This is a genomic window from Acinetobacter sp. IK31 (assembly GCF_035615195.1).
Taxonomy (GTDB): domain Bacteria; phylum Pseudomonadota; class Gammaproteobacteria; order Pseudomonadales; family Moraxellaceae; genus Acinetobacter; species Acinetobacter calcoaceticus_C.
In genome coordinates this window covers 57,672-115,342 of record NZ_JANBOB010000005.1, presented here as the reverse complement: position 1 = coordinate 115,342, position 57,671 = coordinate 57,672, and the positions used below count along the sequence as shown (strand labels likewise).

55 protein-coding genes, 2 tRNA genes and 1 riboswitch (2 of these 58 cut by a window edge) are annotated in these 57,671 nt (G+C 38.7%); of the genes, 25 read left to right on the top strand and 32 right to left on the bottom strand.

All coding sequences use genetic code 11. From position 1 onward, the window contains the following. Both pgeF and rluD read right to left on the bottom strand, forming a co-directional pair. A protein-coding gene (gene pgeF / locus MSG66_RS04220; RefSeq protein ID WP_262474762.1) for a peptidoglycan editing factor PgeF crosses the window boundary here: on the bottom strand, positions 1-96 show its 5' portion. It extends 642 nt beyond the left edge of the window; the window shows 96 of its 738 coding nt (coding positions 1-96); its start codon is at positions 94-96; the stop codon falls past the left edge of the window. 10 nt (positions 97-106) lie between these two features. Continuing rightward, entirely contained in the window at positions 107-1,159 is a 1,053-nt protein-coding gene (rluD, locus tag MSG66_RS04215; protein ID WP_042898561.1) for a 23S rRNA pseudouridine(1911/1915/1917) synthase RluD, read from the bottom strand. A 71-nt stretch (positions 1,160-1,230) separates the two neighbouring features. Here rluD and MSG66_RS04210 point away from each other — a divergent pair, with 71 nt between their 5' ends. Further along, positions 1,231-2,394 carry an outer membrane protein assembly factor BamD gene (locus MSG66_RS04210; protein WP_042898562.1) on the top strand — a complete coding sequence of 388 codons (1,164 nt, stop codon included), beginning with the start codon at positions 1,231-1,233 and terminating at the stop codon, positions 2,392-2,394. Positions 2,395-2,551: 157 nt separating this feature from the next. Next, positions 2,552-4,423: a DNA primase gene (locus MSG66_RS04205; protein ID WP_262474765.1), complete on the top strand. Its 1,872-nt coding sequence runs from the start codon at positions 2,552-2,554 to the stop codon at positions 4,421-4,423. On the opposite strand, the gene hemA is transcribed toward MSG66_RS04205, so the two are convergent. Continuing rightward, positions 4,420-5,703 (bottom strand): glutamyl-tRNA reductase, encoded by a 1,284-nt coding sequence (hemA, locus tag MSG66_RS04200; RefSeq protein ID WP_133975069.1) that lies wholly within the window; start codon positions 5,701-5,703, stop codon positions 4,420-4,422. The two genes, MSG66_RS04205 and hemA, sit on opposite strands and share 4 nt — an antisense overlap. Before the next feature lie 88 nt (positions 5,704-5,791). On the opposite strand from hemA, the gene MSG66_RS04195 reads away from it, so the two are divergent. The 9 genes from MSG66_RS04195 (at position 5,792) to panD (ending at position 11,670) form a co-directional block, all read left to right on the top strand. Then, the gene (locus MSG66_RS04195; protein ID WP_082250188.1) at positions 5,792-7,501 is read left to right on the top strand and encodes a tetratricopeptide repeat protein; all 1,710 of its coding nucleotides are present in this window, start codon (positions 5,792-5,794) and stop codon (positions 7,499-7,501) included. Positions 7,502-7,505: 4 nt separating this feature from the next. Continuing rightward, entirely contained in the window at positions 7,506-8,084 is a 579-nt protein-coding gene (lolB, locus tag MSG66_RS04190; RefSeq protein ID WP_262474768.1) for a lipoprotein insertase outer membrane protein LolB, read from the top strand. Positions 8,085-8,102: 18 nt separating this feature from the next. Beyond that, the gene (ispE, locus tag MSG66_RS04185; protein WP_324652499.1) at positions 8,103-8,936 is read left to right on the top strand and encodes a 4-(cytidine 5'-diphospho)-2-C-methyl-D-erythritol kinase; all 834 of its coding nucleotides are present in this window, start codon (positions 8,103-8,105) and stop codon (positions 8,934-8,936) included. Continuing rightward, positions 8,935-9,009, top strand: a tRNA-Gln gene (locus MSG66_RS04180). The genes ispE and MSG66_RS04180 overlap by 2 nt, the downstream gene beginning before the upstream one ends. 91 nt (positions 9,010-9,100) lie before the next feature. Beyond that, positions 9,101-9,175: transfer RNA gene (locus tag MSG66_RS04175), tRNA-Gln, on the top strand. Positions 9,176-9,211: 36 nt separating this feature from the next. Then, complete coding sequence (locus tag MSG66_RS04170; protein WP_003653329.1) at positions 9,212-10,162, top strand: ribose-phosphate pyrophosphokinase; 951 nt, start codon at positions 9,212-9,214, stop codon at positions 10,160-10,162. 95 nt (positions 10,163-10,257) lie between these two features. Beyond that, entirely contained in the window at positions 10,258-10,554 is a 297-nt protein-coding gene (gene rplY, locus MSG66_RS04165; RefSeq protein ID WP_004641581.1) for a 50S ribosomal protein L25, read from the top strand. 20 nt (positions 10,555-10,574) lie between these two features. Continuing rightward, a complete protein-coding gene (gene pth, locus MSG66_RS04160; RefSeq protein ID WP_324652496.1) occupies positions 10,575-11,156 on the top strand; it encodes an aminoacyl-tRNA hydrolase in 582 nt (193 codons plus the stop codon). Between the two features lie 133 nt (positions 11,157-11,289). After that, a complete protein-coding gene (gene panD, locus MSG66_RS04155) occupies positions 11,290-11,670 on the top strand; it encodes an aspartate 1-decarboxylase (RefSeq protein ID WP_002120296.1) in 381 nt (126 codons plus the stop codon). Positions 11,671-11,726: 56 nt separating this feature from the next. Here the strand turns inward: panD and MSG66_RS04150 are convergent, their stop codons facing one another. Both MSG66_RS04150 and MSG66_RS04145 read right to left on the bottom strand, forming a co-directional pair. Next, positions 11,727-12,278: a GDYXXLXY domain-containing protein gene (locus MSG66_RS04150; protein WP_324652494.1), complete on the bottom strand. Its 552-nt coding sequence runs from the start codon at positions 12,276-12,278 to the stop codon at positions 11,727-11,729. Further along, on the bottom strand, positions 12,275-14,059 hold the full coding sequence (locus tag MSG66_RS04145; protein ID WP_324652492.1) for a DUF4401 domain-containing protein: 1,785 nt from the start codon (positions 14,057-14,059) through the stop codon (positions 12,275-12,277). The genes MSG66_RS04150 and MSG66_RS04145 overlap by 4 nt, the downstream gene beginning before the upstream one ends. Positions 14,060-14,235: 176 nt before the next feature. After that, positions 14,236-14,386, top strand: a riboswitch (FMN riboswitch). A gap of 90 nt (positions 14,387-14,476) precedes the next feature. Here MSG66_RS04145 and ribB point away from each other — a divergent pair. Continuing rightward, complete coding sequence (gene ribB, locus MSG66_RS04140) at positions 14,477-15,136, top strand: 3,4-dihydroxy-2-butanone-4-phosphate synthase (protein WP_133975081.1); 660 nt, start codon at positions 14,477-14,479, stop codon at positions 15,134-15,136. 59 nt (positions 15,137-15,195) lie between these two features. Here the strand turns inward: ribB and MSG66_RS04135 are convergent, their stop codons facing one another. Beyond that, on the bottom strand, positions 15,196-15,870 hold the full coding sequence (locus MSG66_RS04135; protein ID WP_133975084.1) for an HAD-IA family hydrolase: 675 nt from the start codon (positions 15,868-15,870) through the stop codon (positions 15,196-15,198). Positions 15,871-15,967: 97 nt separating this feature from the next. Between MSG66_RS04135 and MSG66_RS04130 the strand changes: the two genes are divergently transcribed. Then, entirely contained in the window at positions 15,968-16,735 is a 768-nt protein-coding gene (locus MSG66_RS04130) for a hydroxymethylpyrimidine/phosphomethylpyrimidine kinase (protein ID WP_324652489.1), read from the top strand. A gap of 43 nt (positions 16,736-16,778) precedes the next feature. On the opposite strand, the gene lysM is transcribed toward MSG66_RS04130, so the two are convergent. From lysM to MSG66_RS04100, 6 genes are all read right to left on the bottom strand, one after another. Continuing rightward, positions 16,779-17,252 carry a peptidoglycan-binding protein LysM gene (gene lysM / locus MSG66_RS04125; protein ID WP_042896905.1) on the bottom strand — a complete coding sequence of 158 codons (474 nt, stop codon included), beginning with the start codon at positions 17,250-17,252 and terminating at the stop codon, positions 16,779-16,781. Between the two features lie 189 nt (positions 17,253-17,441). Continuing rightward, positions 17,442-17,678 carry an acyl carrier protein gene (gene acpP / locus MSG66_RS04120; RefSeq protein WP_004641570.1) on the bottom strand — a complete coding sequence of 79 codons (237 nt, stop codon included), beginning with the start codon at positions 17,676-17,678 and terminating at the stop codon, positions 17,442-17,444. An 83-nt stretch (positions 17,679-17,761) separates the two neighbouring features. Then, positions 17,762-18,496 carry a 3-oxoacyl-ACP reductase FabG gene (fabG, locus tag MSG66_RS04115; protein WP_042896904.1) on the bottom strand — a complete coding sequence of 245 codons (735 nt, stop codon included), beginning with the start codon at positions 18,494-18,496 and terminating at the stop codon, positions 17,762-17,764. Further along, entirely contained in the window at positions 18,493-19,479 is a 987-nt protein-coding gene (gene fabD, locus MSG66_RS04110; RefSeq protein WP_262474348.1) for an ACP S-malonyltransferase, read from the bottom strand. The genes fabG and fabD overlap by 4 nt, the downstream gene beginning before the upstream one ends. Before the next feature lie 151 nt (positions 19,480-19,630). After that, positions 19,631-19,816: a 50S ribosomal protein L32 gene (gene rpmF / locus MSG66_RS04105; RefSeq protein WP_000290730.1), complete on the bottom strand. Its 186-nt coding sequence runs from the start codon at positions 19,814-19,816 to the stop codon at positions 19,631-19,633. A gap of 74 nt (positions 19,817-19,890) precedes the next feature. Beyond that, on the bottom strand, positions 19,891-20,451 hold the full coding sequence (locus MSG66_RS04100; RefSeq protein ID WP_042896901.1) for a YceD family protein: 561 nt from the start codon (positions 20,449-20,451) through the stop codon (positions 19,891-19,893). Between the two features lie 96 nt (positions 20,452-20,547). Between MSG66_RS04100 and MSG66_RS04095 the strand changes: the two genes are divergently transcribed. The 5 genes from MSG66_RS04095 (at position 20,548) to rluB (ending at position 24,488) form a co-directional block, all read left to right on the top strand. Beyond that, the gene (locus MSG66_RS04095; RefSeq protein ID WP_324652484.1) at positions 20,548-21,210 is read left to right on the top strand and encodes an elongation factor P hydroxylase; all 663 of its coding nucleotides are present in this window, start codon (positions 20,548-20,550) and stop codon (positions 21,208-21,210) included. Positions 21,211-21,299: 89 nt separating this feature from the next. Continuing rightward, complete coding sequence (locus MSG66_RS04090) at positions 21,300-21,917, top strand: L-threonylcarbamoyladenylate synthase (RefSeq protein ID WP_133975089.1); 618 nt, start codon at positions 21,300-21,302, stop codon at positions 21,915-21,917. A gap of 224 nt (positions 21,918-22,141) precedes the next feature. Beyond that, positions 22,142-22,933: a segregation and condensation protein A gene (locus tag MSG66_RS04085; RefSeq protein ID WP_324652482.1), complete on the top strand. Its 792-nt coding sequence runs from the start codon at positions 22,142-22,144 to the stop codon at positions 22,931-22,933. Continuing rightward, positions 22,930-23,523: an SMC-Scp complex subunit ScpB gene (gene scpB, locus MSG66_RS04080; protein WP_324652480.1), complete on the top strand. Its 594-nt coding sequence runs from the start codon at positions 22,930-22,932 to the stop codon at positions 23,521-23,523. The genes MSG66_RS04085 and scpB overlap by 4 nt, the downstream gene beginning before the upstream one ends. Before the next feature lie 41 nt (positions 23,524-23,564). Continuing rightward, a complete protein-coding gene (gene rluB / locus MSG66_RS04075; protein ID WP_042896896.1) occupies positions 23,565-24,488 on the top strand; it encodes a 23S rRNA pseudouridine(2605) synthase RluB in 924 nt (307 codons plus the stop codon). Positions 24,489-24,554: 66 nt separating this feature from the next. On the opposite strand, the gene bioD is transcribed toward rluB, so the two are convergent. From bioD to MSG66_RS04050, 5 genes are all read right to left on the bottom strand, one after another. Further along, on the bottom strand, positions 24,555-25,199 hold the full coding sequence (bioD, locus tag MSG66_RS04070) for a dethiobiotin synthase (protein ID WP_324652478.1): 645 nt from the start codon (positions 25,197-25,199) through the stop codon (positions 24,555-24,557). Next, on the bottom strand, positions 25,200-25,949 hold the full coding sequence (bioC, locus tag MSG66_RS04065; RefSeq protein ID WP_324652476.1) for a malonyl-ACP O-methyltransferase BioC: 750 nt from the start codon (positions 25,947-25,949) through the stop codon (positions 25,200-25,202). It lies immediately after the preceding gene. Continuing rightward, the gene (locus MSG66_RS04060) at positions 25,946-27,103 is read right to left on the bottom strand and encodes an 8-amino-7-oxononanoate synthase (protein WP_324652474.1); all 1,158 of its coding nucleotides are present in this window, start codon (positions 27,101-27,103) and stop codon (positions 25,946-25,948) included. Before MSG66_RS04060 ends, bioC begins: the two co-directional genes overlap by 4 nt. A gap of 1 nt (position 27,104) precedes the next feature. Beyond that, positions 27,105-28,385 carry an adenosylmethionine--8-amino-7-oxononanoate transaminase gene (bioA, locus tag MSG66_RS04055; protein WP_324652472.1) on the bottom strand — a complete coding sequence of 427 codons (1,281 nt, stop codon included), beginning with the start codon at positions 28,383-28,385 and terminating at the stop codon, positions 27,105-27,107. 93 nt (positions 28,386-28,478) lie between these two features. Continuing rightward, complete coding sequence (locus tag MSG66_RS04050; RefSeq protein WP_324652470.1) at positions 28,479-29,210, bottom strand: hydrolase; 732 nt, start codon at positions 29,208-29,210, stop codon at positions 28,479-28,481. Positions 29,211-29,566: 356 nt separating this feature from the next. On the opposite strand from MSG66_RS04050, the gene otsB reads away from it, so the two are divergent. Both otsB and MSG66_RS04040 read left to right on the top strand, forming a co-directional pair. Continuing rightward, positions 29,567-30,418, top strand: coding sequence for a trehalose-phosphatase (gene otsB / locus MSG66_RS04045; RefSeq protein ID WP_324652468.1), 852 nt, complete (start codon positions 29,567-29,569; stop codon positions 30,416-30,418). After that, entirely contained in the window at positions 30,406-31,839 is a 1,434-nt protein-coding gene (locus MSG66_RS04040; RefSeq protein ID WP_324652466.1) for an alpha,alpha-trehalose-phosphate synthase (UDP-forming), read from the top strand. Before otsB ends, MSG66_RS04040 begins: the two co-directional genes overlap by 13 nt. A 69-nt stretch (positions 31,840-31,908) precedes the next feature. Here the strand turns inward: MSG66_RS04040 and MSG66_RS04035 are convergent, their stop codons facing one another. From MSG66_RS04035 to MSG66_RS04005, 7 genes are all read right to left on the bottom strand, one after another. Further along, a complete protein-coding gene (locus MSG66_RS04035; RefSeq protein WP_324652518.1) occupies positions 31,909-33,102 on the bottom strand; it encodes an MFS transporter in 1,194 nt (397 codons plus the stop codon). A 290-nt stretch (positions 33,103-33,392) separates the two neighbouring features. Beyond that, entirely contained in the window at positions 33,393-33,857 is a 465-nt protein-coding gene (gene ftn / locus MSG66_RS04030; RefSeq protein ID WP_001214863.1) for a heteropolymeric bacterioferritin subunit Ftn, read from the bottom strand. 251 nt (positions 33,858-34,108) lie between these two features. Beyond that, a complete protein-coding gene (ligA, locus tag MSG66_RS04025; RefSeq protein ID WP_324652464.1) occupies positions 34,109-36,148 on the bottom strand; it encodes an NAD-dependent DNA ligase LigA in 2,040 nt (679 codons plus the stop codon). A gap of 94 nt (positions 36,149-36,242) precedes the next feature. Continuing rightward, positions 36,243-37,283: a cell division protein ZipA C-terminal FtsZ-binding domain-containing protein gene (locus tag MSG66_RS04020; RefSeq protein WP_324652462.1), complete on the bottom strand. Its 1,041-nt coding sequence runs from the start codon at positions 37,281-37,283 to the stop codon at positions 36,243-36,245. Position 37,284: 1 nt separating this feature from the next. Continuing rightward, positions 37,285-40,734: a chromosome segregation protein SMC gene (gene smc, locus MSG66_RS04015; protein ID WP_324652460.1), complete on the bottom strand. Its 3,450-nt coding sequence runs from the start codon at positions 40,732-40,734 to the stop codon at positions 37,285-37,287. Positions 40,735-40,744: 10 nt separating this feature from the next. Further along, positions 40,745-41,440, bottom strand: a complete 696-nt coding sequence (locus MSG66_RS04010; RefSeq protein WP_042896883.1) for a GntR family transcriptional regulator — start codon at positions 41,438-41,440, stop codon at positions 40,745-40,747. A 256-nt stretch (positions 41,441-41,696) separates the two neighbouring features. Continuing rightward, a complete protein-coding gene (locus MSG66_RS04005) occupies positions 41,697-42,500 on the bottom strand; it encodes a sulfite exporter TauE/SafE family protein (protein WP_133975108.1) in 804 nt (267 codons plus the stop codon). A gap of 30 nt (positions 42,501-42,530) precedes the next feature. Here MSG66_RS04005 and MSG66_RS04000 point away from each other — a divergent pair, with 30 nt between their 5' ends. Beyond that, a complete protein-coding gene (locus MSG66_RS04000) occupies positions 42,531-43,283 on the top strand; it encodes a biotin--[acetyl-CoA-carboxylase] ligase (protein WP_324652457.1) in 753 nt (250 codons plus the stop codon). A 14-nt stretch (positions 43,284-43,297) separates the two neighbouring features. After that, on the top strand, positions 43,298-44,032 hold the full coding sequence (locus MSG66_RS03995) for a pantothenate kinase (protein ID WP_324652455.1): 735 nt from the start codon (positions 43,298-43,300) through the stop codon (positions 44,030-44,032). 49 nt (positions 44,033-44,081) lie between these two features. Here the strand turns inward: MSG66_RS03995 and ffh are convergent, their stop codons facing one another. Continuing rightward, a complete protein-coding gene (gene ffh, locus MSG66_RS03990; protein ID WP_075431239.1) occupies positions 44,082-45,497 on the bottom strand; it encodes a signal recognition particle protein in 1,416 nt (471 codons plus the stop codon). A gap of 140 nt (positions 45,498-45,637) precedes the next feature. On the opposite strand from ffh, the gene MSG66_RS03985 reads away from it, so the two are divergent. Together MSG66_RS03985 and MSG66_RS03980 are read left to right on the top strand one after the other, a co-directional pair. Continuing rightward, complete coding sequence (locus tag MSG66_RS03985; RefSeq protein ID WP_133975114.1) at positions 45,638-46,447, top strand: cytochrome C assembly family protein; 810 nt, start codon at positions 45,638-45,640, stop codon at positions 46,445-46,447. 85 nt (positions 46,448-46,532) lie between these two features. Further along, positions 46,533-47,477 carry a tRNA dihydrouridine synthase gene (locus tag MSG66_RS03980; protein WP_004641525.1) on the top strand — a complete coding sequence of 315 codons (945 nt, stop codon included), beginning with the start codon at positions 46,533-46,535 and terminating at the stop codon, positions 47,475-47,477. Positions 47,478-47,555: 78 nt separating this feature from the next. Here MSG66_RS03980 and MSG66_RS03975 read toward each other — a convergent pair whose 3' ends face one another. The 7 genes from MSG66_RS03975 to MSG66_RS03945 all read right to left on the bottom strand — a co-directional run bounded on the left by MSG66_RS03975 (position 47,556) and on the right by MSG66_RS03945 (position 57,008). Further along, on the bottom strand, positions 47,556-48,509 hold the full coding sequence (locus tag MSG66_RS03975; protein WP_324652451.1) for a DUF6160 family protein: 954 nt from the start codon (positions 48,507-48,509) through the stop codon (positions 47,556-47,558). A 161-nt stretch (positions 48,510-48,670) separates the two neighbouring features. Beyond that, positions 48,671-51,082, bottom strand: coding sequence for a DUF6160 family protein (locus MSG66_RS03970; RefSeq protein WP_324652449.1), 2,412 nt, complete (start codon positions 51,080-51,082; stop codon positions 48,671-48,673). A 32-nt stretch (positions 51,083-51,114) separates the two neighbouring features. Next, positions 51,115-51,840 carry a DUF6160 family protein gene (locus MSG66_RS03965; protein ID WP_324652447.1) on the bottom strand — a complete coding sequence of 242 codons (726 nt, stop codon included), beginning with the start codon at positions 51,838-51,840 and terminating at the stop codon, positions 51,115-51,117. 15 nt (positions 51,841-51,855) lie between these two features. Then, positions 51,856-53,889, bottom strand: a complete 2,034-nt coding sequence (locus MSG66_RS03960; RefSeq protein ID WP_324652445.1) for a hypothetical protein — start codon at positions 53,887-53,889, stop codon at positions 51,856-51,858. A 232-nt stretch (positions 53,890-54,121) separates the two neighbouring features. Beyond that, positions 54,122-55,426, bottom strand: coding sequence for a hypothetical protein (locus MSG66_RS03955; RefSeq protein ID WP_324652443.1), 1,305 nt, complete (start codon positions 55,424-55,426; stop codon positions 54,122-54,124). A gap of 305 nt (positions 55,427-55,731) precedes the next feature. After that, positions 55,732-56,301 carry a dCTP deaminase gene (gene dcd, locus MSG66_RS03950; protein WP_002120290.1) on the bottom strand — a complete coding sequence of 190 codons (570 nt, stop codon included), beginning with the start codon at positions 56,299-56,301 and terminating at the stop codon, positions 55,732-55,734. A gap of 113 nt (positions 56,302-56,414) precedes the next feature. Further along, positions 56,415-57,008 carry a LysE family translocator gene (locus MSG66_RS03945; RefSeq protein WP_202743669.1) on the bottom strand — a complete coding sequence of 198 codons (594 nt, stop codon included), beginning with the start codon at positions 57,006-57,008 and terminating at the stop codon, positions 56,415-56,417. Positions 57,009-57,370: 362 nt separating this feature from the next. Here MSG66_RS03945 and MSG66_RS03940 point away from each other — a divergent pair, with 362 nt between their 5' ends. Further along, positions 57,371-57,671: the 5' portion of a DUF2062 domain-containing protein gene (locus MSG66_RS03940; RefSeq protein ID WP_262474390.1), read on the top strand. 269 nt of this gene lie beyond the right edge of the window; the window shows 301 of its 570 coding nt (coding positions 1-301); the start codon lies at positions 57,371-57,373; its stop codon lies beyond the right edge, outside the window.

Sequence of the window (57,671 nt, the reverse complement as noted above, 5' to 3'; positions counted from 1 at the left end):
AGACAACTCAAGTTGATCCGTTGGTAATGCCAAAGGATGATGAACACGCGTTTGCCCTACATATACGCCTTGAGGTAGTCCTTGAACAAATTCCATATACGCGTCCTTAATATGCAGCGTTTTCTGAACGTAACACATTCACTAAATGTGTAAAATCTTCAGGCCAGGGCGCTTCAAATAGCATTTCTTCAGCAGTACGAGGGTGTTTTAAACCCAATTTCGCTGCATGCAATGCTTGGCGTTTAAAACCACGTAAAGTGTCAATGAGTAATTCAGACGCCCCTGCAGGTACACGTACACGGTTCATATAAATCTGATCACCGATCAGTCCATAACCGATATAACTAAAGTGCACACGAATCTGATGAGTTCGACCTGTTTCAAGACGTGCTTGTATACGGGTAAAATCTTTAAAGCGTTCTTTTACATTGTAATGGGTCACAGCGTCGCGCCCACCAGGTAAAATCGCCATTTTCACACGGTCAACTGGATGACGTTTGATAGGTTCATCAATAGTACCGCCAGCAATAACATTTCCATAAACAACTAAGTCGTATACGCGGTAAACCGATTTATTTGCCAACTGTTTACTTAAAGAAAATTGTGCTTCAAGACTTTTAGCAACGACTAACAAACCGCTGGTATCTTTATCAATACGATGTACTAAACCAGCGCGGGAAAGTTCCGACAATTTTGGGAAATGGTAAAGTAAGGCATTCACTAAAGTTCCAGAACTATTACCAGCCCCTGGATGTACGACCATGCCGACTGGTTTATTGATGACTAAAATGTCGTCATCTTCATAGACAATATTAAGTGGAATGTTTTCAGGTTGGCTCGTAGTTTGAGCTTCGAGCTCAACTTCGAGTGTAAGCAGTTCTGTCCCTTCACAACGGTGCTTTGGCTTGACAATGTTACCATTCACCAACAGATGGCCATCCTTCAACCATTGTTTAAGCTTTTCACGTGAAAACTCATTCCACACCAAGGCTGCTACCTGATCGATGCGTTGTCCCAGATAGCTTTCATCTAGCTGAACTTGCAACGATAAACGTGTTGCAGTTGTATCAGAAGTATGGTTATCTGCATCCTCAGAATCTTCAAGTAAATTGAAGTCGGTTTCAGATAAGTTTGTGTTTGAAGATTGTGCTGAAGTCATTTGATCATTGAGATAAAAGTGGTTTAATAGCGCAATTGTAGCTCATTGCCCAACATAACAGAGGAGTTTTTATGTCGCTACCACGTTATAAAATTACGATGCTTGCCTTATCTTTAGGTTTAGCGTCTGCATTTGTGGGCTGTAGCAGCAATCCAAGTAAAAAAGAAGTGGTCGATAGTGGCCCACAATCTAGTGAACAAGCTTACTTCGAAAAGGCCCAAAAGTCGCTTGACCGTGGTCAATATCTTGATGCGACCAAGTCTTTAGAAGCAATCGATACTTATTATCCGACCGGACAATACGCACAACAAGCACAACTTGAACTTCTATATTCAAAATTTAAACAAAAAGATTATGAAGGCGCGATTGCCTTAGCAGAACGTTTTATTCGTTTAAATCCTCAGCATCCAAATGTGGATTATGCTTATTATGTTCGTGCTGTAGCGAATATGGAGCAAAACTACGACAGTTTGATGCGCTATACATCTTTGCAACAATCTCATCGTGATGTGAGCTATTTAAAAGTTGCTTATCAGAATTTTGTTGATTTAATTCGTCGTTTTCCAAGTAGCCAATATTCTGTTGATGCCGCTCAGCGCATGAAATTTATTGGACAAGAGCTTGCTGAAAATGAAATGACTGCTGCACGCTTTAACGTTAAGCGTAAAGCTTGGATCGCTGCTGCAGAGCGTTCTCAATGGGTAATTGAACATTATCCACAAACTCCTCAAGTTCCAGAAGCTTTAGCAACTTTGGCATATAGCTATGACAAATTAGGCGATAAAGCCACGTCACAACAATATATTGAAGTTTTAAAACTCAATTATCCTAACCTTGTGAAAAAAGACGGTACGGTTAACATGCGTGCTGCCCGTAAAGAAGGCAACTGGATTAACCGTGCAACTTTAGGTATTTTCGGTCGTGAATCTACTGCCGCAACACCAGAAAGCACAAGTGAATCAGAAGCTCCAAAACGTGGCTTCCTTAATCGTGTTAGCTTCGGTTTAATTGGTAATTCAGATAAAGAAGAAACTGCTGAGCCAGAGCAAACACAAGTTGAAGCACCAAAGTCAGAACGTAGCTGGACAAACCGTTTAAGCTTCGGTTTATTAGACAAATCTGAGCCACAAGCAGCAGAAAATACAACTGTTGCCCCTGCTGTTAGTTCTACGGATGGATCCACTGACTCTCAATCAGATGATGCAACACAAGGTACAAACGACGCTGCTCAATAAGTTTCAAACTTTAAAAAGCACCAACAAACAGGCAAGTGATACCACTTGCCTGTTTGTTTTTATAAAAAATTAAAATATTTATTGTGTAGATCTTGCCTCATCATGTCAGAATATTCTGAATTACTCTCTCATCAGTTTTAATACGGTTATCTGAATTATGGCAATTCCACAACATACGATTGATCAAATTTTAGATCGCACAGATATTGTCGATTTGATTGGTCAGCGTGTGAAACTGAAAAAGACGGGACGTACATATTCCGGCTGTTGCCCTTTTCATCAAGAAAAATCCCCATCGTTCCATGTCTATCGAGACAAGCAGTATTATCACTGCTTTGGCTGTCAGGCTAACGGTAACGCGATCCGTTTTCTGATGGATATTGATAACCGAAACTTCATAGATGTTATGAAGGAGTTATCGAGTAGCGCTGGAGTCGAATTACCCAAAGATAATACCGAAAATAAAAAACTGTCTTATACCCGTCAGGTTACGAAGCCACCAATTGCTACTAAAGCAAGTACGGCTGAGTCCGTGGTTCCTCAGCAACCAATAGATGAAAGTTATAATACGCTTGAACCTGTATTTTTTGATGACCCGTTTGCCCAATTTGAACAGCCTTTTAACTTTGAGGAACCAGTTCAAGAAGGTAATTTATATGACTTACTGGAAAATATTGCTCAGTTCTATGAACATCAGTTACCTAATAGTCAAAAGGCAAAAAAATACTTTAAACAACGTGGTTTAAGCAATCAGACTATTCAATTTTGGCGCTTGGGCTATGCGCCAGAAGACTGGCAACACTTAGAAAAAGCTTTTCCTTATGACATTGATGGTTTAAAACAACTTGGACTTATCCGTTCAAGCGATAATGGTCGTGATTTTGACTTATTACGTGACCGTGTCATTTTCCCGATTCGAGACCCTAAAGGTCGCGTCGTTGGTTTTGGTGGTCGTGCTTTAAATGATGAGATCAAGCCCAAATACATTAACTCGCCAGACTCAGAAGTCTTTCATAAAAATCAGCTACTTTACGGGCTTTATGAAGGTAGAAAACTCAAATCTAGCGACTGGTTAATGGTTGAAGGCTATATGGATGTCATTGCGCTTCAGCAGTATGGCATTACAGGGGCTGTAGCGACTTTAGGAACTGCAAGTAATACAGAACACCTTAATATTTTATTTAAACAAAATAGCCGTATTACCATTGCTTTTGATGGTGATGCTGCGGGTCAAAAAGCAGCACGTAGAACCTTAGAAATTGCTTTACCACTTCTCAATGATGGACGCGAACTCAAATTTTTCGTACTACCGAATGACCACGATCCCGACTCTCTGATTCGCCGTGAAGGGCTTGAAAATTTCCAAAAATTATTACAACAAGCCCCTCTTTTGTCTGATTTTGTCTTTGCTCATTTAACAGGTCAACACGACATTAGTACCCCTGAAGGCAAAAGCTTGGTCATGGGAGAACTCAGAGAACTGACTGAACTATTACCCAAACAGGGTTCGTTCCGTTATTTACTCAATCAATCTTTCCGTGAAAAACTCGGACTAGGTAAACGTTTTACACCACAAATCAGCCATGATGCTTCGCTCTCATTTAACATTCATACTAAAGATGAAGACTTTGCGATTGCAATTTTGATGCACCACCCTTTTCTTTATATTCATTTTGAAGGGTTACGTGCCTATATTCATCAAGATGAATTATTAGCAAAAGTACTGGCAATTTTAAACCGTATTTTTGATGACTTACCTGATGATCAAGAGCTAGCAACTTATTATGTGCTCGGCGCTTGTAGCAGCTATTGTCATGAAATTGCAGATATTATGCAAAGAACCAATATTCAGGCATTAACACAAGCACCTGAAGTGGCAGATAAATTAGCCCAAGAATATGCTTTAGGCCTAAAAGAAAGGTATTTACGTCAGAAGCTTAAGTCACCGATTTCTCTGATTGAATCAAGAAATTTAAGACAACAGCTTAATGAATTAACCAAACAAATTAGTTTAAGACTGTTATCTTAATGTTTTGGCTTACGCTCATGATCAAACACATCCTGTAAATGCTGTTGTAACCATTCAAAATAATCAGGATTTTCTGCCTTAGCAGCTTCGCGTAGCAAGATAGATGTTGGATGCATAAGCTTTTGCGTCAAACGATGCGCGAATTGCTGTAAGACCTGCTCAGCATTCTCACCGTGATGCAAAGCCTCTAATGCATGAGTAAGCTCTTGTTGACTAACTTCTTCACTATGTTGGCGGTAAGCATGAATTGTGCTGCCTGCCTCTTTAACTTTTTGATGAGTAATAAGCTGAGTAGCTAATTGATTCACCATTACTTCCGCTTCAACAGCCGCCTGACGTCGTTGAGCGAGGTTTTCTTCAATCACACTTTGTAAATCATCAACCCCATACAAATAGACTCCATCAAGCGCTTCAATTTTAGGATCTATATCACGGGGCACAGCTAAATCAACCATTAACATTTGTTGATAGCGACGTTTCTTTAATGCGGCCTTAACATCCTGATAAGCAATCACTTGATATAAACTACCAGTACAGCTCGACACAACATCAGCACGATACAAGTTTTCAGCCAATGTTGAAAAATCAATAATTTCAACTTCAACCTGATGTGAAATCTCTTGAGCCAGTTGGTCAGCACGCTCACGGCTACGATTACAAATAATAATTTTGGCGACGCCCATTTCAGCCAAATGTTTAGCAACCAAGGTATTCATCTCACCCGCCGCAACGACCATCACAGTAATTTTTTCGGGCTTACTAAAAACCTGTAAAGCTAATTGTGCAACTGCATACCCCATCGAAACGGCATGGCTGCCCACCGCAGTTTCGGAACGTACACGTTTAGCAGCATAAAAAGCATATTCAAAAACACTGTTTAATTCAGGAGAGACCGCTTGGGCTTCTTTAGACAATGCTAAAGCACTTTTCACCTGCCCTAAAATTTGCGGCTCACCTAGCATGAGAGAGTCTAGACCACTCGCTACTCGCATTAAATGTGTAATTGCCTGCGTGTTCTCGTAACGATAAACATGATGAACTAAGTGCTTTACATCAATATTATTGGCATCGGCTAACCATTTCAGAAGGCTTTCGGCATTTTCCGCCATGGCATAAACTTCTGTGCGGTTACACGTCGAAACGACCACCAAATCCTTTAAGCTTTGGTTATGGTTTTGTTCGGCAAGCAAACGACTTAATCGCTCTGCATTGAAAGCAATTTTTTCGCGGAGTTCGACAGAAGCTGTTTGATGGTTGACACCCAATGCAAAGAAAGACATATCAGATCATCATTTCGCTAAATTTATGCTATTGTGCAACATCGGTGTCATAAAAAGCATTACTTTGGATCAATAAAAATTGCGTCAAATGAATAGCCGTATTAATTTTAACGGTGCTTCGATAAGACAGTATTCTACCACATTCTTATTGTTAGGTAGCATGTCCTCGCATGTCTATGCACGTCCTGTGCAAGAGACCTATACCGTGCATTCATTTGATCAGGCATTAGAGCAGACTATGGTCGCTGAATTTGCTCTGGCTTATGATGATATTCCTAACGCTTTGCACAATTACACAGTGCTCGCAATTAAAAGTAACTCTACTTCAATTAAACAGCGAGCTTTGGACGTTGCCCTTGAATATAATGATTTTCAAGCCGCTTTAAACATTGCTACACATTGGGTAGCCCAAGAACCCAAAGATGTGCCTGCTTTATTCTATTTGTCACATATTGCCTTAAAAACACATGAATACCAGCTTGCTGCTGAAACATTAGATAAAATTTTAAAAATAGATCCAACTGCCGATTTAGAACAAATTTTAGCGAGTATTGCCCCGGAAAACGCTCAAGATCGAGATGTATTATTAACAGCTTTACGTTCTAGTGCAGAAAAAGACAACCCTTCTATTTTAGCCCTCATCGCCAACTTAGAAGCCCAAAATGGCCAATTAGAATCTGCTTTAACCAACATTAACAAAGCATTACGCCGACGTCCTAAAGTGACGAGCTTTATTTTAATGAAAGCAAATCTACTCATTGCTCTTAGCGATCAAGAAGGTGCGCTTAAATGGTATGCAAAATCCAGCCGTAAATATAAGAAAAATTTAGACATTCGTTTAGCTGAAATCCGCTATCTCATACAACTTAATCAATCTCAACTGGCTTTAGAAAAGCTTGAAAATGTTATAGAAGCTAATCCTAAAGCTGAAGAAGCATTGTTTATTGCAGGCTTAACCAGTATCGATTTAAAGCAATATGACAAGGCAGAACAATATCTTGTAGACCTACGAAACTCTGCAAAATATCAAAATGAAGCCTATTACTACTTAGCAATTAATGCTGAACGTAAACAGCATTATGAAACCGCAAAAGCTTACTATCGTTTGGTTGATGGCAGTTTATACGTAGTTTCCAGACGCAATCTGATTGCAATATATGATAAACAAGAAAATTTAAATGATGCTTTACGGTTCCTCACTCAAGAACGCGTAAATTATCCCCAACACGCAAGTTTCTTATATCAAGCTCAAGCTGAAATCTTAAAGAAAATGGGCAATAAAAAAGCTGCTTTAAATTTATTAGATGAAGCGATAAAGAATTTACCGGATGATCCGGAACTCATTTACGCAGAAGTTTTATTACTTGATCCATATACTGACCGCGATAAACTCGACAAAACATTAAAGCAATTATTACAACTTGAGCCTAACAGTCCAACTTACCTAAATGCATATGCCTATACACTAGCCTTACAAAATCGTAGGTTAAAAGAAGCACGTCAATATGCAGAGCAAGCTTTAGAATATGCGCCGGAACAAGCTTCTATTCTGGATACGCTTGGCTATATTGCATTTTTACAGAATGATTATGAAGCTGCGGCGGAGGCTTTAGGTAAAGCTTATGAACTTAGCCATAATATAAATATTGGCGTTCGTTATGCTAAAGCATTGTATATGCAAGGATCATTAACTCAATTTAGCGCTGTGTTACAACAACTGAAACAAAAACATGCCAATGATCCACAATTACAACAGCTTGATGCGTTAATTTTACCTACATCTGCAAAAAAGAGTTAAATATATGAGCAAATTTGCCCAACTGTGCACAGCGATCTGTGGGTCAAGTGTATTATTTCTAACCGGTTGTCAGCATTTTACTCAACCTAAATCCGCGGTTACCCAACAAGTTCAAGACGAAAAACACTTTAATTTACAAGGTAAGATTGGGGTTCGCACGCCCCAGCAAACTGGTAGTGCTTTTTTCACTTGGGTTCAACAACAAGATAATTTTGATATTGAATTAAGCGGCATTTTAGGGGTAGGAAAAACCCAAATTCAGGGCAAACCTGGCGAAGTGAGGTTAAATAGTGCAAAAACTGGATTAATTACTGCCGCCTCTCCAGAAGAACTTTTAGAGCGTGCAACGGGTTGGCAAGCACCCATTACTCATTTAACGAGCTGGATTTTGGCTAAACCTGCAACGTTAAGTGCTCAGATCACTAAAGATAATGAAAATCGTGTAAACCAACTCATTGAAGATGGCTGGACGGTTAATTTCAGTTATGATGGCGAACAAACTTTGCCAAACAAACTGATTTTAAAGCAAGCTCTTGCTGAAGATAAAGAAAACCGTATTACAATGGTCATCCAAAACCGCTAAGTCTAATTATATAAATCTATGATTCGAGTTCCTTCTCCAGCTAAGCTCAACCTGTTTTTACATATTACAGGACGTCGCGAAAATGGTTATCATGAATTACAAACCATTTTCCAACTCATTGATTTATATGACTGGATGACATTTATCCCCACTCTGAATGAACAAATCAAAATTGATGGATTGAGTGAAGTTCGACCTGAAGAAAACCTGATTTATCGGGCTGCTCAAATACTAAGACCGCATGCAAAAAAATTCTGCGGTCTAAATATCAAAATTGAAAAAAATATTCCAATGGGTGCAGGTCTGGGCGGAGGTTCATCCAATGCTGCCACAACCCTGATTGTGTTAAATCAATTATGGGAATGTGGCCTAAATCAAGAACAACTTGCAGACTATGGTGTAAAGCTTGGTGCCGATGTTCCTATTTTTATTTATGGTAAAAATGCATGGGCTGAAGGTATTGGTGAACATTTATCATTCATAGACTTAGATCAAAAACAGTTCATTATTTTAAAACCTGATTGTTTTATCAGCACTCAATTGCTTTTTTCACAAAAAACATTGACAAGAGACTCTAAGACCACTAAATTTTGCGCCTATCAGTTAGAACCTTCTAATTTTGGAAATAACTTTGAGCCATTAGCTCGACAGTTATACCCTAAAGTAGAAGAAGCAATGCGATATTTAGATCATTTTGGTCAAGCAAAGCTTACAGGTACAGGTGCTTGTGTTTTTATTGAAGTAACGAATGAAATGAATATTGATGAAATTCTTAATCATTCACCATGTAAATCTTACTTGGTAAATAGTTTAAAAGAATCTCCTCTTAATCATTTTAAGGTTACATGTTAGGGGCGTCGCCAAGTGGTAAGGCACCGGGTTTTGATCTCGGCATCCGTTGGTTCGAATCCAGCCGCCCCTGCCATTCTCTTATTTTAAAGACAGACTTAATTGCTATGCTTTTTGTTGATTAATCTTGACATTGCATTGCAAAAATATTAAAGTTCTGCCGCATTAGGGGCGTCGCCAAGTGGTAAGGCACCGGGTTTTGATCTCGGCATCCGTTGGTTCGAATCCAGCCGCCCCTGCCATCTATTTAATTACATACCAACCGCCAAGGGTGCTTCATGCCCAATCTTGTCGTTTTTAGTGGAAATGCTCATCCACAGTTCGCTCAAAAAGTCGTAAGTCACTTACATATCCCTCTAGGTGCTGCATCAGTCGGTCACTTTTCTGATGGAGAAATTTCAGTAGAAATTACTGAAAATGTTCGTGGTAAAGACGTATTTATCGTTCAGCCTACTTGTGCCCCTACCAATGATAACCTTATGGAAATCTTGGTTATGGCAGATGCTTTGCGTCGTGCAAGTGCTGGTCGTATTACAGCCGTTATCCCTTATTTTGGTTATGCTCGCCAAGACCGTCGCCCACGTTCTGCACGTGTGCCGATTACAGCTAAAGTTGTTGCAGACATGCTTACCACTGTTGGTATTGATCGTGTCGTAATGATTGACTTACATGCTGACCAAATTCAGGGTTTCTTCGATATTCCAGTCGACAACATCTATGGTACTCCTGCTTTGCTTGCTGACTTACGTCAACAATCGCATGATAACCTTATGGTGGTTTCTCCTGACGTTGGTGGCGTAGTACGTGCTCGTGCCGTTGCCAAACAGATGGGTGACATCGATTTAGCAATTATTGATAAACGTCGTCAAAAAGCCAATGAATCGCAAGTTATGCATTTAATTGGTGACGTAAAAGATCGTGATTGCGTTATCGTAGATGACATGGTTGATACTGCCGGTACATTGTGTAAAGCAGCTGATGCGCTTAAGCAATTTGGTGCACGCCGTGTAGTTGCATACGCAACTCACCCTGTACTTTCTGGCAAGGCTATTGAAAACTTACGTAATTCAGTTATTGATGAATTAGTTGTCACTGACACTATTCCTCTTTCTGAAGAAGCATTAACCTTGGGCAAAATCCGTCAGGTTTCTGTTGCTAGCATGGTTGCTGAAACGATTCGTCGTATTAATAACGAAGAATCTATCAGTGCGATGTTCGATAGTTTATAATACTGCAGCTTTTATGAACCCTAGCCTTGGCTGGGGTTTTCTATCACTAAACTGGTCGCAAGTTTAGTCTATTTAACTTTAATGAGGATTTACTCATGTCAAACTTCGTATTAAACGCTCAAGCGCGTGCTGAAGACAAACAAGGGAAAGGTGCGAGCCGCCGCCTTCGTCACGAAGCATTAATTCCAGCTATCATTTATGGTGGCAATGCTGAGCCTGTAGCTATTACTTTAGAACTTCGTCAGCTTGTAAAAGCTTTAGAAAACAATGCTTTCTTTGAAGAAGTTATAGAAATCCAAGTGGGCGACAAAGTTGAAAACGTTAAAATCCAAGCGTTACAACGTCACCCAGCTAAAAACACTCCTATGCACGCTGACTTCAAACGCGCATAAGTGTTGAAAGGCGTAGATTAGTGTCAAATATTTCGCTAATTGTTGGTTTGGGCAATCCTGGTACAGAATATGCCCAGACCCGCCATAATGCAGGCTTTTGGTTCATTGAACAGCTTGCTAATAAATATGGCATTACATTAAAAAATGATCCGAAATTTCACGGAATTAGCGGACGTGGTAATATAGAAGGACACGATGTCCGTCTACTTCTACCCACTACATTTATGAACCGTTCTGGACAAAGTGTAGTTCCATTTGTAAAATTTTATCAAATTGCTCCCGAAGCAATTTTGATTGCTCATGATGAACTTGATATGAACCCTGGTGTAATTCGTCTTAAAACAGGCGGTGGACATGGTGGTCATAACGGTTTACGTGACATTGTTCCTCATATTGGTCCAAATTTTCATCGTTTACGTATTGGTATCGGACATCCTGGCTCGAAAGAGAGAGTTTCAGGTCACGTACTTGGCAAAGCACCAAGCAGTGAACAAAGTCTGATGGATGCAGCAATTGACCATGCCCTCTCTAAAGTGAAACTTCTTGTTCAAGGTCAAGTTCCACAGGCCATGAATCAAATTAATGCGTATAAACCCACTTAAATTGTTGAACAATCAAGCTTGCTATCTTGCTTTTTTAGGAGCAAAATGCGCATCAGTCACTTTGCCCTCAGCAAAAGAGCTATAGATTTCACCATAAGATCTTCATCTTAGGTCTACTCAGGAGACGCTAGCCATGCTATCTCGTTTATTAAAATGCAAAATTCACCGTGCAGTTGTAACCCATGCTGAACTTCACTATGAAGGTTCTTGTGCAATTGATGGCGTATTGATGGACTTAGCTGGTATTCGTGAATATGAAGAAATTCATGTTTGGAATGTAACTAATGGCAAACGCTTCACGACCTACGCGATTCGTGGTGAAGATAACTCTGGAATTATTTCAGTAAATGGCGGCGCTGCACATCAAGCAGATGTCGGCGATTTAGTGATTATTGCTACGTTTGGCGATTTTACTGAAGCTGAAGCAAATATTCATAAACCACGTTTAGTATATGCAAATCCAAATAATACAGTTAACCACACAGCGAATTGTATTCCTGTTCAAGTTGCTTAACTTATTCTAAGAATAAAAAAAGCCCGTATTGACGGGCTTTTATAATTTTATAAATCCTAAATACCTCCTTCCCACCAGTTCTTTTGCTGTTTGCAATTTAAAGGTTGAAGTTGTTCTCCTCGTAAATCAAATAGAATCGCCTCTCCTTTTGGGTTTACTTTAAATTCGGCATATTTGGCTTTTTCATAACATTGAGCTAGGCCTTCTGCAAATAAGAAACTACGAGATGCAGGATACAAAGCCTGAAAATGATTTTCAGGATTTTTTAAAATTAAACGTTGCCCAGCATATGAATTATTGATGTCTAAAATTGTACGAACTACACGATTTTGTGAATCCAAAATAACTTTTGCTGGAATGGAAGAACGATTAAAAATCACTTGATCTAAAGCTTCGCTCTCACTCCCTGCAAGAGCTTTGAGAGATTGTAAATGTAATTCATAAGCCAGTGCCATATAGTCACCTTGTAAAATTGAACGAGGATCAACTGGTTTAAGCTCAATGAAAATACTTTTACTATGGCGCAGATGCCACTCATTTTTTGCTACCAATCCTGCAAAGAACAATATGGTAACTAGTGCAAGAATAAGAGAAAAATACTTCTTCATCCTTTCTCTCCTTCAATAAGATCATTTTTATTTTCATGCTGAAGTAACCAATACAAAGCTAACAATACAAAACCAGAAATAAAAATTGATGCACTCTTGGCTAGAAAAGTTATTTGCAAGTTGTAATAGAGCTGCCAGAACACTAAAACAAATACAGCCAAGGTAACTCCATAAACAATATAATCTTTATTTTTTAAAGCCCAAGTTAAAATAATAAATAGAATGAAAATTTCAAAATAGCCCATTGCAATAAGCAATATGCCAAAAATTAAAAAGGCAAAAAATGCTGTTCCTTTAAGCTGTTTATACAAATAAAAAGAACTAAAGCACAATAACCAAAGACTAGGTAATAGATAGATTATCCATAATTTCAGGTCTATCGAATCATCTAGAGCCAACCCCATAAAAGTATCAAAGAAAGAAGCTACCACAACTACCGCAAGCACACACAAATAGATACTACGCTCATATTGAACTATCGATCGACCCTTCGGCAAGAACATCAAACTAAAAACAAAATAGCTGAGCAGGGTTAAATTTAAATATGTCTGGACAGAATCTACTGACCACAATGAATGATCCATTTGTAGTAAGTAAATAAATGCTATGCCATAAGTAGCGAGCATTTGAATTAAAATAAAGAACCAATGGGGTTTAAGAAAATAACTTATACAGAGAATAAAAATCTGTGCAATTAGCACCCATAACATCTGATCTGTTTCAGACCCTAGATGAAACAAAAAAGCGATTTGACCACTTATAAATAAACAATAGGCAAATTGCCGAATGAAATAGTGTTGGGATTTTTTCAATAAAACAAAGGCTATAACAACAAAAATGACTCCTATAATTAATGAAATAGTTTCCCAAAATACTAATGTAAAAGCCCCGAGTGCTAGACCTGCAAGCCAAGCGCCAATTGCTAAAGGGATCACATAAAAGCGGCTTTGACGAAAGATTTTTATTAAAAAATAACTAATTAATGCAAACCAGATAAAAATAATGCCGGCAATGAATAAAAAAATGAATTCATTTGAATCTTTAAATAAGTCATTGATCCTATCTACAAGCCATATTGTTGCAGTCACACCAAGAACAGCGGCCATTAAGCTGGCACATAATTGATCATCTTTTTTGAAGAAATAATAAAAAATGATTATTCCTGAAAAGAAAGCCGAAATCAGATAAGGAATATTTTCACTTGATAAAAACTGGATCATTCCAATGATCGAAATGACGGCAAACCAAGCGATAAAGACGAAACGTAAAGCACGATACTTGTTTATATATAGCCCAAATTCTATAAGGCTTAATAAATTTAAAGCAAATAGATATAAATAAGGAAATTTTTCTAACCAAAAAGTCTGCTTAAAAAATAAGAAAAGTGTAAGTTGGCTAGTAATACAAATTAAAGCAAAGATTCCAATATTTGGTCGATATAGCCACGGTAATAAAAGTAATGTCCAAATTAAGAAAAGCAAATAACTGTCTGCCCCAGTCTGATAGACCTGCCCGATTACAGCCAAACTTAAGCCGACCATCAAGCCACAAACACCATGTAAAGTCTGCCTAACTCCTTCACTTAAAGTATCTTTTATGCTGAACCATGCTGTCACAAGTAATATAACTGGCGGGATAACTAATTGAATACTGTCTGGAAGCATTAACCAATTAGCAGCAATTAAATAAAGAATACTAACCGCCATAAATACATAACTGAAAATATGGAGATGCTGAATAAATAAAGTATTTCTAAGGGGATAATCATCTCTTATCTGCATGAAACACCTATTTTATTTATAATTTTCTATAAAAAACATAACATTCCATTTTCATATCAACAAGTAAGCTCTTGTTAAAAAGCCTTTTTCCGTTTGTGAAAATACTTATTCATAAAGAAACTTAGCATTCTACAAATGCATCTAGCCAATTTTATCAAGGGCGCTATAATAAAACCCATCGCTTCAGGGCGGGGTGTAATTCCCCACCGGTGGTAAAGTTAATTTTTATTGATAAATTAACAAGCCCACGAGCTTAAATTGTATAATTTGAGCAGATTTGGTGAAATTCCAAAGCCGACGGTATAGTCCGGATGAAAGAAGACGACGAACTGGGATAAATCCATTTTATTTCAGTAACAGCCTGTTTTTACATCAGTCCTGAAATGTTCAACCGTATTTTTACGAGAGCGTTTCATTATGTCTAGCTTAATTCAACCAGAAATTTTTTTCTCAGCCCTCTCTCCTGCTGAACAACGTATTCAACAAGCATTAGAAGATATTCGTCAAGGCAAACCTGTCTTGGTTATGGATGACTTCGACCGTGAAAATGAAGCAGATTTAATTGTTGCAGCCGAAACACTAACTGTTGAAACAATGGCACGTATGATCCGTGATGGCTCAGGTATTGTATGCTTATGCCTTACAGAAGAGTTAGCAGATCATTTAGAACTTCCACCAATGGTTTCTCAAAACTCAAGCCAGTTTCATACGGCTTTCACAGTGACTATTGAAGCAGCCCAAGGTGTTACGACTGGTGTTTCTGCTAAAGACCGTGTTACTACCATTCAAACTGCAATTAAAGATGGTGCTGTTGCAAGTGATCTTAACCGCCCGGGCCATGTTTTTCCTTTACGTGCACGTAGTGGTGGAGTACTCACTCGCCGAGGTCACACTGAGGGAACAATTGATCTAGCAAGACTAGCAGGACTTAAACCTGCTGGCGTGTTATGTGAATTAACCAATCCAGACGGCACCATGGCATCAGGTATTCAAGTTTTGGCATATGCTCAAACTCATCACTTAACCGTGATTACCATTGAAGAACTTGTTCAATACCGCCAACAACACGGTATTTAAATAAAAAAAGGTTTGGCTTTACATCAAAGCCAAACCTTCACATTAAAATTTACTAATGTTTAAGATACTTTCTTTTGTGTTGCCTGATCTTCGATATATTCCAAAAGTTCAGAGAATTGCATAATCATTGCTTTAGGCTGTGCTTGTTCAAGTTCCTCTGGTGTTCCATAACCATAAGTCACTGCTACTGCCTCAATACCATTGTGGCGAGCACCTAAAATGTCATATTGACGGTCACCGACCATTAAACATTCTTCTGAGTTTAGTTGCTCATGTTCAAGAATATAATGAATAAGTTCAGCTTTATTGGTTCGTTCACCTGTTAACTCACTACCATAAATATGTACAAAATATTGGCTTAAGTCAAAATGGTCTAAGATACGTTTTGCATAAATAGTCGGTTTAGCGGTTGCAACAAATAAACGATACCCTTCTTCTTTCAATGCATTAAGTGTTTGGGCAACCGATGGATATACTTCATTTTCAAATAAGCCCGTAACTGAAAAACGCTCACGATAAGCAAGTAAAGCTTGCTCAGCCAAAGCATCATCTTGAGTGGCTAATAGTTTTGCTAATGAGGCTTTTAAAGGGGGGCCAATTGTCCAGTCAATATTTAAATCGGCAGCCAATGGAAAGCCCAACTTATCCATTGCATAGCGAATTGAAGTATGGATACCAACTTTTGGGTCTGTTAGGGTTCCATCTAAATCAATCAAAATATGTTTTATAGCCATTCAATCATTAACCCAGTAAAGTATTTAATTCAATTGGTCGAGAGTTTAATCAAACTCTCTTATACTAACGTAAATTTAAATTGAAAAGGAAATAACCGTGCGTCCAACCGTACTTTGTTTCTCGGGTTTAGACCCTTCAGGTGGTGCAGGTTTACAAGCTGATATTGAAGCGATTGGACAAAGTGGTGCTCATGCAGCAATTGCATGTACAGCCCTCACCATTCAAAACTCACAACAAGTATTTGGCTTCGAAGCAACCTCAAAAGAACTATTATTAGCTCAAGCAAATGCCGTTGTAGATGATTTACCAATCAAATGCGTTAAGTCAGGCATGCTTGGCACTACAGATAACATTGCTGCTCTAGCTGAATTTCTTTGTGCCCATCCAGATTATCAATATGTACTCGATCCTGTTTTGGTGGCAAACAGTGGGGGTTCTTTAGGTGATCAAGCAACTCTTGTCAAAGCTTTCGTTGAGCTTATTCCTCTAGCCACTATCATTACTCCAAATACAGTCGAATTACGTGCTCTAACGGGTGTTGAGGACTTAGAACAAGCCACCAAAAAACTTTTCGAAATGGGTGCTAAAGCTGTATTAGTCAAAGGTGGACATGAAGATACACCAGATCATATTAAAAATAGTTTATATATTAATGGTGAACTTGCGGCGAGTAGTAACTGCCCCCGCTTAGAGGGTGAGTATCATGGATCAGGGTGTTCTTTGGCCAGTTTTATTGCAGGTCGCTTAGCATTAGGCGATTCTTTAAAAATCGCGGTACAGCATGCCGAAACGTGGTTATTTGGTGTTTTAAAGACTGCCGAGACTCCTGTAGCAAATGGGCAAAAAATACCAAAAAGATTTTAAAAATAAAAAAAGGCGCTACATGCGCCTTTTTCATTTCCCTCAATTATTGAGGAATACGTAAAACCTGTCCTGGGAAGATTTCATCTGGATCTTTAAGCATGGGTTTGTTTGCTTCAAAGATTTTTGGATACTGATTTGCATCACCGTAAAATTCTTTAGCAATTTTTGAAAGGTTATCACCAGATTTTATTGTGTAGAATTTACTTTCTGGTTCAGGAGTTGCAACGGTCATTTGATCATCTACTTGTGCTACATGATCAATATTCCCAACAATAAGAATAATTTTTTCTTTATCTGCTTGGCTTTTTACCTGTCCTTTAATGATTGCAGTATCAGTAGCACCGTTATAGGTTACAGATAAGCCTTCCACCCCTAAACCTAAGCTCTTAATTAAACCTAATAATTTATTTGCGATTTCTTGTGCAGATGGTTCTGCTGGTGTTGCTGGAGCTGGTTGTGGTTCTGCTGGCGCGGTATTTTTCTTACCAATACCTTTTACAAAATCAAAAAGACCCATCTTTTAGTCCTCATATTATTGTTTATAGTAAAGTCATTAAACTGACCCTTATTGTTATACGTGAAAAAAGATATACCTCTGCTATCAATTGAGGCTGATCTTGTAAAAATATGTATCTCTTCCTTTTATTTTACTCAAATAAAAAAAGCCACCTTACGGTGGCCTTCTTTTTATTCAGCAATATGCGAATTAACCAAGTTTTTTAGTTACATAGTCAATTGCAGATTGAACTGTAGTGATTTCGTTTGAATCTTCATCAGGGATAGTGATGTCGAAGTCGTTTTCGAAAGACATTACAAGTTCAACTAAATCTAAAGAGTCAGCACCTAAGTCATCCATAAAAGATGCTTCGTTTTTAATCTCTTCAGCTTTAAGACCAAGTTGTTCTGCAACTGCTTGCTTAACGCGTAGTTCGATATCGCTCACAGGAATTCTCCTCATTGCTCGTGGCGTTTGATTTGCCACTAGTTTAATTGAATATAAAAATTTTTAAAAGTTATACATCAGCCCTAGGCCATGTATAAACCACCATTTACATGTAATACCGTACCGGTAATGTAACCTGCTTTATCACTTGCAAGGAAACTCACCGCATTTGCGATATCTTGTGGCGCACCTAAGCGATTTAAAGCCACTTGATCACTCATTTTTTTGCGAATTTCTTCACTAAGTGCATCTGTCATTTCTGTTGCAATGAAACCTGGTGCCACACTGTTCACAGTGATTTGGCGGCTACCCATCTCTTTTGCAAGACTGCGGCTAAACGCTTCAATACCTGCTTTAGCAGCAGAGTAGTTCGCTTGACCTGGGTTTGCAAAGTGCGCAACAACAGAACTAATATTAATAATGCGGCCAAAGCGCGCTTTTGTCATACCTTTAAGCACACGTTTAGATAAACGATATACAGCTTTTAGGTGAATGTTAAGAATGTCATCCCAATCATCTTCTGACATACGTAGCAATAAATTGTCTTTCGTGATACCCGCATTATTAACCAAAATAAGCACAGGGCCATAGTTCTGTTCAATATGAGAAACGACTGCTTCAATCTCATCGAGATTACGCACATCGAGAGCTAAACCTGCACCTTGCTCACCAAAGCTTTCACTTAACTTTTGTGCACCAGATTCAGATGTCGCAGTACCTACAACAAAATAACCGTCTTGAATAAGTTGCTGGGCAATTGCAGCGCCAATGCCCCGACTCGCGCCCGTTACTAATGCAACTTTGCGTTCTTGTGTCATGCAATTTTTCCTTCTGCCACTAAAACAGCATTTAGGGCATCTTCCATTTTACTCTTGCTATCGATAGCAAAAGCTTTTTCTATATTTGGTAAACGCTTCGCGAGATTACTCAATACTGTTCCAGGTCCACACTCAACAATGTAGTGAATACCTTGGTCTTGTAAAAACTGCATCGTGTCTGTCCATTGTACAGATTGGTACAATTGAGCAGTTAACGCCTGACGTAATTGAGCAACATCGGTAGCTATTCCCGCGTTGACATTTTGTATTACAGGAATGGTAGGCAGCTCAATGGCAGTTTGTTCCAAAGCTTCTGCAAATTTTTCAGCCGCAGGTTTCATCAATGAACAATGCGAAGGAACTGACACAGGTAAAGCAATTGCCTTAGCAGACTGCTCTTTTGCCAAAGTCATCACTTGTTGTACAGATGCTGTACTTCCAGCAATCACGACTTGGCCTTGTGAATTATAGTTTGCAGCTTCTACTGAACCTTGACCTTCCGCATTTACGATTTGGCAAAGTTCAACCACTTTTTCATCGGCCAAACCAAGGATTGCAGCCATAGCCCCTTCCCCTTGAGGAACAGCACTTTGCATGAGTTTGCCACGCAAATTCACTAGTTTCACTGCATCTGCCAAGCTCATAGATCCTGCAGCAACCAAAGCACTGTATTCTCCTAGAGAATGTCCTGCAAGGTACTTAGGTGCCAGACCACCTAAATCAAGCCATACACGCCATAGAGCGATACTGGCAGTTAATAACACAGGTTGGGTATTTTCTGTTTGGTTGAGGCCTTCACCACTTTGCGCGATATGCCACAGATCGAATCCAAGCGCATCTGAAGCTTCAGCAAAGGTTTGCCCAACCCCACTAAACTGTTCTGCTAGTTCAGCAAGCATACCAACTTTTTGTGAACCTTGACCCGGAAACACAAACGCAGTTTTTGTGGCTAAAGCTACTTGTTCAAGACGTTTAGCAGACATAAGAAATCCTTTTTTGGGTTTTCACTCATTTCTGGAGCGGAAATTTAACATGTTATTTATATTTTTATAATTGCGAAAAACAACAAAAAAAGGGAGCTTTCGCTCCCATTTTTTCTATACTTAAGCATCACGCTTAATGCATATCATACAATTATTCAGCATCAGCTGCTTTAGCGAATAATTGACGACCACGGTAGAAACCGTCTTTAGTAACGTGGTGACGACGATGAGTCTCACCAGTTGCTTGGTCTACTGTTAATGCATTCTCGGTTAAAGCGTCATGTGAACGGCGCATGTCACGGCGAGAGCGACTTTTACGGTTTTGCTGAACGGCCATGATGGCTCCTTACAAAGATCGAAAAAATGGATCAGAACAAATTCAGTTGTCTTATCTCAAAATTATATCACAAATTATGAGTTAAGTTTACCCTTCAAACCTGCCAAAACATCAAACGGATTATCCCGTTTTTCTTCAACAACGTTTTGAATGGTAGGTTGATGTTTATTTTCACAAGCATCATGCTTGGGAGATAAAGGCACCAACAATAACAGTTCATCTTCTAGTAATGCGAGCAAGTTAATCGAGGCTGGCGTATCATAATCACCTTTCGTCGTAAACTCACTTTCACCTAAAACGATGAAATCAGCATCCTCATCCAAGCGCTCTATCAGTGACTCATCATCCATTAATGCAATATGAAAGTCTAAGACAAGAGGCATTTCAACGGGTTCCAAACAACGTTGGCACTCCATTGGAACTATCGTGTCCATATGACCATCCATCCACACAATGCGATGATATGCATCCATTGATAGCTTACAGTCTATGTTAATCAATTGATTATCAATTGATCCAACAGCTTCACGAGCGATACGAGCAAAGCGAGACAAGGGCAGTTGACCTGACCATGTAAAGCCTTGTTCAGCCCATTTAAACGGCTCAATCTGTGCCGGAAAGGTATTTGCTGACATAATTAAGGCGGCAATTCTACAAATTCATCGGTACTCTGTCAAAGATTAAGATACAATTTTGCACTTCTTTAGACAGAACTCGGGGTAAATTAAGCAATGCACCTGTTGCAGCCGCAACTTGAAGTTAACACTTCATCACTCGTTTGCACCCATTCAACTTATCAGAACACTCTTGTACATGACATAGTGCAACTCTCACCATGGTCAAGCTCAAAATTAGAGTCTGAGCAAGTCGATTGGCTTATTTTACACTTTAATCACTGGTTTTCCCACCATAATGTGACATTAGTTCGTGGAGATTTTGAACCAGAATATTTCCCGGCAACAAATCATAGTCCGGCTAAAATCCAATTCGCTCATGGTTTTTTGAACAGCGCCTTACATGAAATCAGTCACTGGTCGATTGCTGGTGAAAAACGCCGCCTCCTACCTGATCTAGGATATTGGTACGCCCCCGACGGTCGTACACAAGAACAGCAAAGTCTATTTGAACAAGTAGAAGTTAAGCCACAGGCAATTGAATGGTTATTTGCACAGTCTTTTGGTAGAAAGTTTAGAGTCTCGCTTGATAACCTGACAGGTGATAGCGGAGATGGCAAAATATTTAAAGATAATGTTTATGCTCAAGTACAACGTTACTTTTCAGGTGAAGCCAAGTTGCCACGTGATGCAGCAGCATTTATTGGTTTTATTTGCCAATGTACCCGTTCAGGTACACCGTTACAATTAAATGAATTTAAACGTGAACTCCTTGATTAATTGACAAAAAAACTACGCTAATGACTTGCCTAGATTATTTAAAAAGTCTAATACTATTTGTAACACTGGCGTGATGGAGTCTCTAAAATATGATGCATTTACATGTACATCCTGAAAATCCACAGCAACGCCTCATTAACCAAGCGGTTGAACGCATTCGTGCCGGAGATGTTGTGGTTTACCCTACCGATGCTGCCTACGCAATTGGCTGTCAAATCGGTAATAAAAATGCTATGGAACGTATTGCGCAGATTCGCGGTTTAGGGCCAAAGCATCAATATGCAATTATGTGCTGTGATTTATCTGACATTGCAACTTATGCAAAAGTTGATAATGCAACTTATCGTTTATTGAAAGCGAACACCCCAGCCATTACGACTTTTATTTTACCTGCAACCAGTGAAGTTCCACGTAGGTTAATGCATCCTAAAAAGAAAACTATCGGCTTACGTATCCCAAGTAACCCAATTTGTCAGGCTTTATTAAAAGAACTTGGTGAACCCTTACTCACTAGTACATTAATTTTACCAGGACAAGAAGATCCTTTAGACGATCCTTACGATATTGAAAATCAGTTAGATAAGCGAATTGATGTATTTATTGACGGTGGTTTCGGTACTTTAACAAGCACAAGTATTATCGACCTATCGGGTGAACATCCTGAAATTATCCGCCGTGGTATTGGCGATGTAAGTGCTTTTGAATAAGCACTTACAATTTTTACCAACAGTTTTAAAAAAAGTATTATCACTCCAAAAAATACTCTTTATTTATTTTGGATTTTTTTTACACTTTAGTCGTTAAGTAATTTATTAAAAGGCACAATTCATTTAGAATGATTTCCACTATCTGCTGTTCTTCTATTTACAGCTCTCTTTGACTTGAATAACAAGTCTCATGCTTTTGAAAATTCGCGTGGCTTATAATCGTAATGAATCAATCACTTCATCAATCCATGGAAGACGCTCCACACATCCGTGTTTTAGATGAGTGGCATGACAAGATTCCTGAAGATCTCTATATACCTCCTGCTGCATTTGAGATTTTGCTCGAACAGTTTGAAGGTCCACTAGATTTTTTAATTTATCTGATTCAAAAAAACGGTTTTGATTTAGTTCAAGTCGATATTGCGCCTATAGCAACTCAATATTTAACTTATATGGATAGTATGAAGTCCTTAAATATTGAGCTAACAGCCGATTATATGGTGATGGCAGCTTTATTAGCTGATTTAAAGTCTCGCCTACTTTTACCAAAGCCAACAATTATAAGTATTGAAAAAGATCCCAAACAGGAACTTATTGATCGACTTGAAACCTATCTACGCATTAAGCAAGCGGCTGAACGCTTAGGTCAAATGCCAATTCTTGAGCGAGATACATTCAGTGCAAATGTGAGCTTAGGTCATATCGCTCCTGTTTATGAAGGTTATGATATTTCAGCATTACATGATGCACTGTTCTGTGTATTTAACCGCCCAGAACCCGTTACTCATGTTGTGGCTCAAGAACCTGTATTACTCGAAGAACGCATTGCATATATTGAAGAGAAATTAGAGTCTGGTGACGTGTTAAGTTTTAAAGAATTACTCAATCCTCTGCAAGGTCGCATGGGAATGGTTGTTACATTTATGGCTGTTTTAGAGTTAACCCGACAACAGCGAGTTAAAATCATCGCTTCTGGTATTGAAGCTCCTTTAGCAATTCAAGGATCTTCAATATGAGTTTTGAACAAAATAATACTGATTTGTCATTAGCTGACATTCACCACGAAGTTTTATTACAACTTGAAGCAATTATTTTTGCCAGTGAAGCACCCGTTTCAATTGCCCGTTTAAAAGAAGCATTTAATAATGAGTATAATAAACAACAGCTTCGTCAACTTTTACAACAGCTCGCGCTATTACAACATGGCCGATCTATTGAATTGATTGAAACAGCGCAAGGGTTTCGCTTTCAGGTAAGATCTAAATATCGTAGTATTATTGCGCAAATTTGGCCAGAGCGACCAACAAAACTGTCGCCTTCATTACTAGAAACACTGGCCGTCATTGCTTATCATCAACCAGTTACCCGCGCTGATATTGAACAAATTCGTGGTGTGTCTAATAATAGTCAGATTCTTAGAACACTATTTGACTGGAACTGGATTAAAGAAGCCGGTTTTAGAGATTTACCCGGAAGACCCGCGTTGTTAATTACAACGCCTCAGTTTCTGAATGCTTTTGGTCTAGCTTCGCTAGGCCAATTGCCTCCCCTACAGAACGCCAAGGAAGCCTTTATGGCTCTCGATGCAAATGCACCGAAATCATAAAGAGGTGGACTGTTGATCATTATGTCTAAGGTTGTGCTGTCATGAGTGAAAAATTGCAAAAAGTATTAGCGCGAATCGGATTAGGTTCCCGCCGATATATGGAAGAGGTTATTGCCGCAGGACGCGTGAGTGTAAACGGCCGTGTTGCCCAAGTGGGTGAGCGCATTGAACCAGGCGATGAATTACGCATTGATGGCCGTAAAGTTCAGTTTCAAATTGAAGACGAAATTCGTCGCCGTGTATTGATTTACTATAAACCAGAAGGTGAAATCTGTTCACGTAATGACCCTGAAAAACGCCCAACCGTATTTGATCATTTACCGCAAATTGCGAATGACCGCTGGGTAATGGTAGGTCGTCTAGATATTAACAGTACTGGTTTATTACTGTTTACAAATGATGGTGAGCTTGCTAACCGCTTAATGCACCCATCAAATGAAATTGAACGTGAATATGCTGTTCGAGTTATGGGTGAAGTAACACCTAAAATACGCCAAAAAATGGTAACTGGCGTAGAGCTTGAAGATGGTCCAGCTAAATTTGAGTCTTTCTCGGAAATTGGTGGTGAAGGTATTAACCGCTGGTACCAAGTAGTGGTGAAAGAAGGTCGTAACCGTGAGGTTCGTCGTATTTTTGAATCACAAGAACTTAAAGTAAGCCGCTTATTGCGTACTCGCTACGGTACAGTCATTTTGCCACGCGAACTACGTACTGGTCGCTGGATGGAACTTGATAAAACTGATATCGATAATCTAGCAAAATCTGTTGAGTTAAAACCACGTCAAGGCACAGGTTTATTTGGTATGGCAAAACGCCGTACTGATCGTATGACCGAGAAGCCAATGGCTGCTCGTCGTGGCGGTTTTTTACGTCAACAACGTCGTGATGATGAAAAAGAAGCACCTGTGAACACTGGCAGTCAACGTAAAACGACTGGTTTTAACCGTGGTTCGAAGAAATTCTAAAAGTATTTAATAATACGTAAAAAACCGCTCTTACGAAGAGCGGTTTTTTTATTGTTGTTTTTAGCTTTAATCCATCTTTGCCAACTCAATCCATTCAGCTTCCGGAAAGTGAGTTGCTAGATAATTTTTCAAATAATTTGAAGTATCTTGAGAAATTAATGAATCTTTTGATTCATCTTTTAAGTTATAAACCAAAGCTTTCAATTTCAGACCACGAGACTTGAGTGCTTCAAGACTCAGTAAAGTATGGTTAATACTTCCTAAACGACCAGATGTCACTAAAATAACGGAGAACTGATGCTGAGCAACATAGTCAATGGTGAGTAAACTGGTAGTTAATGGCACCATTAATCCACCTGCGCCTTCGAGTAAAACAATATCAAAACGCTCAGCTAATGTTTGAGTTGCATTTTCAATTTTTTGAAAGTCAATTTCTCTGTTATCTAGGCGTGTTGCCAGATGAGGCGAAGCAGGATAACTAAAAATTTCCGGCATGGTGAGCTTATCATGATCTTCCTGAAACCATCCCTGCCCCATAATTTCACGATGCTTTTCAATATCTTCAGAAATATCAACATTACCCGTCTGAATGAGTTTTTGGGTAATCACTTTTTTACCCTGCTCAGTCCATAATTTTGCTAAAAAACCTGTAGCGTAGGTTTTACCAATGTCGGTATCAATCCCACTCACAAAATAGATCTGACCACTCATTTACTTCATTCTCCGGGCAATACAATAGATCGGATGATATGTTAAGGAATATCCCTCGGCATGCTTAAACCGATCATAATCTTGATAAAACTGTTGTAAGGTCTGCTTGTTCCAACGATGCCGTGCAGTTGCAGTTACACCTGTTGCTTTTAAATGCTGCAATACAGCTTTAGGTGAATCGAAATAGAGCTGGGCTTCTGACTCACACAAATGCAGAACCTCAAAACCCGCCTGAGTTAAGGCATTATTCCAATTTTCAATAGACCAATAACTTAAACCTTGACCTGTTAATTCTTTAATCTCGATTAAGTTTCTTGGCCCAAAAGTTGAAAAACATAACCAGCCTTTTCCATTTAAAGCAGCATGACAATGTTGAAGTACACGAGGTAAATCCTGCATCCATTGTAAAGCTGAACCTGAAACGATCATGTCGAGATGCTGTGGAAACGTTAAAGTTTCAATATCACCAATCAACCATTTTAAACTTTCTTGGGGGATAAAGTGCTGCTGCACATCTGCATACAAGTCATTTAAAATCAATTCTTCAATTTGAAAAGATGTATTAATAAGACGAGTTAAATTGCCAGAACCACAACCAATTTCAAAAACGCGCGACAAAATATTAGGGCAAAATTGCTCTAATAAGCCTGTTAAATTTTGGCAAATTTGTTTTTGAACAATTGCATGTTCTGAATAGCTTTGCCCTGCTTTAGCAAAACGTTGGGCAACTAAGTCTTTGTTTAAACTCACAGGAAACTCACCAGTGCTTCAAGTTCATGCTGCTGTACCATTGATGTTAAAGAAATACGCAAACGAGAACTATTTTGAGGGACTGTTGGTGGGCGTACTGGCATGGCATAGAAACCATTTTCTTGGACCTGTTTCGCCTTTTCAATTGCAGCCTGACTTTGTCCCACAATAATTGGAATAATATGGCTGGTTGATGGACTCACATAGCCTTTTTGTACAACAGCATGCTGAAGATATTGACTAATATTTTGTAGATGCTCACGTTGCGATTGAGCTTGTAAGACTTTTTGGAATGCAAAGTTTGCCCAAGCCATCACAATCGGCGGTTGAGCGGTACTGAAAATAAGTGGGCGCATTTTATTAATGAGATAATCTTTAATAATTGGGTGACAAATAATGTAACCACCGACTGCTGCTAATGCTTTACCTAATGTCCCCACTAAAAAATCAATATCTTGAATGACATTGTATTGTTCAGCACATCCCAACCCTTGCTGACCGCGCACACCAATTGAATGCGCTTCATCAACATACAGCATGGTTTTAGCAAAACGTTTTTTGAGCTGGACTAAAGCGGCTAGATCCGTTTCATCACCATCCATACTAAAAATACTTTCAGTCACCACAATAATGCGTTCAACCTTGTCATCGTCGTGATATTTTTGCAAAAGTTGCTCTAAATGCTGTAAATCATTATGGCGATAACGTACATACTGCGCCCCCGATAAACGTATACCATCGATCATGCTGGCATGAACCAGCTTATCAGCCAAAATTAATGTTTTACTGTCAGCAACAGCAGGCAAAATACCAATATTCATGTGATAGCCACTATTAAATAATAGTGCCGCACGACCACCAAATGCTTTGCTTAGGCTATTTTCTAATTGTTCATATTCTTCAAAATTACCCGTTAATAGACGTGATGATGAAGAACTAAAATAGCTACGCTCAACTGGAAAACTGTCTAAAAACTCTTCACGAAGTTTTACATCCGCAGCTAGGCCAAGATAATCATTGGATGCCAAGTTCAGCATCGTTTTATTTTGAATTGTAATAAAACGACCTTGCTGCACATTTTGGGTAAATTGTCTGAAGTTACCTTGCTGTTTTAGTTCATCCAATTGAGTAGCAAAATGATCAAGCAATATCATTTTAATGCACTCCTTGCATCGTTTTAACAACTTCAACTAACTGTTCAAGCAAATTGCTTAGTTCTTGATGAGTGATTACATAAGGTGGCATGACATACACCAGCTTGCCAAAAGGACGAATCCAGATTCCACGGTCAACAAACTCTTTCTGCAATGTTTTCATATCAACATTAAAAGTGAGTTCAACTACACCTATTGCACCAAGTACTCTCACATCAGCAACATAATCTAGCTGATTAAGCGGTGTTAAATACTGAATAAGCTGTTGCTCAATTCGCTCAATATTGGCTTGCCAATCTTGCTCAATTAATAATTGCGTACTTTTTAAGGCAACAGCACAAGCAAGCGGATTCGCCATAAAGGTTGGACCATGCATAAATACGCCAGCCTCACCCCGACTAATGGTCTCGGCAACATGCTTTGTGGTTAAGGTAGCAGACAATGTCATATAACCGCCTGTTAGCCCTTTACCTATACACATAATGTCCGGTTCAACTTGCGCATGTTCCCACGCAAAAAGCTTACCAGTGCGGCCAAAGCCTGTCGCAATTTCGTCAAAAATTAATAACAAATTATATTGTTCACAAAGTGCTTTAGCCTGACGTAAATATTCAGGATGATAAAAACGCATGCCGCCTGCACCCTGTACAATCGGCTCAATAATTAAAGCAGCAAGATGCTCATGATTTTGCTGAATGGCTTGTTCTAATTCTGCAATATCTTGTGGATTCCACTCTTCATGAAATTTGGTTTGTGGCGCTGCAACAAAAAGACGATTGGGTAAGCTTGTACCAAAAATCTGATGCATGCCTGTAACTGGATCACACACCGACATCGCATTCCATGTATCCCCATGGTAACCGGAACGTGTGGTAATAAAATTTGTTTTGCGTGGTTGACCTTGTGCATTCCAAAATTGCACTGCCATTTTCAAGGCAACTTCTACTGCAACCGAACCTGAATCTGCATAAAAAATTTTATCGAGACTTGGCGGGGTAATTTTTAAAAGAATTTTTCCAAGTTCAATGGCTGGATCATGAGTTAGTCCACCAAACATAATATGGGACATGTTTTGTAATTGATCGGTTACTGCCTGATTGAGTTCAGGGTGGTTATAACCGTGAATCGCACACCACCAAGATGACATACCATCAATTAAAGTCCTTCCATCATCTAACTCAATAGTCGCGCCATACGCACGTTTAACTTTAAATGTTGGTAAAGGTTGGGTCATTGAAGTATAAGGATGCCAAATATGTTCCAAATCAAAATTATCGGTCATCCTATTTACCCTTTTACAGCGTTCAAATCTTTCATTGAACACATGTTAAACCTGTTAAGAATGAAAGAAAATTGCGATATCAATCAAAGCTGATTAACTTTGCTGATGAATTGTTAAAAATTGGCAGATTTCTTCTATTGTTCGTTCTACTTGTAGATATGGAAAAGCATGAGTAGCTTCATTTAATACTTTGTATTTCATCTTTTCTGTCGCGATATGTGCAAAATTTTCCTCAATTTTGCAAGGAATGACACCATCTTGCTCTGCAAATAAATGAAGCTGCGGACCAGAGTAATTTTTTAAGTTATCTACCAAGTTTAAATGCTCTAACATTTCTAATCCTTGTAATAACAACTCATATGGGGGCGGGTTTGCTATATTTTGCATGTTCAGCCAATCTTTTTTAGCTTGTACTGACCCTTGAGTAATTAAATAATAAAAACGTTTTAAGGTCGCTTCAGGATTTTGTAAAAAAGACTTTTTAAACAGATCAAATACATCCGCAGGCATTGCAGTTTGCCACGTGTTATTGGCAACAAAACATGGATTAGAAGCGAGTGTAATTAAAGTTTTTGTTAGGCCAGTGCTCTTATAAAAAGAATCAACTAAGTGAGTCGCTAGCTGACCTCCTAAAGACCATCCAATTACAGTATCTACATCATTCAATAAATTAAGCTGTTTCTGGAAGCTACTATTTAAAACATCAAATATATTAATAAGTTGTACATCACAACCCTTCTGTTGCAAATGCAATTTTAGTGATTGCAGAGGTTCAATTCCTACACCCCAGCCTGTAATCAATAAAATTTTATTTTGTAACTTCATATGCTTGCCCAGAGCTAGTTTTATAAAGATTATATATTAATATCAATTTAAAATATCCTTTAAAATCAATATAAAAAACAAATTATCAAGATTAAAATCAAGTATTTATACCTAATTAATATTCTGAAATACATTGATAAGTAATAACTGCATTATTAATAGGAAACATACAAAAATTTAATTATCTAAACATTGAAGCTCATCAAAAAACAACATACTCCACACTTCACCTATAAATCCATTATGCAATGTAATTAATGTTAAGACTTATGTTTTTTTATTAAAAAAAATGACTCATCAATTCATTTTAATGATAGAACTTTAAATATTAATTAAAAGTTAATAGGTAGACTAAAATGAAAGGTCAAAATATATTATCTAAGGAGAAAGGAAAAGACACATATTTTGTTACACCAGATGATATTATTAAAACTATTCCTACAGAAAAAAAATTCTGCTTATTTTTAGATATTGATGGGACTCTAGCCTCTTTTCAAATTAATCCTGAGCAGAGTTTTATTCCTACCTCTACCTTAGAAATTATAAAAGAAATAACTCAATTAAATATACCTGTTATTGCTGTTACCGGTCGTGATATCGAAACAGCTCGTAAGCTACTACAGCCTGTTGAAATTCCGGTAGCCGGTTTACATGGGCTTGATATCTATTTCGGCTCAGATACCTATTTACGTCCAGATTTAAGTGATATTAATTTTAAAAAGTTAAAAGAAGACATTAAACAAGCTTGCCAAATATATCCAGATTTTCTCATTGAGGATAAAGGACATTCTATTGCTTTACACTATCGAAAAAACCCAGATTTAGAAGAGCAAGCTATTTATATTATGAAAAAAATTAAATATTTCTATCCTCAATTAAAAATAAATAAAGGAAAATGTGTAGTTGAATTAATACCTAAACAAGCTGACAAAGGTAAAGCAATTCAAACTATATTAAAACATCTTAATTTACCATTAGTATATCCAATTTTTATTGGTGATGATTTAACTGATGAATCTGGCTTTAATTTTATTAATCAACAGAATGGCCTTACCATTAAAGTAGGTTCAGGTAAAACAGAAGCTAAATATAGATTAGAAGATATTAATACCGTTGCTTTTTTTCTTTTTTTATTTCAAGACAGAATAAAAAAATTATATGTCAAAAATAGTCAAAATCAGTATGGAGAACAAATATGTCTAAATTAATTGTATTATCAAATAGAATAAGTATGCCTTCAGGTAAAGCATCAGCAGGTGGTCTTGCTGTAGCAGTGCAAGATGCCTTGAACGATAGTAATGGTATTTGGTTGGGCTGGAATGGGCAGCAAATTACCGATAGTGAAGCGCCAGAATTTGAACAGGCCTATTCTCAGGGAATCGATTACATTACCTGCCCTCTTACTCACCAGCAATACGCGCAATATTATTGTGGTTTTGCAAATAAGGTTTTGTGGCCAGCAATGCATGCTCGTGAAGACCTTATTGAGTATGATGCTCAAGAATATAATACCTATCAAAAGGTCAATCGATTATTCGCTGAAAAGTTAAAACAGCTTGCTCAGCCTGAAGATCTTATTTGGGTACACGATTATCACTTCTTTAGTGTAGCGCGTTACTGCCGTGAGTTAGGCATGCAAAATAAGATCGGTTTTTTTCTCCATATTCCTTTTGCAAGCCTCAATATTTGGCGCAAAATTCCAGTAGCTTTAGAACTCATTCAAGACTTGAGCCAATATGATGTGATCGGTTTACAAACCCAGACTGATCAAAATGCATGTATGCAAACATGTGTTAATTTACTTGAAGCTCAGAAAATTCAACGTGACAGTATTAGCTATAAGAAACGTCGGATATTAATTAAATCTTATCCAATTGGTGTTCAACCGGAGCTTATTCAAAAGCAAGCTCAGCAAGATTTGTCTGCTCCTTCTGTGTTTAATTTCGAGGAAATACCTCGTCAAAAAACAATTATTGGAGTGGATCGAATTGATTATTCAAAAGGTCTACTTGAACGTTTCAATGCATTTGCAACTTTTCTAGAGACCAATCCTGAATATCATGGCCTTGTTCGACATATTCAAATTGCAACACCATCTCGTACAGATATTCCCGCTTATCAGCGCTTATACCAACGTTTTAAAGCGAAGCTGGAACTGATTAATGAAGAGTTTGCACATGAGGACTGGAGACCAGTAGATTGCTGTTATGACACGGTTCAACACCATAGTCTCATGCATATTTATCGCCATTCTGATATTTGCTGGATTAGTTCACTACGCGATGGTATGAACTTGGTAGCAAAAGAATATATCGCAGCTCAAGATCCAGAGAACCCTGGAGTTCTGATTTTATCTAAATATGCGGGTGCTGCTGAGCAGATGACTCAGGCCCTAATTGTTGACCCGCAAGATAGAGTTGCAATGATCGATACTTTAAAAATAGCTTTAGAAATGCCGAAAGCTGAACGTATTAATCGTTACCAACAATTAATAGAAGGTTTGTCTGTTGCTGATCTTACTCATTGGCGTAATAACTTCCTGAATGATCTAGAACATTCCTCGAGTTCAATCATGAAACCACAACGGGCATTACAAGACAAATATCAATCTATCTATCAGGTTTTATAAAATTGGATAAAGAACATCGAGAAACCAGATTTCTCGATGTTCACTTATAGGGATATGACAATTTATAAGTTAACTCGTTTTTATTATTGTAAAACGGTTAAGTAAGGCAATGATAGACAACAAAATTGCTACACCTGATAAAACAGCACCTAAACTGGTCCATTCACCTATTAAACCAATTAAAGCCGGTCCAGTTAATGAACCTGTATAGGCAATGGTTGATACTAAGGAAAGTGCTGCTGCCTTAGGCATAACGTTTTGTCGACCTACTCGAGAAAACATGACTGGCACAATATTAGAACAGCCTAATCCTAAAAGCGCATAACCCAGTATTACTACCTGCCAAACAGGTGCAGTAACAATCACAGCCATACCTATTGCTGCAACAATCGCACTATAGGTCACGATGGATTTTTCGCCCAATTGTTTAAGCAAGATATGACCTGTAAAACGACCAGTCGTCATGCTAAGTGCAAAAAAGGTATATGCCAATCCAGCAAAAGCAGGGTTAAGCTGATATTTGCTCGTCAAATAAATACCGCCCCAATCCATTGCCGCGCCTTCTGATAAAAAGGCTATAAAACACATCATGCCAATGAGAACAATAATCCCGTTAGGTCGGTAGTTTTTTTTCGGTGCAACAGTAGTGTCCACGTGCGGTTTTTCATCTTGTTCAAAAGACGTTAAACAAGAAGGGATTGCAACTGCACCAATCACAAGCAAAATCATTACAACAGACAACGTACTCATTAAAGGAGAAAGACCTACTGCCAATAAAGCAGTTACGAGCATTGCCCCTGTTAAGCCACCTAGACTACACATTCCATGGAAACTAGACATCAATGCACGCAAGCTATGTTTTTCAACAACTACGGCTTGTAGATTTATAGCTACCCCAAGACATCCTGCTGCCGAACCAAAAATAAATAGCGCCACAGCCATCGTTACAATGCTGTTCCACATCGTCAGGCTAGGCAACAACATCATTAACAGCATTAATGCCACAGCAATTAATGGACGACATCCCCAACGTTTTACAAGAGCGCCTGTAGCAGGCATAGCAATCATTGACCCAATACCCATGCACAAGAGAAGTAAACCAAAATCTGCATGATTCAGGTTTAAACGCTGCTGTGCAAAAGGAATCAATGGCGCCCAAGCTGCCGTCGCAAAACCCAAGCTAAAAAAGCTGAGTCGTGTTGCTAGACGTTGTGTGCTTAAGAGAGTAGCTGTATCTAAAACAGCAGGTTTGGTAAATAACATATTTTGCGAGCTCACCATAAAATCATTGGCGATCCATACCAACCGATTTTCCATAGAAAAACCCTTGCCTCATGAAGTTTCTAGGCAAGGGTTTTGTTGGCGAAATTATATCCAATTTCATAAAAAAAACAGGGGGTGTGATACAATTTTTCTGACTTTTTTGTAACTGCTAAAGCCTTATGTAGTAAGGCTTTGAATATGTTCATTTTGACAAAAATAGTTTTTATAAATTTGAATTGAATATAAAAAATATCGCATAAAAAACCCAGCTAGTGCTGGGTCTTCTATAATTAAATTTGAGATTGAATATAGTTTTGTAAGCCAATGAGCTCAATTAAACGTAATTGCTTTTCTAGCCAGTACGTATGATCTTCTTCAGTATCAGATAATTGTTGACGTAACATATCACGGCTAATGTAATCACCCTTCTCTTCACAGAGTTTGATGCCTGTCGCTAATTTTTCACGAACGTGATATTCAAGTGCCAAGTCTGCTTTTAAACAAGAAACAACGTCTGTACCGACATTAATGTCTTCACGATGCATGTTTGGTTTGGCGCCTAAAAACAATACGCGGCGAATAATCGCATCAGCATGAGAAGCTTCTTCTTGCATCTCATGGTCGATACGCTCATAAATTTTGTTCAAACCCCAATCTTCATACATACGAGAATGGATTAAATATTGATCACGGGCAGCCAACTCTCCGCCAATGAGCATATTTAAATAGTCTATGACTTCTGGATTGCCACGCATAATAAATCTCCTATCGTATGAGGCTATTATGGGCAATCTTAAAAATGATTGCAAAGTGAAAAATAGTTAAGTTTATGATTTTTATCAAATTAAAATGAGAAACATACGCATTTGCAGTTTAAGTTATTTGAATTTCCCCTTCAAAAAGAAACGCTTGACTGATTTATAATTTCCGTCAAGCGTTTAAATACGTCTAAAACCATCAGTTTATTAATTTGTAACTAAAATCAATGGTTCTTATTTCGCTACTGTCATTCGCTTAAAGTCTGCCCATAGCTCGCCATAAGTGATAAGAAATCTGTTTCATTCATGACCGAAACACCAAGCTTTGCAGCTTTTTCTAATTTTGATCCCGCTTTCTCACCCGCGACAACACACTTGGTTTTACTCGACACACTGCCGCTCACGCGTGCACCTAACGCTTGTAGCATTTGGGTCGCCTGATCACGTGTCATTTGCTCTAGTGTGCCTGTTAAAACCCAACTCTCGCCATTTAATGGCTGGCGTGTTGGTGCGGTCGGTGCATCCCAATGAATTCCTGCTGCAATTAAGCGATCAAGCACTTCAAGGTTATGAGGCGCCAAGAAAAAGTCAGCAATCCACTCTGCGGTAATATCGCCTACATCCGGTGTTTTCTTTAAAGCTTCAACATCGGCAGCTTTTAGGGCTTCTAAAGTTTGGAAAGTATTTGCCAACATTCTGGCAGTAGTTTCACCTACCCCACGAATTCCTAAAGCATAAATAAAACGAGCAAGAGTTGTCTTTTTACTGGCTTCGATGGCATCCATCAGATTTTGTACCGACTTCTCGCCCATCTTCTCGATCCCAAGCAAAGTTTCTCGGTGCTCATGTAAATGGTAGATGTCAGCAACATCTTTGAGTAAATCAAGGTGTAATAAAGACTCCACCCAACGATCGCCTAAACCTTCAATATCTAAAGCCTTACGTGATACAAAATGGCGAATTGCTTCAATTCGCTGAGCAGCACAATAAAGACCACCAGAACAACGTGCCAAAGCTTCCCCTTCAGGCATTACAACTGGCGATGCACAAACAGGACAGTTTTCAGGTAAATGCACAATTTCTGCTTCTGCCGGGCGGAATTCTGGCCAGACCTTTTCAACTTTAGGAATAACATCGCCGGTACGGTAAACACTCACCGTATCGCCAACACGTACATCAAGACGATGAATTTCACCAATGTTGTGTAAGGTCACATTAGAAACAGTCACACCACCAACAAAAACTGGGTTTAGACGTGCTACAGGGGTTAAAGTTCCCGTACGTCCTACTTGCCAGTCAATTTGCTCGACAGTAGTTAAGGCTGCTTGTGCAGGGAATTTATAGGCAGTTGCCCAACGTGGTTCACGACTTAAGAAACCAAGTTGTTGTTGTTGTTTTAAATCATCAACCTTTACAACCATCCCATCAATTTCAACTTGTAAATCGGGACGCTCTTGCTGAATTTGCTCATAGCGCTGCTGTACTTCTTGAATTGAATTACACAAATATTGACGTTCAGCAATTTCAAATCCAAGTTGTGTTAGCCATTGCAGGCTATCATGCATAGTGGTTAAGCCATGATTCGGTTCACACTGAGCAATACCATACGCATAAAATGCTAAGGGTCTGCCAGCAGCAATATTTGGATCGAGCTGTCTTAAACTACCAGCTGCTGCATTACGTGGGTTCGCAAACGTTTTATCGCCTTTTGCTTCCTGATCGGCATTGAGTTTTTCAAAGCCAGACTTTGGCATGAGCACTTCACCGCGCACTTCAAGCAGGCGTGGAATTTTAAAATGATCTGAATGTAATACTTTAGGTAAATTACGAATGGTTTTGACATTTTGGGTAATGTCTTCTCCAGTTTCACCATCACCGCGTGTAATCCCGCGTGTTAGCATGCCATTTTCGTACCAAAGTGAAATCGCAAGGCCATCAAGTTTTAATTCTACTTCGTATTGTACTTTTTGATTAGGTAGGCGCTCTTCGACACGGCGTGCAAATGCAAATAAATCTTCCTGATTAAAAACATTTCCCAAAGAAAGCATAGGCACTACATGGGTCACACTTTGAAATTTAGAGAGTGCCTGACCACCTACTTTTGTTGTGGGTGAATCTGATTGAACAAGGTCAGGATATTGCTCTTCTAAAGCTTTTAGCTGGTGAAATAAATGATCATATTCACTGTCCGAGATTGTCGGCTGATCCATGACGTAATAGGCATGGTTATGCTTTGCAATCAGTTGAATAAGCTGACGCATCTGTTCGATCACGGAAGTTGTTGCCATTATGTTATTCACCATAAAAAAGGGTGGAAATTTCTCCACCCTGAGCTGCGACTAGATTGGTTGCAATTATCGCAACGAACGTAAAAAATTAAAACTAGGCAGTCGCATGTGCCGGACGATAATCAATCACATGATGACGCCAGTGCTCTTTTAACTGTGGTGTAAATTCAAGATTATTTTCATCATAAACTTTGCCGTCAATTTCGCGAGCAATTAAACCGGCAATACTCGCCATCATGTCAAAACCAGTAACCGCTTTACTGTTTGGAAGCGCAAGGAAGAATGCCAACCCTTGAACTTGTTCACTAGATAAGGTTTCAAGATCAAACCCAGCTGGTCCATTGTCTGTCATGCGCAGTACTGAAAACATAAGTACGCTCGGCTCATCAGTATTTTCATAGCGATGGAAACATGACATTTCGCCATAACGTAAACCATATTTTAACAATACTTTAAGTGCTTTATCGCCAGACAATGCGCGACGAGGGTTCGGATAGACATTTAACGCAATAATCTGTTCCGCCACCGCTAATGCACTTTCATCATCATAACGTTGCTGTTCATGTAAATGAACATCCAGAATATTACTCTCGCCTTCAAATTCAGCAATTTCGGCAGTTTCAATATTTGGATTCAAACTCAACTCAGCCTTTTCACTCTCAGGCTCCAAGTTTTCTGCTGACAAAGTTCCAACTTCTGATTTAACCGAAACTGTATCAGCTAATTCAACTGAACTATCAGCGTTAATGGTAGAGCTTATTACAGCTTTTTCAGATTTGATTTCGTCTTCAGAAGCCTTTTCAACCAATGCTTGAGTTTGCTCTAATGGAGTTGTTGTAGCTGGTTCTACAGCTGATATTTCTGTTTGTTTTGTTTCACTGACTTGTGGTTGTACTGACTCATTTAAAGTCGGCTCTACCCGTTCTGCAACAGTAGTCGATGCAACTTCTGCTTCAGTCTGCTCAAGCTGATCTCGCACATGACGAGGTATAACTGGTTGATTACTATCAGGATTAATATGTAAATCACTGTCTAATGAGGGTTCAGCGTGGTTTGGCTTTTTTAAAATCATTTTTAAGCCAATTAGCATAATAACAATGGCAACAACGATGCCAATAATCGTATTGATTTCCATTCTATGACTCCGAAACTAACCCGTATTCTTTTGCCTGTTCTAAATCGACAGTGACTAATTTTGATGTACCCGGTTCAGGCATGGTCACACCTAACAAATCAGTTGCCATGGTCATCGCCAGCTTATTATGTGTAATGTAAATGAATTGTACATGTTCAGAAAGCTCTTTTACCAAATTACAATATCTCTGAACATTCGCATCATCGAGTGGAGCGTCCACTTCATCTAATACACAGAACGGGGCCGGATTTAATCTAAAAATAGCAAATACCAATGCTAATGCTGTTAAAGCCTTCTCTCCACCGGAAAGTAATGCTAGAGAACTGTTTTTCTTACCCGGTGGTCTTGCCATAAGCTTAACACCGGATTGCCAGTCATCTTCAAGGCTTAAACTTGCTTCACCACCATTAAAGACCTTTGGAAACAGATTTTGCAACTCTTCATTAATTTGATCGAAGGTTGTCATAAATAACTTACGCGTTTCCTGATCAATACTTTTCATCGCATCTTTTAATTGAGTCACCGTATTTTCTAAATCTTGCATTTGGTGACTCAACTCATCAAAGCGTTGAGAGACTTCTTCAAACTCTTGAGATGCAGCAAGGTTAACTGCACCTATTTTTTCAAATTGCTGCTGAGCTTTTTCTAACTTTTGTTGATGTTGAGCTAAATCAATTTGTAGGCCGCTCTGAATCTCGGCATTTAATTCTTTAAGCTGTTCCTGATAATGTTCACGATCAGACTTAGCAGCTTGCCATGCCAAACGTTTTGCTTCAAGTTGTTCTCTGAGTTGTTCATCTTTTTGTTGATATTGATGACGCTGATCAGTCAGTGTTTGTTGTTTTTCCTGCACACTATTTAATTCAAGCTGCCATTCATTCCAATTCTTTTGCAATTTTTCAGTTTGAGCAAATTGTTGCTGAAATTCTGACTCAAGATTTGGCAACTCTAATTGAATTGGATCAACAAATTTTTTCGCCTGTTCCATTTGTGCCACAATTTGCTGATATTGGCTTTGTAAAAATGAAATATCTTTTTCAAGCAACTCAATCTGTTGAGTCGTTTGCGTACTATTACGGCGTAAAATTTCGCGTTCCTGTTGCTGATGTTGCAGGGCTTGTTGTTGTTCTTCTAGCTGCTCTGTTAACTCTTCTACCCGAAATTGCAAAGTTTTATAGTCAGGTAAAATGGTTTCAAGTTTGATGGCTAGTGCATGTAAATCAATTTCGAGATCATCTTTTTGCATTGCATCTTCTTCAAGCTGCATATCTAACTGAGCTAGCTGATCTTTTAATTGCTGTTTTTGCAGTAAAAATGCTTGTGCCGCTGTTTGCTGTTTAGCAATTTGCACATCAAGCTGTTGTAAGTCTTTTTGTTTCTGTTTAACAACTTGCTGCTTCTGTTGCACGTCAGTCTGCAACTGCCCTAAATCATCTTTTTGCTGAACTAAAATTTGATCTAATGCTTGTAATTCGGGTTGCTGTTTTTCAAGTGCTTGTTCAATTTCATCTAGACGAATGCGATGACTGAGCATGCCTTGGGCGCTCTGACTCTCGTCATCATACATAAGAGCAATGACCCAATCCTGTCCGACATGATAACCATCTAAAGTCAGAATAGACTGCCCATATTTTAATTCTTTTTGTGCATTCAATGCTTGAGTCAAATTTTCTGCAATAGCCACATTCGAAAAGATTGATAGTATTGGAGATGCAATCCATTCATTTAAGCAAGGTAGACCGACCACAAATTCGCCAGTTTGCTCTGATGGCTTTAATTGACGTGAAATACCTTCTTGAAAAGCTTGTTCGGTCTCAAGAATATGAGCTTGTAACCATTTTGCTAAAAATTTTTCAATAATCTGCGCATGTGGTTTACCTTGTTCTGTTAACTGCAAAGCCTGCATTAAACGTAGCGTATCTTGATGTTGTTTCGGACTTTGCTTAGCAACAAGCTGATTTAAATTTTTCTGTTCAGATAACAAAACCTGTATTTCTGTTTTCAGAATTTGCTGCTGATTTTTACTTGCTTGATGTTGCTGTTGGGACTGCTCCAAATGCTGTGATAACCGCTCAATTTCAGCTTCAAGCGCCGTAATTTCACTGCAAAGCTGCTTTTGTAATTGTTCAAGTTCACCCTGCTCATCTTCATGAACATGCGATTGGATCTGGTTTGCTTGATGTTGTAAGGTTTCTTTTTGCTGCTCAATTCTTAAAACATTTTTACCCAATTGTTCAATTTGAGCAGACATCTGCATTTTTTGCTGCTGCTGTTTTTCAACTTGAGACTTTATCTGCTCAAACTGTTGCTGTGCTTGTCGCTGTTGTGCTTGTAAATCAGCAAAGTTTTGCTCGGCTTCAGTGGCAGTATGTTCAATTGCAGTTAAGGCTTCAGTTTTTTCATCTAACTGATTATTCAACGTTTCAAGCTGTAATTCGGAAAGCTGTAAACGCTCTTTAGTTTGGAATTTTTGCTGTTCTAATTGAACCAGAGTCGTACTGTTTTGCTGGTATAAACTCTGTTTTTGTTCCAGAGTCATTTTCAGTTCAGACAGTTTCTTTTCGGCTTGTTGCCATACTTGTTGCAATGGTGAAGATTGCTGAATTAAACGCTGAAATAAAGCACTGGTCGCTTCTAAATCATGCTCAATGGTACTTAACTCTGAACGAACCAATTTAAAGGTCTCGCCCAACTCACTCATTTGAACTGTATATTCTTCTTGTAAGCGTACGCTTTTATCTGCCTGAAAAGACAAAATTTCAATTTTTAAGGTGCGGATCTGACTTTCTAAATTTTTATATTGAACAGCCGCTTCCGATTGGCGCTTAAGCGTCTTAAGCTGCGATTTTAACTCTAGGGCAATATCTTCTAAACGTGAAAGATTTTGCACTGTATGTTCAAGGTGTTGCAAAGTTTCACGGCGACGTGCCTGATAGCGAGAAACACCAGCAGCCTCTTCAATAAAGATGCGCATTTCTTCTGGTTTTGCCTCAACCAGACGGTTAATCATGCCTTGTTCAATCACCGCATAAGAACGTGGCCCCAATCCTGTTCCTAAGAAAATATCGGTAATATCACGACGGCGGCAACGTGTGCCATTTAAAAAATATTCTGACTTACCTTCACGGGTAACCTGACGACGAACAGCTAACTCATTATAAGCATTATAGGATCCACCTAACTTGCCATAAGTATTATCAAAACGAAGCTCTACACTGGCCACGCCAACAGGCTTACGCTTGGCTGTACCTGTGAAAATAACATCTTGCATGCTACCACCACGCAGTTGACGAGCATTTGATTCACCCATCACCCAACGAATGGCGTCAATTACATTTGATTTGCCACAACCATTTGGACCAACCACTGCTGTGCGGTTAGCCTTAAAATTTAAAGTTGTACTATCTGCAAAAGATTTAAAGCCGGAAAGTTTTAAACTGCTTAAACGCATAATGCCCTAACTAGCGGCGTGAGCGTCTTGCCCAAGCCAATTCAATCTGTTTCATTCGTGTCAGCGATTCCAACACAAGGTTGCGTAAGTGTCGACAAAAATCTTCCATAAATAAAGCGGCTTGTTGTGATTTTCGGATCAAAATTGCATCAGTCACGAGTTTAAATAAAGCAAATGCTTCTTGTAGTTCCCGCTTAGAGGTATTTAAGGTCAAAAAATAGCTACGACGTAATGAAGGCAACAGCTCTTTATAGAACTTCATTAGATAAGGATTTCCGACCATATCTTGCTGTTCAGCTAGATATTGGAAAACACCATCATAAAATTTTTCGATATCACCCGCTTTTACATGCTCAAGAAGTTGTTCTAATAATAACTGTAATTGGTCTGCTTCATGGGCGCGCCATGTTTCACTTATTCGTTGAACAATATGCCCCAATAACATCATATTTGTGTCAAACAGTGCTTTAACCTGCTGTGCAGACATTTCTGAAACAATTGCCCCACGGCGTGGAAAGATCTCAATTAAATGAGTACGCTCTAATAATAACAATGCTTCGCGAACTGATCCTCGGCTCACGTCAAGCTCTTTAGCAATACGTAGCTCTTGAATACGCTCACCTTCAACCAGCTCGCCACTAATGATCTGTTCGCTAATATATTTGACAATTTGCTCAGAAAGACTTTCTGTCTCTTCGAGATTCATAAATCACCCGCTACTTTTTATATGCATTAATCCATGCTTTTCTTTCGCATCCTTGTTTTTAACTGATCCCATCGATTAAAAACTATGTCATTGTCTGACAATTTCATTGCATTTTAAGCCAACCCATTTAAAAACAACACCAAAATCGGATGAATAAAAACCTCGAATGTGCTTATATTATTTAATAAAAAAAACTCGAATTTCTAAAAATTCAAGCTCTTACATTGGAGTATTGGCCAGATTAATATTTTATTCTTTAGTGTGTAATCCCTTTGTAAATAAAATAACTACCCACCACGACTAACAAACAGGCAAAGCATTTTTTTAACATTTGCGGTGACAATGCATGAGCGACTTTTGCTCCAAACTTGGCTGTAATAAAACTCATAACACTAATGCCGATAAAAGCATAGATGTGCACATAACCAATCGTGTTAGGTACTGAAATTTGTTCTTTTGCACCAAACCACATGAAGCCAATTGCGCCCGCAATTGCAATGGGTAAACCACAAGCAGCAGAAGTTGCGACTGCTTTTTGCATAACGACGCCATGGCGGTTCAAATACGGTACGGTTAGGCTACCGCCCCCAATTCCAAAAATTGCTGAAGCAACTCCAATACCACCACCAGCCATAAATTGCATTGATGTCGAAGGAAGCTTGCTGTTTGGATCAACCATAACATGAGCACCCTTAAACATACGATAAGCCATAAAAACGGCAAAAATACCAATCAGGAGTTGCAAATGTTGACCAGACATCAGGTCTGCAATACCAGCACCCAAAAATGAACCAATAATCAGTCCGGGCGCTAAATTACGAAAAACAGGCCAGAGTACTGCTCCTTTTTTATGGTGAGCCGACACCGAACTAAAAGACGTCACGATAATGGTTGCAAGTGAAGTTCCTACTGCAATGTGCATGATCACTGCTGGGTCATAGTGTAATTGGGTAAAAACGACATAGAGGATTGGTACAATAATTAAACCACCACCAACACCAAACAATCCGGCAGTAAAACCAGCAATTGCGCCAATGAGTAAATATATGATTAACTCCATAAATGTTTTACCACTCTGCTCATATTCGACATGGATTTAGAGACTCGCCAATTACAACAACTTTTAAACGCAAAAAACCAACTTCCAGAAGTGGTTTTATTAAAAGCAACCACAACTTCGACCAATGATGATATTCGTGAAATTGCCCAAAAAGGCATTACAACAGGCTTGGTTTGCAGTGCTCAACAAACTCAAGGGCGAGGTCAACATCAACGGCAATGGATTTCGCCTGAAGGGAACATTTATTTAAGCACATTGGTGCAAACTCGAACACCCTTAGATGGTCGTTTAGCACTTGAAGTTGCTCTAAATATTTTACAAATCCCGCAATTACAGACGCTAAGATTACAAGTGAAATGGCCAAATGATTTGTATAGTGCGCAGGGTAAATGGGGTGGAATTTTAGTTGAGCCACTTTCCCAACATCAGGCTATTGTAGGTGTGGGCATTAATTTAAAAACGCCACCAGTAACCGACAGTGACCAGCCAATTACCTCTTTAGAAGACTTAGGTTTAGAGCAAAACAACCGCCTTGAACTCATTTCAGAGCTATATGTCGCTATTCAAAATGCAGCTCGCTGGTTTGATCACGGTTGCTACAACTTGGCAGGTCGTTTTAATCATCATGCTGCATGGATTAATCAATTCGTGCAATTTGAACATAGCCAAGGATTAGTAGAAGGCCGTTTTGTTGGAATTTCTAATGATGGCGCCGTCATACTTGAAACGCCAGAGCCTCAACAGTTTTATCAAGGTCGTTTAAGACCACAAACTAATCAATAAACGGGTGTTTCTCCATGAAAAGTTTATGGCTTGATATCGGAAACACCCGTTTAAAATATTGGATTACTGAAAATCAGCAAATTATTGAGCATGCCGCAGAACTGCATTTACAGTCTCCTGCCGATTTGTTACTTGGGTTAATTCAACACTTTAAGCATCAAGGACTGCATCGTATTGGGGTGTCATCAGTCTTAGATAGCGAAAATAATCAGCGTATTGAGCAAATTCTAAAATGGCTTGAAATTCCAGTTGTTTTTGCAAAGGTTCATGCTGAATATGCTGAGTTAAAGTGTGGCTATGAGGTACCGAGTCAGCTCGGGATTGACCGTTGGTTACAAGTACTCGCTGTGGCTCAGGCTAATGAAAACTATTGTATTATTGGATGTGGAACAGCCTTAACGATTGATTTAACGCAAGGCAAACAACATTTAGGCGGGTACATTTTACCCAACCTTTATCTGCAGCGCGATGCACTCATTCAAAATACAAAAGGCATTAAAATTCCAGACTCAGCTTTTGATAATCTAAACCCTGGCAATAACACCGTAGATGCAGTCCATCACGGTATTTTGTTAGGCCTTATTAGTACTATCGAATATATTATGCAGCAATCTCCGAAAAAACTGCTTCTTACGGGTGGGGATGCATTTGTTTTTGCCAAGTTCTTGAAAAAATATGATCCTGTTGTAGAAACAGATCTTTTGCTCAAAGGCTTACAACAATATATTGCTCATTATCCTAAAGACTAAAATATAGGACAAAATAAAAGGCGCTATATGCGCCTTTTATTTTATAAGTTTATTTCTTTTGGTCATTGTTGCCAAAGAGTGGACCCATTCCGCCACCACCGCCGCCGCCAAATTGTTTTTGCATATTGCCTAATGAACGCATCATTTTGCTCATACCCGATGGATTCGCAAATTTCTTCATCATTTTAGCCATTTGTGCTTGTTGCTTAATGAGTTTGTTCACTTCAGCAACATCCATTCCACAACCCGCAGCAATACGTTTTTTACGGCTTGGGTTCATAAGGTCCGGATTACGGCGTTCTTTAACGGTCATAGACTGGATAATGGCTTCCATTTTCTTGACCTGTTTTTCAGGATTCGCTTGCTCAATCGCTTGCTGAATTCCTGCACCGCTCATGCCAGGCAACTTATCCAAGAAGCCCATCATGCCGCCCATTTTATTCATTTGCTCAAATTGCATCAGCATATCTTCAAAATTGAAGCTGCCGCCTTTTTGCAATTTTTTAGCCATTTTTTCGGCTTTTTCTTTGTCGATTTTACGTTCAACTTCTTCGACTAAAGAAAGTACGTCACCCATACCTAAAATACGTTGGGCAACACGATCCGGATGGAATGGTTCTAAAGCATCGAGTTTTTCACCCATACCCAAGAACTTGATTGGCTTACCGGTAATTGCACGAACTGAAAGCGCCGCACCACCACGTGCATCACCATCAGTTTTAGTGAGGATGACACCTGTAAGAGCCAATGCATCATTAAAGGCTTTAGCTGTGTTCGCCGCATCCTGACCTGTCATGGCATCAACCACAAACAAAGTTTCGGTCGGCTTAACAGCTGCATGTAATGCTTTAATTTCGTCCATCATGTCTTCATCGACATGTAAACGACCTGCTGTATCGACAATCAAGACATCAGCAAATTGGATTTTTGCCTGTTCAATTGCACGATTTACAATATCAATTGGCTTTTCAGAAGCATCTGAAGGAATAAAGCCTGCACCAACTTCTGCTGACACAGTTTCTAACTGCTTGATCGCTGCTGGACGGTAAACGTCGGCAGAAACCGTCATTACTTTTTTCTTTTGACGTTCTTTTAAGAAACGTGCCAACTTAGCGGCAGTTGTCGTTTTACCCGCACCTTGTAAACCAGCAAGTAATACAACAACGGGAGGCTTAGCACTTAAATCAAGTGTTTCATTCGCCTCGCCCATCATCTTGGTGAGTTCGTCATAGACAATTTTTACAAATGCCTGGCCTGGTGATAACTGAGTCATCACTTCTTGGCCCAATGCCTCTTCCTTAACTTTCGCGATAAATTCACGAGTTACAGGTAACGCGACATCGGCTTCAAGAAGTGCCATACGTACTTCACGTAAGGTATCTTTAATATTGTCTTCGGTCAGCTGCCCTGAGCCAGTAACATTTCTTAAACTCTGTGTGAGTCGTTCTGTTAAGGTATCAAACATTGCAAAATCCGCTTAAAATGGCTAGTTGCAAAAAAATCTTTCTCGAAATAGAAAATTTATGCATAGAATGCTATAGGATACTTTAGTTCGCAGCGAATTTATATCTTATATAGATGAATTAATCCTGAAAAAGGTTTGACATGATTAGCCTCCCCTTGGTTTACACAATTTTGGCACTCATCGCATATACCACTTCTTTCTGGTATCTGTTCATTCGTTTAATGTCAAAACGTGAACCAAACCCATGGTTATTTGCTCTTGTTGCGACTTTGGCACTCCTGTTGCACGGTACAGTTCTATGCCATGCCATGCTGACACCAGCCGGAATTAACTACGATGTTTTTAATTTAGTATCTTTTACATCGTGGCTTATGTTGCTGTTAAGTTTAATTTTTAGTATTTTTCGGCCCATTGTACCGTTAAACTTGTTAGGCATTCCTGTAGCGGCTATTGGTCTTATTTTAGGTTTTGGATTCAGCCGACCTGATCAATTTATTGAGCAACATTCCCTAGGCCTTGATACCCATATCATTCTTTCTTTATCAGCCTATGCAGTTTTACTGATGGCAACCATTCACGCTATTTTGCTCTGGTTCCAAAATCGTGAACTCAAAAAGAAACAAAAAAAACGCTTTTGGGTCAATTTACTGCCATCAATTCAGGCGATGGAGTCTTTGTTATTTGACCTCATTATTACTGGGTTCATTTTATTAACAATTGCACTCGCTTTTGGTTTCTTAACTGTCGATAGCTTCTTTGCACAGCATCTCGCTCATAAAACCGTATTTAGTATTATTTCCTGGTTTATCTACGGATCATTATTGATCGGCCATTACAAACTCGGATGGCGAGGTCAGAAAGCTATTCGTTTTACGTTAATCGGCTTTGTACTTTTAGCGATTGGTTTTATTGGTAGTAAATTTGTGCTTGAAATGATCTTGGGTCGTTAAATAAATTAAAATTTCATCGATACTAGACAGCGTTATACATATCCCGTATAACGCTGTTTTCTTTTTGCTCAGGTGGCCACAGACTGTGAAACTCATACTCGCTCCAATGGAAGGTTTAACTGACCCGATCATGCGGGATACACTCACATCTGTTGGTCATTTCGACTGGTGTGTGACCGAGTTTATTCGAGTTACAGACAGCATTTTACCAGACCATATTTACTATAGTTTTTGTCCAGAATTAAAAAATGACGGTAAAACAGCAGCTGGTACACCTGTCCATGTTCAGTTCTTAGGTAACAATCCCGATATGCTTGCAGCAAATGCAGCGAAAGTTGTTGAGCTTGGTGCGCCAGCAATTGATCTAAATTTCGGTTGTCCAGCAAAAACTGTAAACCGACACCGAGGCGGCTCTGTTCTTCTTGATGAACCCGATGTTGTACATATGTTAATTAAAGCAGTTAGGGATGCAGTACCTCCGCATATTCCTGTTTCAGCAAAGATGCGTTTAGGTTATCTCGATGAAAATCACACCATGGAAAATGCCCATGCTGTTGAAGATGCGGGTGCAAGTTGGTTGACAGTTCACGCTCGTACTAAAGCAGATGGTTATACGCCGCCTGCTTATTGGGAAAAAATTCTTCCCATTAAAGAAGCATTAAAAATTAATGTAATTGCCAACGGTGAAATCTGGAGCAATGCAGATGCTAGAGCTTGCCAGCAACAATCTGGCTGCGAAGATTTAATGATTGGGCGTGGTGCTGTGACTACCCCAGATTTAACACAATGCATTCGTGAAAATATGAATGAGGCATTATTCAGTTGGGAACAACTTGTTGATTTGCAAATTCGCTTTTTAAACGGTCAAGCAAAAACAGAAATTGGTATGGTTGGTCGTTATAAACAATGGTTAGGGATGATGACTAAAGCCTACCCACAAGCTAAAAACTTATGGGATCAAGTGAAACGTATTAAAGCTTTGGATGAAATTGTTCAACAGTTAGAACACACCAGATCAGAAAACATTTAACTCAATATAGTTATAAAAAGAGGGCGATTGTTTTCACAACCGCCCTCTTTCATATTTCAGGTTAAGTTATTATTTTTTCTAAAAGCCACTGACTTTCATTTTTAAGTCAGTCACTGACGCCCCAGTAATACCAAAACTCCCCATAGAACCATTAGGCAAATTATTAAATGTCGTTGTACTTTGGGTTCCCATATTTCCTAAAGTGACATTGTTAAGTGAAGCATCGAACTTACTCGACACGCCGTTATTCCCAAAAGTTAAACCAGTTGGATCAACCCCTGCATAAAAACCATCAAGCACAAAACCTGTTGAGGTATTTGTGCCAGCAAATTTAAATCCGAATGTAGCGCCCGTATTATCGGACACTAAAGTAATTGGACAACCCGCAGCAGCAGAACAAACAGATTGAATTGCCCCACCAAATTTAACCATTACTGATTGAGCAGCATGGCCAAGCTGAATATTTAAACGAGGTTTATTGGTTTGTATAAAGTTAATATCTAGATTACCAGTAGAACGAATGATTTCTTTTACGCCGGTATTTACGGTTGTTCCCGAACTAAAAATTGATTTTGGTGCATAACTCGTTAATGCATAATCGGATGGACTAGATAAAGATGCACTTGGAGCCATATAGACTGAAAATGGTAAAAGTCGAATACCATTTACATCACTCCCCATAGATACAGCTAAATTTAAAAAAGGATTTCCACCACCTGCATCAGTATCCATTACGATATTAAAAGAAGGATTACTAGATACAGCAGCTTTAATAAACTCTATGCCAGGAACTGGATTCGTAGAATTCCCTGCAATGACAAAGCCAGCCTTACTATTATACGAAGTTGAGGCAATACCGTTTGTATCAATCAGAGCGACTTGATTAAATTTAACTTTATCGGCTTGAATACCTAAAGTTAGGCCATTTTGGCCTGTCGTTGCCGCAAGACTTTGATCATCCAAAGGCTGCATTGCAAAAACACTTGAACTACTGGCAAGTAACAACCAGCACCCTATATTTTTATTCTTCATGTCGCTCTAATCCTTAAGAGACAAACGCTTATTATTTGTTCAGACTATCAGAATAATATTCAAGTACAAAGCAATTATCCCTATAACCCGACGAATGTAAATCCAATCACACTAAAATAAAATTTATATAAAAAAGTGACGATAATCGTCACTTTAATTGATTAATTAAAAGCACCATTTCTAGGCACAATACTAAAGCTACTATTTAAACGTCCACCAGTAATGGCGAGCTCGCCTAATCGTGCACCTGCACCAGTTGATGGCGGATAGAAGTTAATATCTTTAACACGCAATGCACCGTCAATACTCTTATCAGGATTAAAATAAACTGCTGTATTTACGCCAACTTTACCTAAACCACTTGCGGTGTCTTTGCCCACAACTAAAGCAGAATTAAACGCTAGCTTTCCTGTAATATTATCAAAGCCAATTGCAGAGCCATCGATCGGATCACTAATCTGAACTGTATTTCCAGTTGCTGTGGCAGGCATTGTGAAATCGCCGAGTACAGTTAAAGCACTACCATCAGCAATTGAACTGTTTGGCACGATCGATAAGTTAAGATCTCCGCCTAAACGCAGTTTTAAACCAAATAAGACATCATTGTTTTTTGCGAAATTATCAACAGGTGAAGTACATGAACCTGTAGCTGGACAAGTTTTATATTTTGCCCCTGGTAGATACCCTGCTGCAATTTCAGTTGATAAAGCAAGAAGCATTTCTTTTAAACTAATATTAAGACTGCCATTTTCTAAACCAATGCTTCCATTACCTTTGAGGAACATATCAATATTACGTAGCCCCATATAATAGTCAGTTGGATTACCCGCATTATTGGCATTTGGAGAACCATCGATTAATAACACAGAGGTCGTTTTGGTTCCAGTCGCATCACGTCCTGTCGTTCCGGCAGCAATACCAAAACCTAAGCGAGAAGTCGTTCCAGATGTTGCAACAACATTCTGAACAGGCTTACCATTCGCATCTTTTGTATAGTAATAGGCACTATTTGCAGGAGCATCTAAACCATAAACAGCAGCATTCGCATTTAAGTTATAAAAAGGTAATGCTAAGCCCCACTGGTTGTTTGCACCATTGTCTGCAAACTGATTGGCAGGAGCGACATTCGCGCTTGTCGTAAATCGACCGCGTCTTGAAAATGCCTGAAATTCTGCTCCACGCATCGCAAGAATTAAGCTAAACGGATTAGTAACCGTATCACGGTGAATATTATGCTGATAATCGGCAGCCGTTGTTAAAGTACCACTGCCTAAACGGATTCCGTTTAAGGTTGCATTGGTTGGCATTAATAAGGTTTTTGTATCTGCAAGATTTAGATAAATATTTCCACTATCGAAATAACCACGTGTAGCAGAGTTAAGTCCTGTTAAATTGCCAAACTCGAAACCGTAAGCATTAAGACCCGCTCCACCAATTTCTAAAGTGGTTGCTTTGCCATCTGCACCTAGCATTGAATCATTATCTTTGGTGAATTCACCTTTCATACGAAAGGCAATTCCAGAATTACCTAAAATACTATTACTTGAAGCTGTACCCGAAGCGGTATTTGCTGTACCTAATGTTGTTGTATCTGACGTACCATCTACACCACGGACTTGTAAATAACTATTTACCATACGTCCGCTAGCGCCTAAACGAATCAAACCTTTCGCATTTTGTGGACTATTGGTTGCATCTAAAGCATAAGGGTTAGATTTATCTACATTCGAACTTAACATGACCTCAATATTCAGGCCTGAATTGGTTACTTTTCCGCTACTGTCTACATATGTACCTGCTGTTAAACCCGAAGCCGAATCTGCTACTCGGTTAAAATCGACATAACCATAGGTACTATTCGGAGTTTGCCCTACACCAGCAATATTTGTTCCCGTATTCGTCTGTAAAACGACACCACGAGTTGGGTCAATCAGCATGGCCCCTTTACCGAAAAAGTTAAAGTTAAAATTTCTTAAAATTAACTGATTTAACTGGCTACGAACATCTAATTGCCCTAAATAAATATTGGCATTATTAATACCAAGCGTCATGCTTGACTGACTATTTGCATTAAATAGTCCATCTTGAGTAGTAATTGCCAAATTCAGAGGGGAAGTCGTTTGAATAGCCAACTGCCCCATTGTCGGCGAGCAAGTAGCAGAGGTATTACATACTTTAAAACTATTCACAGTAATGAGTGATGGACTGCTTTGCATAGAAAAGTCGAGTCCAGTTTTACCTGTGGTTGGATTACTCCCCACATCTAAACGGTAATTAGTACTTAAAGATTGACTAGATGCATTACTTTTTTGGACTTTTACACCACTTGCTTGAGCTCTTAAGACCTGATCGGCGCTACTAGGTGTACCTGCATGGTCATCCCAGTAAGCATTGTCAATATTGATTTCATTAAACGTCGTTTGTATTGAGATCCCATCTTGTCCATTGACGGCGCTCAAATCAGCATCTGTTAAAGCTTCTAAAGCATAAATTTGTCCACTCACTAACAACATGCTGGTTGTTAATGTATTTAAAATAAACTTTGAGCTGTGATTTTCTTTATTTTTTTTCATCACTTCAGTTCCTTTGAAATCTACATTAACCCTTAACAACGAGGATGGCTGCCATCACAGCTAAAGACCATGACTTTTCCTTGAATAGCCAAGTTTCCGTTCATCATTAAGCCCATAAAACCAGTTTCACGTCCATAGTCATAGGCAGAAGGCGTAGCTGTAGCAACTTGCTGGTTCCCACTATTAGCAGTCGCAGCATACGTTGTTTTTTTGAAATATGCATAATCATACATATTTGCGCTCGACCCTTGCACTGTTGTTGAGCTGGTAAAGTTATCTTGCTCAATTGATAAAGCATTAAAACCAAAGTTACGAATTAAAATTGGCTGTGCTGCGCTAAAACTAAGCTGAATAGCAGGCTTAATCATTTCGGTATTGTTTTTATCCAGATACTTTAAATCAGCGCCATCCAACCCCATTTTTTGAATATTTAAAGTTCCTTGTACACCTTTAAATACCAACCAAAGTTTATTACCACTATTACTGTTTTCAGCCCAACCGCTTGGCTTACTCGCATCTGCTTGTACAAAACGTTTGTTAATCGCCAAACCAATATGACAAAACTCGACGTTCTCACAGACACCACCACTACCATTGTCAAAAATACCATTACTGGTCTGGTTTAAATTGAGCATCAAAGATAAATCAGCACCTGCCTGTCCATTAATCGCCTGCAATGCTTCATTATCTAAAGTTTGCAGCTCGGCATGAGTAACCGTTGCACAAAGAGCGAGGATTAAAGTACTTAATTTTTTCATATCATTATCCTCCTCTTATAAGCCTTTAGTTGTCAGTTTTAAATGCTGGATTAACACACCATCAATTACAGCTGAACCCATGTTATTAGTAATGGCTGAGCTAATTTGTGCTCCAGATAGCTTATAGGTGTTCAAATCTGCATTTGGCGTGGTGGTAGACCAACGTCCATTGTTATAAAGTGCATCTGGTAAAGGTGTGCCATTTGGTACAACAAACTGAGCCCCATTTCCGGCATCAGCTAAGGTATAACCAGTATTATTTACAGTTGGATTATAATAAGCCGTACTATCTACATTGGCCCAGTTAGCACCTTGTGAATCAAATTTCAAACCTGAGCCTGCATTTCCCGTCCAGCCCGTTGCTGTACGGTACTGCCAGTCATAACAAGTAAAAATCAAACTACATGTATAACTATTTACACGGCGCTCTTGATTTTGCAATTGATAGAAGTTTTTAGTCTGTGTTACAGCAGCAACAGTACCTGTAGGTAATTTACCAAATGAAATACCGACAGCATCTTGTGTACTATTCCCTTTAAATGCTTCTAAAGTATTATTCGTAGCATTATAAACAGTTGAACCAATTGAGATACTGCTGTGTGTTGCGCTAGAACCTTGGTAAGTTTTACCACCTAATGTTACATTGGTACCACATTGATAAATATTACAAGTAGAGCCTAAATAGCTAGTATCTGCGCCACTATAATCTGTATAAATTTTCTTATAAATTTCTGGTTTATTCGGAATACGAGCAAGTTCTAAACTAAAGTTTTTACCATCTGAACTTAAAACAAGTGGTTGATATAAAGACCCTAACACAAGGTTAATATTTGGGTTATAGAGATATAAACCTTCATTCGCATCAAAGGTTGGTGCAATTCCACCATTAATTGCAGGTGTTACCAAATTACCTTGAGTAGTTCCAGACTCACGTGTACTCAAACGCAAAACATTATTCATAGCACTGTCAGTTGGAGCAGTCCATGAGCCCGTTGAAGTAACAGTCGTAGTTTGACTACGAATACGATATAACCAGTCCGAACTTGGAGAGTTATTACTTGGCGCACCCGTATATTGGGTGCTATAGCGATTTACCCATGGCCCTACTGTAGATGTTGGGGTATTTGAAGTAACGGTTGCTCTTAAATTAGATGCATCACCGCTGTTTAAACGAATAACTCCTGCCAAACCTAAAGTATCATTATAAAAAGGACTCATTCCACCAGCAGATGTTGCGCCTCCTAATGTTTGGAAAAGCTGTAAACGACTGCCATTTAAGCTAAAGTTATTCCAAACTCCTTGTAAACGAAGACGGTTTGCACGGCTTGCATCAGTACTGGTACCAATCAAACCATTTGAGTCCCCATAATTAAATTGATCTGCTGCACCATTTATTTTATTTGGGTTACGTACAAAGATATCTGTCCATAAGCCTAGTTTCAGCTTATAAGCATCTAAACCTGCGGTATCTTTCGTTCCAACTTCATATAAGGGCGCTTCTAGAGCTAAGTATGTCACCTGACATGTTGGATCGGACGCGCCAGTACAATTTGTCGCACTAAAGTTAGGTACTGAGTTTTCTGTCGCAACTTTAAATATCCACGGGTTAACCGCAGTACCCCAACTCGAAATTGCAGCAGCCGCATCTGTAGAAGCGATACGACTATTCGTATCATTATCGGATTTGGAAAGCGCTAAACCATAAAGAAAAATATCGGCTTTACCGACCGCACGGTCGCCCGAATCAATCGAACCATTTTTATTGGTATCTGCGGCTGTCATACTTAAAGGACCAACAGGCACATAATTGATATAACCCGTATCTTTAGTACGATCCGTTAATATCTGACTAGAGGTTTCATTAGCACCTGCACCACGAAATACCATATAAGCATTCTGTGGCAAGATAGCAATGCCTTCACCTGTAGTTTCACTTAAGCCCGCATCGGAAAGTTCTTCGAGTGCGAAACTAGACTGGCTTATACAAAGCCCGATTAAACTTGCCAAAACGGTTTTTTGAAACCTTACCGTATAATTAAGTGTAGTCATCTTGACCTTCCTGTTTTATACGATGCCGCGCACCATATTTATTTTTCTTTAACAATCCTTGATGTCAGGTGAATCTATCCTTTTCACCTTAGACAAAGAGGCAAATCTAAAAGATTTTGCCAACCTTTCCACATTTCTATTATGCGGAATATTTGCACAAATGCAAAAAAAAGCATGTAAAAAATTACTTTTCCGATGAATGTAAAGTATTAGCTATAACATTCTTTTAAAATTAACAGAACTTTAAGTTTCCATAGCAGTTAGGAGCAAAACTCTGATTTTTTAAGACTAAATTCGTCAAATTCATAGGAACGTACTGACCTGTTAAATCGACAGTACTTACATCAATATTACCTAGTAAACAATCGAAAGCTAAAGTTCCACAGTTAACTGGGTTAGCTGTCAAATACTGACTAACCTTGCCTAATGTGGCTTTCACCACATCATCAGTAATTACCACCTGTGATTGTGGTGTTACATCACCAATATCAATCGGATTTGAGAGTTCTAACCACCAACCTGCCTGAGAAACTGACTTCGCTCCTGTCCATTGCAAATTTTGTCCTTGTAAAGAAAGAGAAGCCGCTGTGCCATTCAAATTAACTTTATGGAAGTAACCTAAATCTTCATTAACTGCAACATTTACACCTAAATTATTGATTGTTCCACTTAAATTACCTGAAATCTTAATAATCAAATCTGTATCAGCTGCAATTGTACCTGACAAATTAATACCGCTCACATTAGCAGTACCAGTCAAATTTGCAGTAGTTATACGTTTTCCACTAATGACTTGAGAAGGTAAAAATAAACTACCAGAAGCACTGCTAAGTCCGAGATCATAACTAGTTGAACGGAAATTTGTATTAATAACATCAAGACCAAGCAATGTTCCTTTTGCTCGTCCAGTAATTTGTGTGCCTAAATTGGCTTGCGTTAATCCTGAGCCTGTTGGACGGGCAGCTGTGCTAACACTGCCTCCAGTCGCTTGAGTCACCATATAACCACTAAAAGAGTTAATTCCATTTTTCGTAGTCGTATTTTCTGAACCAAAAGTAAGTAAACCCTGAATAGATTCGGCACTTAATCTCACACCAGCTACTTCACGAGTTGATGCACTGTTCGGGTTTTTAATCGCAAACTCAATAAATGGATTAGTTAATTTTGCTGAAGAACTAGCACGGCCATCGTTCGTATCTGAAAGACCACTTAGACTTAAGTTATCAATATCAATATCACATGCACCCGCACCATTAGCTCCACCGCATCCAAGCTGCAATTTTTTAATATTCGCGTTCAGTTCCAAATCAGCATCTAGGCCCAATTTATAAAAACCGACGTTACTATTACTGTCACGTAGTTTTTCCAAATTTGCCGAATCCGTAGGCGCAATATAAGACATACTCATTAAAGCTTGGCCACGAGTTGCGGATAGTTCCGAATCTGACATAGGGACTAATGTAGACGCAGCATACGCTGAAGAAAAGCATAAGCTTCCAAGTGCTATCGCTACATGAAGAGACGTAAACTGTCGCATGGCCGACCTCCGTATCCGTGGGGGCATAATCCTGTTTAATTTCTTTTTATTTGGCCTGTCTGAATTTAGTAGATATCTAAGTAATCACTACTAAAAAGACAACCTATATCCGATATATTTGTTTTTCAATACTGTGATGCAGAACAAAAAAACAAATCAATTATTGATCATATTATATTATTTTTTACAAAAGGAAACTGTCATTTACCACTATTCCGATAAACGCATCTTATGTAAATTTTACCCATAAAATTGGGCCACCTGAGCGACCCATTATTTTAAAACTCTTCTTTATCTAAGAAAAATTATGTTTTAGGGAGTGTAACGCCTGTCTGACCTTGGTATTTACCACCACGGTCTTTATAAGATGTTTCACATACTTCATCACTTTCAAAAAATAGCATTTGTGCTACGCCTTCTCCTGCATAAATACGTGCAGGTAAATTAGTAGTGTTTGAAAATTCTAAAGTTACGTGACCTTCCCATTCAGGTTCTAATGGAGTCACATTTACAATAATACCGCAGCGAGCATAAGTCGACTTGCCTAAACATACGGTCAATACATTACGAGGAATACGGAAATATTCAATTGTACGCGCTAGAGCAAATGAGTTTGGCGGAATAATGCAAACATCAGATTCAATGTCGATAAAACTTTTGTCATCAAAATTCTTTGGATCGACAATTGCAGAATGTACGTTAGTAAAAACCTTGAATTCACGGGCACAGCGTACATCATAACCATAGCTAGAGACCCCGTAGGAAATCAACTTTTCACCATTTTTATCAAAACGGACTTGATTCTCTGCATAAGGTTCAATCATGCCGTGTTTTTCGCTCATCTCGCGAATCCAACGATCAGACTTAATAGCCATGTATTTTCTATCCAAAAGGTAATTTCATTGATTTCGACGTACTTTAACTTAAAAAAGCAATTATGAAAACAATGCAGAGCTACTCAACCTAAAAGAATAGCTCGACACTACTTTTAAAGGCTAAGTAAAGCAGAATAACTGATAGGAATTGAAAAACTGACTAAAACGAGTGAAGCTGTTTTTTGCAAATTCGTCTGATTTAACCACGCAACTTTCTTAGAAGCTAAAAGTGATCCTAAGAAAATCCAGAATAAGGCAATTGGCGTAATAAGCGCTAAATAAGCCATCATATGAATCATATAAATATGAAAATCACTCCATGCAGCCACAGGAAAAATTGCTGAAGCAAAGAGTAAAGCTTTAGGATTTAATAAGGTTGCACAAAATAATTCACGAGTACGGATCGTAGGCTGATTTAATTCAACTTCTTGATTTGCCGTATGCCATAACTTAATAGCTAAGAAAATAATATAACAAGCACTCAATAGCTTAAGAATAGGCGGCAGCAATGGCAATGTGGTGGACACTTTACCAATCAGCATTCCCCATGCAGAAATAGAGATCACGTAACCCAAAACTTCTGCTGGAATAAGTTTTACTGACTTCCGTAATCCTACTTGCACGCCTGAAGAAGCGAGTAAAGTGTTCGTTGGACCAGGTGTAAGTAAAATTGTGGCTACTAAGCCAATAAAAAGCCATGAAATCATTGAATGACCTCACAATATAGTCATCTCAGATTAATAGATATCCTGTCACATGGCAAAAGGTAATTGTAAGACAAAATTTTTAAAATCGTTTTTAAATTTAAAATAAAAACATTAAAAACAAAAACTTATATAATTACTGCAAAAAGCGATAAAGAAAACTTTACAGTCAGTTGTCATGCTTTTTAAATAGTTTCTTACTTAAGTAACATAAGTATTTTTATTTTAAGTCTATTTTTCCATCAAAAGTCTTTATAATAAAAAATATATAGTGATGGTAAGTTTAAATTTTAAGCTTTTAATAAGTTTCAATTCATATATTGTTTCTGATTTTTTTATATAGAGCAGCGCGCTCTACTACCTTAATGATTATGGCAAAGCACTTTTTTCAATCTTGGCTTCCCTCACCCGAGAAAGTTTCAAATATGAAATTTCTAAGGATTTTTGGTAAAAAGACCTTGAATCCTGTGCTTTGGTATGTCAATCGAAAATCAATTACCCGAGCTGTTTTTGTTGGAACTTTTTTTGGTTTACTGCCTATCCCTTTTCACAGTGTGTTTATTGTGATGGCGGTCTTACTATTCGAAGTAAATTTACCAATTAGCTTAATGCTGGCTTGGCTAAGTAACCCCCTTACTTTAGTTCCGATTCTATATATTGGTTTTT

What these genes read in the sequence shown, in the direction of transcription:
- rluD (WP_042898561.1), bottom strand. Translation starts at nt 1,159, where the DNA reads ATGACTTCAGCACAATCTTCAAACACAAACTTATCTGAAACCGACTTC.
- MSG66_RS04210 (WP_042898562.1), top strand. Translation starts at nt 1,231, where the DNA reads ATGTCGCTACCACGTTATAAAATTACGATGCTTGCCTTATCTTTAGGT.
- MSG66_RS04205 (WP_262474765.1), top strand. Translation starts at nt 2,552, where the DNA reads ATGGCAATTCCACAACATACGATTGATCAAATTTTAGATCGCACAGAT.
- hemA (WP_133975069.1), bottom strand. Translation starts at nt 5,703, where the DNA reads ATGTCTTTCTTTGCATTGGGTGTCAACCATCAAACAGCTTCTGTCGAA.
- MSG66_RS04195 (WP_082250188.1), top strand. Translation starts at nt 5,792, where the DNA reads ATGAATAGCCGTATTAATTTTAACGGTGCTTCGATAAGACAGTATTCT.
- lolB (WP_262474768.1), top strand. Translation starts at nt 7,506, where the DNA reads ATGAGCAAATTTGCCCAACTGTGCACAGCGATCTGTGGGTCAAGTGTA.
- ispE (WP_324652499.1), top strand. Translation starts at nt 8,103, where the DNA reads ATGATTCGAGTTCCTTCTCCAGCTAAGCTCAACCTGTTTTTACATATT.
- MSG66_RS04170 (WP_003653329.1), top strand. Translation starts at nt 9,212, where the DNA reads ATGCCCAATCTTGTCGTTTTTAGTGGAAATGCTCATCCACAGTTCGCT.
- rplY (WP_004641581.1), top strand. Translation starts at nt 10,258, where the DNA reads ATGTCAAACTTCGTATTAAACGCTCAAGCGCGTGCTGAAGACAAACAA.
- panD (WP_002120296.1), top strand. Translation starts at nt 11,290, where the DNA reads ATGCTATCTCGTTTATTAAAATGCAAAATTCACCGTGCAGTTGTAACC.
- MSG66_RS04150 (WP_324652494.1), bottom strand. Translation starts at nt 12,278, where the DNA reads ATGAAGAAGTATTTTTCTCTTATTCTTGCACTAGTTACCATATTGTTC.
- MSG66_RS04145 (WP_324652492.1), bottom strand. Translation starts at nt 14,059, where the DNA reads ATGCAGATAAGAGATGATTATCCCCTTAGAAATACTTTATTTATTCAG.
- ribB (WP_133975081.1), top strand. Translation starts at nt 14,477, where the DNA reads ATGTCTAGCTTAATTCAACCAGAAATTTTTTTCTCAGCCCTCTCTCCT.
- MSG66_RS04135 (WP_133975084.1), bottom strand. Translation starts at nt 15,870, where the DNA reads ATGGCTATAAAACATATTTTGATTGATTTAGATGGAACCCTAACAGAC.
- lysM (WP_042896905.1), bottom strand. Translation starts at nt 17,252, where the DNA reads ATGGGTCTTTTTGATTTTGTAAAAGGTATTGGTAAGAAAAATACCGCG.
- fabG (WP_042896904.1), bottom strand. Translation starts at nt 18,496, where the DNA reads ATGACACAAGAACGCAAAGTTGCATTAGTAACGGGCGCGAGTCGGGGC.
- fabD (WP_262474348.1), bottom strand. Translation starts at nt 19,479, where the DNA reads ATGTCTGCTAAACGTCTTGAACAAGTAGCTTTAGCCACAAAAACTGCG.
- rpmF (WP_000290730.1), bottom strand. Translation starts at nt 19,816, where the DNA reads ATGGCCGTTCAGCAAAACCGTAAAAGTCGCTCTCGCCGTGACATGCGC.
- MSG66_RS04100 (WP_042896901.1), bottom strand. Translation starts at nt 20,451, where the DNA reads ATGTCAGCAAATACCTTTCCGGCACAGATTGAGCCGTTTAAATGGGCT.
- MSG66_RS04095 (WP_324652484.1), top strand. Translation starts at nt 20,548, where the DNA reads ATGCACCTGTTGCAGCCGCAACTTGAAGTTAACACTTCATCACTCGTT.
- MSG66_RS04090 (WP_133975089.1), top strand. Translation starts at nt 21,300, where the DNA reads ATGATGCATTTACATGTACATCCTGAAAATCCACAGCAACGCCTCATT.
- MSG66_RS04085 (WP_324652482.1), top strand. Translation starts at nt 22,142, where the DNA reads ATGAATCAATCACTTCATCAATCCATGGAAGACGCTCCACACATCCGT.
- scpB (WP_324652480.1), top strand. Translation starts at nt 22,930, where the DNA reads ATGAGTTTTGAACAAAATAATACTGATTTGTCATTAGCTGACATTCAC.
- rluB (WP_042896896.1), top strand. Translation starts at nt 23,565, where the DNA reads ATGAGTGAAAAATTGCAAAAAGTATTAGCGCGAATCGGATTAGGTTCC.
- bioD (WP_324652478.1), bottom strand. Translation starts at nt 25,199, where the DNA reads ATGAGTGGTCAGATCTATTTTGTGAGTGGGATTGATACCGACATTGGT.
- MSG66_RS04060 (WP_324652474.1), bottom strand. Translation starts at nt 27,103, where the DNA reads ATGATATTGCTTGATCATTTTGCTACTCAATTGGATGAACTAAAACAG.
- bioA (WP_324652472.1), bottom strand. Translation starts at nt 28,385, where the DNA reads ATGACCGATAATTTTGATTTGGAACATATTTGGCATCCTTATACTTCA.
- MSG66_RS04050 (WP_324652470.1), bottom strand. Translation starts at nt 29,210, where the DNA reads ATGAAGTTACAAAATAAAATTTTATTGATTACAGGCTGGGGTGTAGGA.
- otsB (WP_324652468.1), top strand. Translation starts at nt 29,567, where the DNA reads ATGAAAGGTCAAAATATATTATCTAAGGAGAAAGGAAAAGACACATAT.
- MSG66_RS04040 (WP_324652466.1), top strand. Translation starts at nt 30,406, where the DNA reads ATGTCTAAATTAATTGTATTATCAAATAGAATAAGTATGCCTTCAGGT.
- MSG66_RS04035 (WP_324652518.1), bottom strand. Translation starts at nt 33,102, where the DNA reads ATGTTATTTACCAAACCTGCTGTTTTAGATACAGCTACTCTCTTAAGC.
- ftn (WP_001214863.1), bottom strand. Translation starts at nt 33,857, where the DNA reads ATGCGTGGCAATCCAGAAGTCATAGACTATTTAAATATGCTCATTGGC.
- ligA (WP_324652464.1), bottom strand. Translation starts at nt 36,148, where the DNA reads ATGGCAACAACTTCCGTGATCGAACAGATGCGTCAGCTTATTCAACTG.
- MSG66_RS04020 (WP_324652462.1), bottom strand. Translation starts at nt 37,283, where the DNA reads ATGGAAATCAATACGATTATTGGCATCGTTGTTGCCATTGTTATTATG.
- smc (WP_324652460.1), bottom strand. Translation starts at nt 40,734, where the DNA reads ATGCGTTTAAGCAGTTTAAAACTTTCCGGCTTTAAATCTTTTGCAGAT.
- MSG66_RS04010 (WP_042896883.1), bottom strand. Translation starts at nt 41,440, where the DNA reads ATGAATCTCGAAGAGACAGAAAGTCTTTCTGAGCAAATTGTCAAATAT.
- MSG66_RS04005 (WP_133975108.1), bottom strand. Translation starts at nt 42,500, where the DNA reads ATGGAGTTAATCATATATTTACTCATTGGCGCAATTGCTGGTTTTACT.
- MSG66_RS04000 (WP_324652457.1), top strand. Translation starts at nt 42,531, where the DNA reads ATGGATTTAGAGACTCGCCAATTACAACAACTTTTAAACGCAAAAAAC.
- MSG66_RS03995 (WP_324652455.1), top strand. Translation starts at nt 43,298, where the DNA reads ATGAAAAGTTTATGGCTTGATATCGGAAACACCCGTTTAAAATATTGG.
- ffh (WP_075431239.1), bottom strand. Translation starts at nt 45,497, where the DNA reads ATGTTTGATACCTTAACAGAACGACTCACACAGAGTTTAAGAAATGTT.
- MSG66_RS03985 (WP_133975114.1), top strand. Translation starts at nt 45,638, where the DNA reads ATGATTAGCCTCCCCTTGGTTTACACAATTTTGGCACTCATCGCATAT.
- MSG66_RS03975 (WP_324652451.1), bottom strand. Translation starts at nt 48,509, where the DNA reads ATGAAGAATAAAAATATAGGGTGCTGGTTGTTACTTGCCAGTAGTTCA.
- MSG66_RS03970 (WP_324652449.1), bottom strand. Translation starts at nt 51,082, where the DNA reads ATGAAAAAAAATAAAGAAAATCACAGCTCAAAGTTTATTTTAAATACA.
- MSG66_RS03965 (WP_324652447.1), bottom strand. Translation starts at nt 51,840, where the DNA reads ATGAAAAAATTAAGTACTTTAATCCTCGCTCTTTGTGCAACGGTTACT.
- MSG66_RS03960 (WP_324652445.1), bottom strand. Translation starts at nt 53,889, where the DNA reads ATGACTACACTTAATTATACGGTAAGGTTTCAAAAAACCGTTTTGGCA.
- MSG66_RS03955 (WP_324652443.1), bottom strand. Translation starts at nt 55,426, where the DNA reads ATGCGACAGTTTACGTCTCTTCATGTAGCGATAGCACTTGGAAGCTTA.
- dcd (WP_002120290.1), bottom strand. Translation starts at nt 56,301, where the DNA reads ATGGCTATTAAGTCTGATCGTTGGATTCGCGAGATGAGCGAAAAACAC.
- MSG66_RS03945 (WP_202743669.1), bottom strand. Translation starts at nt 57,008, where the DNA reads ATGATTTCATGGCTTTTTATTGGCTTAGTAGCCACAATTTTACTTACA.